General features: G+C 46.3%; 48 protein-coding genes (1 of these 48 running past the window's edge). 26 read left to right on the top strand and 22 right to left on the bottom strand.

What is annotated here, in order from left to right:
* The 3 genes from J9B83_RS10985 to J9B83_RS10975 form a co-directional block, all read left to right on the top strand.
* Positions 1 to 140, top strand: partial view of a DUF2927 domain-containing protein gene (locus J9B83_RS10985; protein ID WP_211536792.1) — the end only. Its footprint begins 640 nt before the window's first position; only the last 140 of its 780 coding nucleotides appear in the window; its start codon lies off the left edge, out of view; it ends in the stop codon at positions 138 to 140.
* A 153-nt stretch (positions 141 to 293) separates the two neighbouring features.
* Positions 294 to 1,394, top strand: coding sequence for a uroporphyrinogen decarboxylase (gene hemE, locus J9B83_RS10980; protein WP_211536791.1), 1,101 nt, complete (start codon positions 294 to 296; stop codon positions 1,392 to 1,394).
* Positions 1,395 to 1,457: 63 nt separating this feature from the next.
* A complete protein-coding gene (locus tag J9B83_RS10975; protein ID WP_211536790.1) occupies positions 1,458 to 1,796 on the top strand; it encodes a P-II family nitrogen regulator in 339 nt (112 codons plus the stop codon).
* Positions 1,797 to 1,889: 93 nt separating this feature from the next.
* On the opposite strand, the gene J9B83_RS10970 is transcribed toward J9B83_RS10975, so the two are convergent.
* From J9B83_RS10970 to J9B83_RS10950, 5 genes are all read right to left on the bottom strand, one after another.
* On the bottom strand, positions 1,890 to 2,600 hold the full coding sequence (locus tag J9B83_RS10970) for an ABC transporter permease (RefSeq protein WP_211536789.1): 711 nt from the start codon (positions 2,598 to 2,600) through the stop codon (positions 1,890 to 1,892).
* 3 nt (positions 2,601 to 2,603) lie between these two features.
* On the bottom strand, positions 2,604 to 3,293 hold the full coding sequence (locus tag J9B83_RS10965) for an ABC transporter permease (RefSeq protein ID WP_211536788.1): 690 nt from the start codon (positions 3,291 to 3,293) through the stop codon (positions 2,604 to 2,606).
* Between the two features lie 116 nt (positions 3,294 to 3,409).
* Positions 3,410 to 4,168, bottom strand: coding sequence for a transporter substrate-binding domain-containing protein (locus J9B83_RS10960; RefSeq protein WP_211536787.1), 759 nt, complete (start codon positions 4,166 to 4,168; stop codon positions 3,410 to 3,412).
* A 96-nt stretch (positions 4,169 to 4,264) separates the two neighbouring features.
* Positions 4,265 to 5,032: an ABC transporter ATP-binding protein gene (locus J9B83_RS10955; RefSeq protein ID WP_211536786.1), complete on the bottom strand. Its 768-nt coding sequence runs from the start codon at positions 5,030 to 5,032 to the stop codon at positions 4,265 to 4,267.
* Between the two features lie 108 nt (positions 5,033 to 5,140).
* Positions 5,141 to 6,160, bottom strand: coding sequence for a GlxA family transcriptional regulator (locus J9B83_RS10950; protein ID WP_211536785.1), 1,020 nt, complete (start codon positions 6,158 to 6,160; stop codon positions 5,141 to 5,143).
* Between the two features lie 295 nt (positions 6,161 to 6,455).
* Here J9B83_RS10950 and J9B83_RS10945 point away from each other — a divergent pair, with 295 nt between their 5' ends.
* The 3 genes from J9B83_RS10945 (at position 6,456) to sbmA (ending at position 14,005) form a co-directional block, all read left to right on the top strand.
* Positions 6,456 to 11,273 (top strand): NAD-glutamate dehydrogenase, encoded by a 4,818-nt coding sequence (locus J9B83_RS10945; protein ID WP_211536784.1) that lies wholly within the window; start codon positions 6,456 to 6,458, stop codon positions 11,271 to 11,273.
* Between the two features lie 53 nt (positions 11,274 to 11,326).
* A complete protein-coding gene (locus tag J9B83_RS10940) occupies positions 11,327 to 12,562 on the top strand; it encodes an aspartate aminotransferase family protein (RefSeq protein ID WP_211536783.1) in 1,236 nt (411 codons plus the stop codon).
* 174 nt (positions 12,563 to 12,736) lie between these two features.
* Positions 12,737 to 14,005: a peptide antibiotic transporter SbmA gene (gene sbmA / locus J9B83_RS10935; protein ID WP_211536782.1), complete on the top strand. Its 1,269-nt coding sequence runs from the start codon at positions 12,737 to 12,739 to the stop codon at positions 14,003 to 14,005.
* A gap of 91 nt (positions 14,006 to 14,096) precedes the next feature.
* Here sbmA and J9B83_RS10930 read toward each other — a convergent pair whose 3' ends face one another.
* The 6 genes from J9B83_RS10930 to J9B83_RS10905 form a co-directional block, all read right to left on the bottom strand.
* On the bottom strand, positions 14,097 to 14,900 hold the full coding sequence (locus J9B83_RS10930; RefSeq protein ID WP_211536781.1) for an ABC transporter ATP-binding protein: 804 nt from the start codon (positions 14,898 to 14,900) through the stop codon (positions 14,097 to 14,099).
* Positions 14,897 to 15,799, bottom strand: a complete 903-nt coding sequence (locus tag J9B83_RS10925; protein ID WP_211536780.1) for an ABC transporter permease — start codon at positions 15,797 to 15,799, stop codon at positions 14,897 to 14,899. Before J9B83_RS10925 ends, J9B83_RS10930 begins: the two co-directional genes overlap by 4 nt.
* A gap of 13 nt (positions 15,800 to 15,812) precedes the next feature.
* The gene (locus tag J9B83_RS10920; protein WP_211536779.1) at positions 15,813 to 16,772 is read right to left on the bottom strand and encodes an ABC transporter substrate-binding protein; all 960 of its coding nucleotides are present in this window, start codon (positions 16,770 to 16,772) and stop codon (positions 15,813 to 15,815) included.
* Between the two features lie 252 nt (positions 16,773 to 17,024).
* The gene (locus J9B83_RS10915) at positions 17,025 to 17,234 is read right to left on the bottom strand and encodes a hypothetical protein (RefSeq protein ID WP_211536778.1); all 210 of its coding nucleotides are present in this window, start codon (positions 17,232 to 17,234) and stop codon (positions 17,025 to 17,027) included.
* Between the two features lie 101 nt (positions 17,235 to 17,335).
* Positions 17,336 to 20,296 (bottom strand): bifunctional [glutamate--ammonia ligase]-adenylyl-L-tyrosine phosphorylase/[glutamate--ammonia-ligase] adenylyltransferase, encoded by a 2,961-nt coding sequence (gene glnE, locus J9B83_RS10910; protein ID WP_236037254.1) that lies wholly within the window; start codon positions 20,294 to 20,296, stop codon positions 17,336 to 17,338.
* Between the two features lie 11 nt (positions 20,297 to 20,307).
* A complete protein-coding gene (locus J9B83_RS10905; protein WP_211536777.1) occupies positions 20,308 to 21,255 on the bottom strand; it encodes a CYTH domain-containing protein in 948 nt (315 codons plus the stop codon).
* 146 nt (positions 21,256 to 21,401) lie between these two features.
* On the opposite strand from J9B83_RS10905, the gene argE reads away from it, so the two are divergent.
* Together argE and argA are read left to right on the top strand one after the other, a co-directional pair.
* Positions 21,402 to 22,571 carry an acetylornithine deacetylase gene (gene argE / locus J9B83_RS10900; protein WP_211536776.1) on the top strand — a complete coding sequence of 390 codons (1,170 nt, stop codon included), beginning with the start codon at positions 21,402 to 21,404 and terminating at the stop codon, positions 22,569 to 22,571.
* Positions 22,568 to 23,890: an amino-acid N-acetyltransferase gene (gene argA / locus J9B83_RS10895; RefSeq protein WP_211536775.1), complete on the top strand. Its 1,323-nt coding sequence runs from the start codon at positions 22,568 to 22,570 to the stop codon at positions 23,888 to 23,890. Before argE ends, argA begins: the two co-directional genes overlap by 4 nt.
* A gap of 115 nt (positions 23,891 to 24,005) precedes the next feature.
* On the opposite strand, the gene J9B83_RS10890 is transcribed toward argA, so the two are convergent.
* The 5 genes from J9B83_RS10890 to rpoE are packed head-to-tail and all read right to left on the bottom strand — an operon-like array spanning position 24,006 to position 28,178.
* Positions 24,006 to 25,412 carry a DegQ family serine endoprotease gene (locus tag J9B83_RS10890; protein ID WP_211536774.1) on the bottom strand — a complete coding sequence of 469 codons (1,407 nt, stop codon included), beginning with the start codon at positions 25,410 to 25,412 and terminating at the stop codon, positions 24,006 to 24,008.
* A 60-nt stretch (positions 25,413 to 25,472) separates the two neighbouring features.
* Entirely contained in the window at positions 25,473 to 25,937 is a 465-nt protein-coding gene (locus J9B83_RS10885; RefSeq protein WP_211536773.1) for a SoxR reducing system RseC family protein, read from the bottom strand.
* The gene (locus J9B83_RS10880) at positions 25,930 to 26,901 is read right to left on the bottom strand and encodes a MucB/RseB C-terminal domain-containing protein (protein ID WP_211536772.1); all 972 of its coding nucleotides are present in this window, start codon (positions 26,899 to 26,901) and stop codon (positions 25,930 to 25,932) included. The genes J9B83_RS10885 and J9B83_RS10880 overlap by 8 nt, the downstream gene beginning before the upstream one ends.
* Before the next feature lie 3 nt (positions 26,902 to 26,904).
* Complete coding sequence (locus tag J9B83_RS10875) at positions 26,905 to 27,588, bottom strand: sigma-E factor negative regulatory protein (protein WP_211536771.1); 684 nt, start codon at positions 27,586 to 27,588, stop codon at positions 26,905 to 26,907.
* Positions 27,589 to 27,590: 2 nt separating this feature from the next.
* On the bottom strand, positions 27,591 to 28,178 hold the full coding sequence (gene rpoE, locus J9B83_RS10870) for an RNA polymerase sigma factor RpoE (RefSeq protein WP_211536770.1): 588 nt from the start codon (positions 28,176 to 28,178) through the stop codon (positions 27,591 to 27,593).
* A 232-nt stretch (positions 28,179 to 28,410) separates the two neighbouring features.
* On the opposite strand from rpoE, the gene nadB reads away from it, so the two are divergent.
* Positions 28,411 to 30,006: an L-aspartate oxidase gene (gene nadB, locus J9B83_RS10865; protein ID WP_211536769.1), complete on the top strand. Its 1,596-nt coding sequence runs from the start codon at positions 28,411 to 28,413 to the stop codon at positions 30,004 to 30,006.
* A gap of 8 nt (positions 30,007 to 30,014) precedes the next feature.
* On the opposite strand, the gene J9B83_RS10860 is transcribed toward nadB, so the two are convergent.
* On the bottom strand, positions 30,015 to 30,455 hold the full coding sequence (locus J9B83_RS10860) for a hypothetical protein (RefSeq protein ID WP_211536768.1): 441 nt from the start codon (positions 30,453 to 30,455) through the stop codon (positions 30,015 to 30,017).
* On the bottom strand, positions 30,427 to 30,702 hold the full coding sequence (locus J9B83_RS10855) for an FAD assembly factor SdhE (RefSeq protein WP_211536767.1): 276 nt from the start codon (positions 30,700 to 30,702) through the stop codon (positions 30,427 to 30,429). The genes J9B83_RS10860 and J9B83_RS10855 overlap by 29 nt, the downstream gene beginning before the upstream one ends.
* 323 nt (positions 30,703 to 31,025) lie before the next feature.
* On the opposite strand from J9B83_RS10855, the gene J9B83_RS10850 reads away from it, so the two are divergent.
* From J9B83_RS10850 to J9B83_RS10825, 6 genes are all read left to right on the top strand, one after another.
* On the top strand, positions 31,026 to 32,345 hold the full coding sequence (locus J9B83_RS10850) for an ABC transporter substrate-binding protein (RefSeq protein ID WP_211536766.1): 1,320 nt from the start codon (positions 31,026 to 31,028) through the stop codon (positions 32,343 to 32,345).
* 135 nt (positions 32,346 to 32,480) lie between these two features.
* The gene (locus J9B83_RS10845; protein WP_211536765.1) at positions 32,481 to 33,341 is read left to right on the top strand and encodes a carbohydrate ABC transporter permease; all 861 of its coding nucleotides are present in this window, start codon (positions 32,481 to 32,483) and stop codon (positions 33,339 to 33,341) included.
* 10 nt (positions 33,342 to 33,351) lie between these two features.
* Positions 33,352 to 34,182 carry a carbohydrate ABC transporter permease gene (locus J9B83_RS10840; protein WP_211536764.1) on the top strand — a complete coding sequence of 277 codons (831 nt, stop codon included), beginning with the start codon at positions 33,352 to 33,354 and terminating at the stop codon, positions 34,180 to 34,182.
* A gap of 18 nt (positions 34,183 to 34,200) precedes the next feature.
* Entirely contained in the window at positions 34,201 to 35,295 is a 1,095-nt protein-coding gene (locus J9B83_RS10835) for an ABC transporter ATP-binding protein (RefSeq protein WP_211536763.1), read from the top strand.
* A 1-nt stretch (position 35,296) separates the two neighbouring features.
* The gene (locus J9B83_RS10830) at positions 35,297 to 36,727 is read left to right on the top strand and encodes a mannitol dehydrogenase family protein (RefSeq protein WP_211536762.1); all 1,431 of its coding nucleotides are present in this window, start codon (positions 35,297 to 35,299) and stop codon (positions 36,725 to 36,727) included.
* Between the two features lie 142 nt (positions 36,728 to 36,869).
* The gene (locus J9B83_RS10825; protein WP_211536761.1) at positions 36,870 to 37,766 is read left to right on the top strand and encodes an AraC family transcriptional regulator; all 897 of its coding nucleotides are present in this window, start codon (positions 36,870 to 36,872) and stop codon (positions 37,764 to 37,766) included.
* 12 nt (positions 37,767 to 37,778) lie between these two features.
* On the opposite strand, the gene xylB is transcribed toward J9B83_RS10825, so the two are convergent.
* Complete coding sequence (gene xylB / locus J9B83_RS10820; protein WP_211536760.1) at positions 37,779 to 39,269, bottom strand: xylulokinase; 1,491 nt, start codon at positions 39,267 to 39,269, stop codon at positions 37,779 to 37,781.
* Positions 39,270 to 39,541: 272 nt separating this feature from the next.
* Between xylB and J9B83_RS10815 the strand changes: the two genes are divergently transcribed.
* The 3 genes from J9B83_RS10815 (at position 39,542) to ygfZ (ending at position 44,946) form a co-directional block, all read left to right on the top strand.
* Positions 39,542 to 42,922, top strand: a complete 3,381-nt coding sequence (locus J9B83_RS10815; protein ID WP_211536759.1) for a PAS domain S-box protein — start codon at positions 39,542 to 39,544, stop codon at positions 42,920 to 42,922.
* Positions 42,919 to 43,926 (top strand): response regulator, encoded by a 1,008-nt coding sequence (locus tag J9B83_RS10810; RefSeq protein WP_211536758.1) that lies wholly within the window; start codon positions 42,919 to 42,921, stop codon positions 43,924 to 43,926. Before J9B83_RS10815 ends, J9B83_RS10810 begins: the two co-directional genes overlap by 4 nt.
* A gap of 96 nt (positions 43,927 to 44,022) precedes the next feature.
* Entirely contained in the window at positions 44,023 to 44,946 is a 924-nt protein-coding gene (gene ygfZ, locus J9B83_RS10805; RefSeq protein WP_211536757.1) for a CAF17-like 4Fe-4S cluster assembly/insertion protein YgfZ, read from the top strand.
* A gap of 19 nt (positions 44,947 to 44,965) precedes the next feature.
* Here ygfZ and ung read toward each other — a convergent pair whose 3' ends face one another.
* Positions 44,966 to 45,709, bottom strand: coding sequence for a uracil-DNA glycosylase (gene ung / locus J9B83_RS10800; protein WP_211536756.1), 744 nt, complete (start codon positions 45,707 to 45,709; stop codon positions 44,966 to 44,968).
* Positions 45,706 to 46,602, bottom strand: coding sequence for a phosphotransferase (locus tag J9B83_RS10795; RefSeq protein ID WP_211536755.1), 897 nt, complete (start codon positions 46,600 to 46,602; stop codon positions 45,706 to 45,708). The genes ung and J9B83_RS10795 overlap by 4 nt, the downstream gene beginning before the upstream one ends.
* An 89-nt stretch (positions 46,603 to 46,691) precedes the next feature.
* Here J9B83_RS10795 and hexR point away from each other — a divergent pair, with 89 nt between their 5' ends.
* On the top strand, positions 46,692 to 47,558 hold the full coding sequence (hexR, locus tag J9B83_RS10790) for a transcriptional regulator HexR (protein WP_211536754.1): 867 nt from the start codon (positions 46,692 to 46,694) through the stop codon (positions 47,556 to 47,558).
* Positions 47,559 to 48,035: 477 nt separating this feature from the next.
* On the top strand, positions 48,036 to 49,532 hold the full coding sequence (gene putP / locus J9B83_RS10785) for a sodium/proline symporter PutP (protein ID WP_211536753.1): 1,497 nt from the start codon (positions 48,036 to 48,038) through the stop codon (positions 49,530 to 49,532).
* A 164-nt stretch (positions 49,533 to 49,696) separates the two neighbouring features.
* Here the strand turns inward: putP and edd are convergent, their stop codons facing one another.
* A complete protein-coding gene (gene edd / locus J9B83_RS10780; RefSeq protein WP_211536752.1) occupies positions 49,697 to 51,511 on the bottom strand; it encodes a phosphogluconate dehydratase in 1,815 nt (604 codons plus the stop codon).
* 380 nt (positions 51,512 to 51,891) lie between these two features.
* On the opposite strand from edd, the gene gap reads away from it, so the two are divergent.
* The 6 genes from gap to J9B83_RS10750 all read left to right on the top strand — a co-directional run bounded on the left by gap (position 51,892) and on the right by J9B83_RS10750 (position 57,388).
* Positions 51,892 to 52,905: a type I glyceraldehyde-3-phosphate dehydrogenase gene (gap, locus tag J9B83_RS10775; RefSeq protein WP_211536751.1), complete on the top strand. Its 1,014-nt coding sequence runs from the start codon at positions 51,892 to 51,894 to the stop codon at positions 52,903 to 52,905.
* Between the two features lie 81 nt (positions 52,906 to 52,986).
* Positions 52,987 to 54,435, top strand: coding sequence for a pyruvate kinase (gene pyk, locus J9B83_RS10770; RefSeq protein WP_211536750.1), 1,449 nt, complete (start codon positions 52,987 to 52,989; stop codon positions 54,433 to 54,435).
* A 6-nt stretch (positions 54,436 to 54,441) separates the two neighbouring features.
* Entirely contained in the window at positions 54,442 to 54,912 is a 471-nt protein-coding gene (locus J9B83_RS10765) for a methylglyoxal synthase (protein WP_211536749.1), read from the top strand.
* A 209-nt stretch (positions 54,913 to 55,121) separates the two neighbouring features.
* The gene (gene purE, locus J9B83_RS10760; protein ID WP_211536748.1) at positions 55,122 to 55,613 is read left to right on the top strand and encodes a 5-(carboxyamino)imidazole ribonucleotide mutase; all 492 of its coding nucleotides are present in this window, start codon (positions 55,122 to 55,124) and stop codon (positions 55,611 to 55,613) included.
* 2 nt (positions 55,614 to 55,615) lie between these two features.
* Positions 55,616 to 56,680, top strand: coding sequence for a 5-(carboxyamino)imidazole ribonucleotide synthase (gene purK, locus J9B83_RS10755; RefSeq protein ID WP_211536747.1), 1,065 nt, complete (start codon positions 55,616 to 55,618; stop codon positions 56,678 to 56,680).
* Positions 56,681 to 56,914: 234 nt separating this feature from the next.
* Positions 56,915 to 57,388, top strand: coding sequence for an Lrp/AsnC family transcriptional regulator (locus tag J9B83_RS10750; protein WP_211536746.1), 474 nt, complete (start codon positions 56,915 to 56,917; stop codon positions 57,386 to 57,388).
* Positions 57,389 to 57,671: the final 283 nt, after the last annotated feature.

Genomic DNA, 57,671 nt, shown 5'->3' with positions numbered 1-57,671 from the left:
ATTTAACCCCCGGCATGAATGTCGAACAAACCAAAGCCGCCTTTCCAAACGTATTAAAACAATTGCACGCTAACAAAGACATCGAACAAGCAGCACAACGAGTGCAAAGATACAGTTTAAAAACCTACCTAGGTGATTGATCAAACCGCTACCAGTAGCGAAAAACAAAGGCTGCTATAGATCAATATTATTGGCCTTTTCAACCTTTCTACCATAAATTTTACTTATTCACTCTGCCTTTCTACAGCAAGTTAGGTAAAATGCGCCCACTGAAATTCACACCGGAGAGTCTAATGTTTCCTGAGCTAAAAAATGATCGCTTCTTGCGCGCATTACTCAAACAACCTGTTGATACCACACCAGTATGGATGATGAGACAAGCCGGACGCTATTTACCAGAATATCGCGCGAGCCGTGCCACCGCAGGAGACTTTTTAAGCCTTTGCAAAAACGACGCCTTTGCTTGTGAGGTGACGCTTCAACCGTTAAAGCGCTATGAGCTGGATGCGGCGATTTTGTTTTCCGATATATTAACCATTCCCGATGCTATGGGCTTGGGCTTGTATTTTGAAACCGGCGAAGGTCCAAAATTCAAACACACAGTGCGTAACCAAGCTGACGTAGACGCGATTCCTGTCACCAGTGCCAATGACCTAGATTATGTCATGAAAGCCGTCACCACGATTCGTCATGCTCTCAACGGCGATGTGCCATTGATTGGTTTTTCTGGTAGCCCATGGACATTGGCTACCTACATGGTTGAAGGCGGCTCCAGCAAAGATTTCCGTCATATCAAGGCCATGATGTATCAGTCCCCAGAAACCCTGCATGCCTTGCTTGATAAGCTCGCCCAGTCTGTTACCGCCTATCTAAACGGACAGATCCTGGCCGGCGCTCAAGCCTTACAGATTTTCGACACCTGGGGCGGCGTACTAAGCGGTCCTATGTATCAGCAGTTCTCTTTGATGTATATGAAACAGATCTTAGACGGTTTGATTCGTGAACATGAAGGTCGCAAAATCCCGGTCATCATGTTCACCAAGAATGGCGGACAATGGCTTGAAAATATGGCGGCCACCGGCGCCGACGCTCTGGGCCTTGATTGGACAACCGATATTGCCGAAGCTCGCGCTCGCGTAGGCGACAGCGTTGCTTTGCAAGGCAACATTGACCCTTGCGTGCTTTATGCGGGCAAAGACGTGATCGAGCGCGAAGTGGAGAACGTGTTGTCAGGCTTTGGTCATGGCACAGGCCATGTGTTCAACCTCGGTCACGGCATTCATCAATTCGTTAACCCAGATCACCCGAAATACTTGATCGACGCGGTTCATGAATTGGGGCAAAAATACCACGATACCCAATACGACGACCTAGATGAATTGAATGGCTTGTAGCCTCTTTGCCAATAGAGTGGTATTTTTACCTTAAATAACGCTTTCTATATATGGAGAAGAAACATGAAATTGATTACGGCCATTGTTAAGCCTTTTAAACTAGACGAAGTGCGTGAAGCGCTTTCTGAAATTGGCATTAGCGGTATCACTGTCACGGAAGTGAAAGGTTTTGGTCGCCAGCGAGGCCATACCGAACTTTACCGCGGTGCTGAGTACGTGGTGGATTTTTTGCCTAAAGTGAAGCTAGAGTTGGCCGTTGAGACCGATCAGGTAGAACGCGCCATCGAAGCCATTCAGAGTAGTGCTAATACTGGTAAAATTGGTGACGGTAAAATCTTTGTTACCGCACTTGAGCAAATCATCCGTATCCGTACAGGTGAAACCGGTGCTGAAGCCATTTAATTTCTTTTGTTTTGCGCTTTAAATTCGCTCCAATAAAAAGAGGCCATATTAGGCCTCTTTTTTTATGTGCTTTTTGTACTTCTCAGTAAGCAGTTAACCTTTATCTGGCACCTTGATCGATAACGTGCCCAAGTAACGATTTTGACGCAATTCAATTTGTCTGAATATCGCAATGATCACGATACTGATCACCAAGTAGATGCCACCAGCGGCGAGGAAAATTTCCATCGGCGTATAGGTTCTGGCAATGATGGTTCTCGACATGCCCGTTAAATCTAAAATCGTGATGGTACTCGCTAACGCACTGCCCTTGAGCATCAAAATGATCTCGTTACCGTATGCTGGTAGCACAATACCAAAAGCGCGCGGTAACAGAATACGACGATACATTTGAAATTTAGACATGCCCACCACTTTACAGGCTTCTACTTCGCCTTGCGGAATGGCTTGAATCGCACCACGAAAAATCTCTGCTGTGTATGCAGAGGTATTCAGCGTAAAGGCAATAATGGCACACCAAAAAGGCTCTTTTAATATTGGCCAGAAGACACTTTCACGTACCGCATCAAACTGAGACGCGCCGTAATACACCAAAAAGATCTGCACCAACAAAGGCGTGCCACGAAAGAAAAAGATGTAGGCAAAGGGAATCGCTCGAATCCAACCCACTGGCGAAATTCGCGCCAAGGCGATTGGCAGCGCAAACGCTCCACCCAATACAATCGAGATAGCAACAAGCTGCAAACTGACCCAAGCGCCCTGCAATAGGCGTGGAAAATATTCAATAACTACCGAAAAATCCATACATTATCCCCTAGTTAAGCCACGGCTAGCTCGTTTTTCCATGTAGGAAACGAACGCCATTGAGATAATGGTTAACGCCAAATACATAAACGCCGCTACTAAATAAAACAAAAACGCTTCTTTGGTACTGCTCACCGCAATATTGGCTTTGCGCATAATGTCATCCAAGCCCACCACAGAAACCAAAGCGGTGTCTTTTAACAACACCAAAAATAAATTCCCCAACCCAGGCAAAGCAATTCGCCATACCTGCGGTAAAATGATGCGATAAAACTTACGCACCGGCCCCATGCCTAATGCAATGGCCGCTTCATGCTGACCTTTTGGAATGGATTGCAAAGCACCACGAAACACTTCCGTTGCGTAAGCGCCGAATGTCAAACCCAATGCGGTCACGCCCGCGGCGAAAGCGCCAACCTCAATGTATTCTTCATAGCCAAACAAACCGGCTATCGACATCAATACGCTAGTAGCACCAAAATAAATAATAAGGACGGTTAACAATTCTGGGATACCACGAATAATCGTCGTATAACCATGGGCAATCCATCGAAAAACCTTAACGGAAGACAATTTAGCGGAGGCGCCCAAAAGCCCTAAAATCAAACCGACAAACAGTGACGACAGCGCTAGCTCTAAAGTGACAACCGCACCTTGTAGCAGCTGATCACCGAATCCATGAAGATCAATCATAGTGTTTTCTCAGAGTAAGCTTAAAGTCAGTTTCTCGATGCCATGGCACCGAGAAACTTATAGAAATATCTACCGATAAACCCTCGCAAAGCGTGAAGGCTTATCGCAAGGCTTGCTTAGTAGATAGAGAACGGGAAGTACTTAGCATTGATTTTTTGGTAAGTACCGTTGGCTAGAATTTCAGCCAATGCTTTGTTCAGTTTATCTTCTAGTTTCTTATCGCCTTTACGGATCGCAATGGCAATGTTGTCTGTTTTCATGAAGGCGTCGCCTTTGAATTCAAACTTAGAACCGTCTTCAGAGGTTTTCAACCAGTTGTACGTCGGCAATTCATCAGACAATACGATGTCTAAACGACCAGACACTAGATCAAGATACACATTGTCTTGGTTGTCGTAGAATTTAAGGTCTGCTTTGCCTTCAAAGTTATCTTCTAGGTATTGTGCACCCAAGGTCGCACGTTGCGCACCAATGGTTTTTCCTTCCAAATCCATCAGATTGAACTCTTCACCAGTACGACCCATGAAGCGTAAGCCACCAGAGTAGTATTTATTGGTGAAATCGACGACTTTAAGACGATCTTCAGTGATCGACATAGACGCGATAATAGCATCGAATTTACGCACTTTTAGACCTGGAATCAGCCCATCCCAGTCTTGTGTGACAATTTCACAATCCGCTTGCATTTTGGCACACAAAGCACGAGCAATATCCACATCAAAACCCTGTGGGTTACCAGCGGAATCGATAAAATTGAACGGAGCCCAAGCGCCCTCGGTAGCGAAACGCACCTTGTCAGCCGCCTGAACAGTCACTGATGACAATGCCGCTGTTAGCAACAAAGCAGACCCTAGAACGATTTTTTTAAATTTCATTATTATCCCCTTGGTATATTTGTTTATTTCATTATTTTTGCGGTTATGTAAACCTTTGCACAACCTTGTTCACTTATAAAACATAAGTGTCACATCCTAGAATACACTGGATATGAAGGCTTTACAGCGATCTGATTTTGGCGCACCAAACACTTGATCCGGTGTGCCTTTTTCTTCCACCACCCCTTGATGAAGAAACACCACTTCGCTGGACACTTCACGGGCGAAGTTCATTTCGTGAGTCACAATCAACATGGTACGACCTTCGTCGGCTAGATTACGCATCACCCCCAACACCTCGCCCACTAATTCTGGGTCCAGCGCGGAGGTCGGCTCATCAAACAAAATCACCTGAGGGTCCATCGCCAAGGTGCGTGCGATGGCGACACGCTGCTGCTGACCACCCGACAATTGATTCGGATACATGTCTTTTTTCTCGGCAATGCCGACCTTGCGCAACAAATGCTCGGCGTATTCTGCCACTTCGTGCTTTGGTCGTTTCAATACGTGCAGCGGCCCTTCCATCACATTCTGCAGTATGGTCATGTGCGGCCACAAATTAAAGCTTTGAAACACAAAACCAATCTGTTGGCGCATTTGTGTTAACTGTTTCATGTTGTTGGCAACCAGATCTGTTTCACCTTGAATCAGATCTAACTTGTTACCATTGAAAATAATGTCACCTCGCGTTGGGTTTTCAAGTAGATTCACACAACGCAAAAACGTGCTTTTACCCGAGCCACTGGAACCCAGAATGGAAATGACATCGCCATCGTATGCTTTTAGAGAGATGCCTTTTAACACCTCGATATCACCAAACGTTTTGTGAATATCAATGAGCTCTAACGCCGGGACTTTCGACATGTTTTCCACCTTATTAATTTGAACAACTTTTTATTTTCTATTGCCTTAACGTAACCATACTAGTAATACAAAAATCACGCCAACCGCTCTGCAGTGCTGTATTTTAAATTACTTTTTCCACAGTCGCCTCTTTTTCTTGTCCGTTTGGACAGTCGACACGTTTTTTGTATGAATTTTGGTACGTTCTTCTCGTGGAGTAATACCAAAAAAACCTTTGTACGTGGTACTAAAATGAGGCGCAGATCCAAAACCGCATAAGGCGCCTATGTCAGTAATGGCTTTATCGGTCTGAACAATCAGCTGTTTGGCATGTTGTAGCCGTAATTCCAGATAATAGCGAGAAGGCACTATGTCTAAATTGCTTTTAAATAACCGTTCCAAATGACGTCGTGACACCCCCACATGGAAGGCGATGTCGTCTGAAGAGAGAGGTTCTTGAATATTGGCTTCCATTAACTGAACGGCCTCCACGAGTTTGGGTTGGCCGGTTCCAATTCTCGCTTGCAATGGAATACGCTGAGGATCTTCGTGAGTACGGATACGCTCGCAAACAAATTGTTCGGAAATAGCGCTGGCGAGAGTCATTCCGTGCTGCTTGCCAATAAGAAACAGCATCATATCCATGGCCGCTGTGCCGCCGCTGCAGGTGTATCTGTCTCGGTCCACTTCAAATAAATGGGTAGACACTATCGTCTCTAAAAATTCATCCCGTAAATTCGCTAAGCTGCGCCAATGAATCGTCGCTCGATAGCCATCTAATAAGCCGGCTCTTGCCAGTAAATAGCTTCCGGTACAGATACCGCCTAAGCCTATACTCTTTTTTGACTGATTTTGAATCCAAATTTCTAAAGTCTGACTTTCGTTTTTTAGTACAGTCGAAGCACCACAAACAAAAATCGCATCTAAATCCGCAGGAACCTCCTGAGTAAGGTGGTCTGATACTGTCTTAACCCCTGTATTTGAAGGGATTTCCTTTTTTTCATGACCAATTGTACAGAAAGAATATAGCTCTTTTCCTGCCACCCAGTTCGCCATGTGCAAGGTTTCAATCGCCGATGAAAATCCCAACATAGAATAATGCGGCAGGAGCAAAAAACCGTATTTAAGGGGTTTCTTGCTCGCCTGCATGATTTCTCTTGATGCGAATTCAGTCTTGTACAAAATATTATCCTGTGAACTATAGGCAAAAAAGGGGTTTGTTTCGTTTAAAATGGATAACAAAGGTTTTTTCTTACTTGAGCAAGCCTTTTTTAGCTTACTGAACCAGACAACACAACAATATGTCGCTATTAGAAAAGTACATCTCTATTAAACAAGTCGGTTTTTTATAATAATCGTACTCATGGTCCGTAGCGAATTTTTTCTAAACATGACATTTACCAAAAGCTTTATGATGAACACCACTCATTAAGGATGAGTTCTAATGACTGATCACAAAAAAAACGAGTTAATCGAACGTGTCGCGGTAGAAATAAACGAAAATTTCAATGCGGACGAAGCAAGCAACATCATTCAATTGGCGCATCTCTACTTCCAAGATTCTTTAACGGAAGATTTAGTCAATGAGTCTATTGAAAACCTATATGGCACCATCATTTGCCTATGGGATTTCATTCAGCAGCGCCCAGCCAATCAAGCCAAAGTACGTGTTTACAACCCAAACTACGAAGAACACAGCTGGCAATCAACGCACACCGTCATTGAAATTCTTACCGATGACATGCCCTTTTTAGTGTCTTCCTTTAACATGGCATTGGTTCGTTTAGGTTACACCATTCACCTGACTTCCCACCCTGTTGTGCCCGTTGAGCGTAACAAAAAGGGCGAATTACAAGGCATTAACCCAGCCTCTAGCGCCCATGAAGCCATGATGCGCTTCGAAATCGATCGCTTGTCTGATATTAACTTACTAGAGCAGATCAAAGAAGAATTGCTTAACAGTCTAGTGGACATCAAAAAAACCGTCAGTGATTGGCCTGCGATGAAAACCAAGCTGGGCGATATTATCAATGAGTCGGAAAAACTGCCTCATTTGAAAGGCAACGAGCAACACCAAGAAACCCTCGACTTCTTACGCTGGGTTGCTAACGATCATTTCACCTTTATTGGTTTTCGCGCCTACGACCTAACGGTAGAAGGTACTGAAACTCACCTGAAATTGGTCGAAGGTTCTGGTCTGGGCACTTTCCGTGACCTGAACAACAAAAAAGTGAAGCGCGACATTGTCTTACAAGATAACTTGGCAAAACTGGCCATCGACAACAGCAATATTCTTGTTTTAACCAAGTCCACAGCCGTGTCAACCATTCATCGTCCTGTTCACCTAGACTATCTGGGCATTAAACGCTGCGACAAAAACGGCAAAGTCATTGGCGAATGGCGTTTCTTTGGTTTGTACTCTTCCACCGCTTACATCGCGCGCTTACAAGACATTCCTTTATTACGTAAAAAACTCGACCTTATTGTCGAAAAAGCCAATGTGGACCCGAACAGTCACAAAGGTAAAAACCTCAAACACATTTTGAACAACTACCCACGCGATGAAATGTTACAAGCGCCAACAGAAGAGTTGTTCAGTACTATAGAAAGCATTTTGGCCATTCAAGAGCGTCGCCAATTACGCGTGTTCTTGCGCAAAGACATCTACGGTCGCTTCTTAAATGCCTTGGTGTACGTTCCTCGCGATCGTTACAACACCGAATTGCGCATTAAGATGCAAGACATCTTGATGACTGCCTGCAACGGTACCAGCGCGGAATTCAACGTGCAGTTCTCGCAACTGGTGTTGGCGCGCGTCAATTTCACTATCCAAATTGCTGATCCTAAACAAAGCCCGACCATAGTAGCCGAGGACATTCAGCGCAAAATGCAAGACGCGATGAATTCTTGGGAAGACAAGCTGTTGAACGCACTGCATAAAAGCCATGGGGAAGAAAATGGCAACGCCTTGTACCAAGATTACGCTCCTTATTTGCCAGCGGCTTACCGCGAAGATTTCTCCGCCAATGCCGCTGTATTAGACATAGAGCGCTTGAGCTTGCTCGCCGGTGAAGGGGATATTTCTACTCATATTTATCGTCAAGTAGGACAAACCAAAAACAATTACTTCTTCAAAGTGTACGGCGCTGGCACCACGCTTATTTTGTCGGACGTGTTGCCTATTTTGGAATGCATGGGCTTACGTGTACTTGAAGCACGACCTTACGAACTAGACCAAAATGGCGATGGCACAGCGAACACCTGGGTGGTGGAATTTGCCATCAGTGTGGATGCCGACATTAATTTAGAGAAGAATTCTCAACGCGAAGCCTTCCAAGACGCGTTCAGCCAAGTCTTTAGTCGTCGCGTCGAAAACGATCGCTTTAATGCCTTGGTATTAAGTGCTTCATTGACTTGGCGTCAAGTCACCATGCTGCGCGCGTTAACCAAATACCTAATGCAGCTACAGGTGCCGTTCTCTTTACAATACATGCAACAAACTCTAGAGAAAAACGCCGGTATTGCACGCCTATTAGTGCAATTATTTGAACAACGTTTTGATCCTGCTCAAGAAACCAAGCGCGAAGAAAAAATACAGAAAATTCTAGAAAAAATCGACGCCGAGCTAGACCAAGTCGCGAATCTAGACGAAGACCGTATCCTGAAACACTACTTGTCAGTGATTCAAGCCATGTTGCGAACCAACTTTTATCAAGCCAACGCAGAAGGCGAAGAAAAAGACTACGTGTCTTTCAAGCTTGATCCGTCTTTGATTCCTGCTGTGCCACTGCCAAGACCAAAATTCGAGATTTTCGTCTACGCACCTTGGGTCGAAGGGATTCACATGCGCGGTGGTAAAGTCGCGCGTGGCGGTTTGCGCTGGTCTGATCGTATGGAAGATTTCCGAACTGAAGTCCTTGGCCTAGTCAAAGCTCAAATGGTGAAAAACGCCGTTATCGTTCCTTCTGGCGCGAAAGGCGGTTTTGTAGCGAAACAGCTGAAAAAGAACGCGTCTCGCGAAGAAGTGCAAGCCGAAGTTATCCATTGTTACACCACCTTTATCAGTGGTTTGCTCGACATTACCGACAACTTGGTGCAAAACGAAGTCGTACCGCCATTGTCTGTGTTGCGCTACGACGAAGACGACCCGTACCTAGTGGTCGCTGCCGATAAAGGCACCGCGACCTTCTCCGATTTGGCCAACAGCATTTCGGCAAAATACGGCTTCTGGCTAAATGACGCCTTCGCGTCAGGTGGCTCAAACGGTTACGACCATAAGAAAATGGGCATCACCGCGCGTGGTGCGTGGGAATCGGTTAAACGCCAATTCAAAGAAATTGGCATCGATTGCCAAACCAGCGACTTCACCACAGTAGGCGTTGGCGACATGGCCGGTGACGTATTCGGTAACGGCATGTTGTTATCAAAACACACCCGTTTAATCGCGGCGTTTAACCACATGCACATCTTTATCGACCCAACGCCAGACGCGGCCAGCTCGTTTGTGGAACGTGAGCGCATGTTCAAACTGCCTCGCTCTTCTTGGGAAGATTACAACAAAGAATTGATCTCAAAAGGCGGCGGTATCTTTAATCGCTCTGCCAAGTCGATTCCGATCAATGCCGACATTCGTAAGGCGCTGGGCATCGAAGGCAACACCAAATCCATGGCACCAACGGATTTGATCAACGCCATACTTAAAGCCCCAGTGGATTTATTGTGGAACGGCGGTATTGGCACCTACGTTAAATCCGAAAGCGAATCTCACGCCGACGTAGGCGACAGCGCCAACAACTCTTTGCGTGTGAATGGCAAAGAACTGCGCTGTAAAATCGTTGGTGAAGGCGGTAACCTTGGTTTAACACAATTGGGTCGAATTGAATTCGCTCAAAAAGGCGGATTGATCAGCACCGATGCCATCGATAACTCCGCGGGCGTAGACAGCTCTGACCACGAAGTTAACATTAAGATTTTGTTGAACCGTGTGGTCGAAAACGGCGACCTTACCGAGAAACAACGTAACAGCTTGTTAGCTGAAATGACCAACGAAGTCGGCAGCTTGGTGTTGCATCACAACCTAGGTCAAAGCCATGTGTTGTCATTGGAAAATGCCCAAGCACCACTGCGTTTAACCGATCATTGGCGCTTGCTGCAATCCTTGGTACGCGAAGGTCGTTTGAATCGTGAAATCGAATACTTGCCAAGCGATGCACAAATCAAAAAACGCCTAAACAAAGGCCAAGGCTTAACACGCCCTGAAATCTCTGTGTTGTTGGCGTATTCTAAAATCAAATTGTCTGAACAGCTGGTTGAAGATGGTATTGGCAACGATGTGGATCTCACCACGCAAATCAACGCCTACTTCCCAACCCAGTTGACCAAGCATTTTGGTGACCAGATGGCGTCTCACCCCTTGATCCAAGAAATTATTGCGGGGCACGTGACCAACAACCTTGGTAACCGCATGGGATCGACTTTCACGACCTATATGCAAGAAGAAACTGGCGCTTCAGCGTTAAACGTTGTGCGTGCTTACATGGCCGCGGAAGATATCTTTGGTATTCCGGCTCTTTGGGATGCGATCAATAATTTGGACTTTACTGCGTCCAACACGGTGTTAAATGGTTTATTAACTCGCATTCAAGGCTTGCTAGAACGCGCTACTTTATGGCTGCTGCGAAATACCCGCGACACCTTGTCGATTCAGCGCCTAAAAGACACCTACAAACCAGGCATTGAAGTCATTCGCGCCAATATGCAAGCGATCCTAACGGATTCTAGCCAAACGCATTTGGCTGACATTGCGGCAGAGCTTACTGAGCAAAACATTCCAGCGGATGTGGCCGACACCTTGTCGTCCTTGCATTACCTGTTCTACGGATTAGACATCATTCGTGTGGCAACCAACACAGACACAGAAGTTTTAGATGTAGCGCAAACTTACTTTGCCTTAGAAATGGACCTAGAACTGCATTGGTTACGCCATAAAGTCGGCAGTCTAACCGCTGACGATATGTGGCAGCGTCGAGCAAAAGCAGGGCTAGGAGACGAAATCGACAACAGTTTACGCACCCTCACCCAAGAGGTCATTCAAGCCAGTGCCGATATCAAGAAACTGGAACAACGTTTGGCTCATTGGCGCGAATCCAATAACGACAATATCAAGCATTATCGTGGGACATTTAAGGAAATTAAAACCGAAAGTGAGCTCACTCTTGCCATGGTAACTGTTGCTATTCGTGAGTTGAGAAATCTGATATAAACCACAAGGTGGTCGTGACAGCGGCCACCTAATTTAAGAGGCCTTTTTTCAAGATGGATAAAAAAGTGACAACACAAGTAACGAGAGCAACCTTCGATGAAGTCATGGTTCCTAACTACGCGCCTTCCGCCATTATTCCAGTGCGTGGCGAAGGCTCTCGCATATGGGACAAAGAGGGCAAAGAGTACGTCGATTTTGCTGGCGGCATCGCTGTCACAGCCTTGGGTCATTGTCACCCAACGCTGGTCAATGTAATGCGCGAACAAGCAGGTCAACTGTGGCATCTATCTAATGTGATGACCAATGAGCCTGCGCTGCGACTTGCGAAAAAATTGACGGAAAAAACCTTTGCTGATCGAGTCTTTTTTGCTAACAGTGGCGCCGAAGCCAACGAAGCGGCTTTTAAGCTTGCTCGCCGTTATGCGTTTGATCATTTTGGTCCTGAAAAACACGAAATCATTGCCTTTAACAAATCCTTCCACGGTCGTACTTTGTTTACTGTATCGGTAGGCGGACAAGCGAAATACAAGGAAGGCTTTGAGCCCACACCAGGCGGCATTAAACATTGTGATTACAACGACATTGAGCAGCTAAAAGCCATCATCAGTGACAAAACTTGTGCAGTGGTGATGGAGCCGATTCAAGGGGAAGGCGGTATCATTCCTGGCGATCTTGAGTTTGCCAAACAAGTGCGTGCCTTGTGTGATCAATACAATGCGCTCTTAGTATGCGACGAAGTCCAGTCTGGCGTAGGCCGTACTGGTACTTTATTTGCTCACGAACAGCTCTGTATCAAGCCGGATATACTGACTACCGCCAAAGCATTAGGTAATGGCTTCCCTGTTGGCGCCATGCTGGCAACGGAAGAAGCGGCAAAAAGCTTGGCGGTTGGCACACACGGTAGCACCTATGGTGGTAATCCGATGGCTTGCGCCATTGCCGAAGCGGTACTCGACATCGTCGACACACCGGAAGTATTGGGCGGCGTAAAACATCGCCATGACCTATTTGTTGCCGGTTTAACCGCCATTAATGACAAGTACCATGTGTTTAAAGAAATTCGTGGTATGGGTCTTCTTATGGGGGCTGAAGTGGTCGATCACCTTGCTGGCAAAGCAGGCGAGATTGTTAAAGCGGGTGCTGAAGAAGGCGTGTTTGCGTTGGTCGCAGGCCCTAACGTGTTGCGCTTGGCGCCGTCCTTGATCATTACTGATCAAGACATCGCGGATGGCTTGGCTCGTCTTGAAAAAGCCGTTGCCGCCGTGGTCGCGAACAACCCTGTCGCGTAAATCGACAAAAAGTGTTTATAAAATCGAGCCACGGCTCGATTTTTTTATGTCTTTTTTTCAGATTCCTTAAACGGGCATTGATTGTGATTATCAGGTGACTGGTTTAAGCTGCTGTATCGCATTATTTTACCGTTCATCGCCTCCTTTAACCCATCGATAAAGAGAAACGACACTGTGTTTCAATCTTTCTTCCCAAAACCCAAATTATTCTTTCTCAGTTTTGCCTTATGGGCCATCGCTTGTGTATTGAGCTGGTACTTTCTTGTTCAAGACTTGGGGGCGACGTTAAGCCTCGGTTCTTGGTTCGGTGTTACCTTTCCAGAAGCATTAACGGAAAGCGCCGACGCGGCAGCGCAGGCTGCATTTCAAAGCGCACAAAGCACAGCGTTAGACGTTTGGCTCTATCAATACATGGCCTTGTGTTACCTATTATTTGTTGGCAGCTGGATCGTCTATGGTGGTCAAAAATGGGCAAAGTGGTCGGTACTAGGCTCCGCTCTTATTGTTTTTATCACTTGGTTTCAAGTGCAAGTGAGTGTGATGCTTAATGAGTGGTATGGCACCTTTTACGATCTTATTCAAAAAGCTCTTGCCGAGCCTAACAGCATCCCGCTGGCGGATTACTACGCGCAATTGTCCACCGTGGCAGTGATCATCATGGTAGCGATCACCGTCTCTGTGCTCAGTAACTTTTTTATCAGTCACTATGTGTTCCGCTGGCGCACCGCCATGACCAGCTATTACACCTCAAAATGGGATCAAGTTCGTCACATCGAAGGGGCGTCTCAGCGTATTCAAGAAGACACCATGCGCTTTGCCTCAATTGTGGAAGGCCTAGGGGTGAGTTTCTTGCGTTCTATTATGACCCTAATCGCCTTCTTGCCTATTTTATGGGGCCTGTCCGGTTACGTTAAAGAGCTGCCCTTAATTGGTGAAGTCCCTCAAGCACTCGTTTTCACCGCTATCATGTGGTCTATTTTTGGTACCTTATTATTGGCATTGGCTGGCATTAAGTTGCCCGGGCTAGAATTCAAAAACCAGCGAGTGGAAGCGGCCTATCGTAAAGAACTGGTCTATGGTGAAGATCACGCCGACCGCGCTAGCCCCATGACGTTAGAAGAGTTATTCAGCAATGTTCGTAAAAATTACTTCCGTTTGTACGCCAATTATCTCTACTTCAATGTGGTGCGTTATGGCTATTTGAATGTCGGTCAGTTTGTGCCGTTAATTGTTTTAGCCCCTTCTATTATTGCTGGTGCTTTTACGTTAGGCGTCATGCAGCGAGTGATGAACGCATTTAATCAGGTGGAAAACTCTTTCCAATATTTGATTAACTCTTGGACTACCTTGGTCGAGCTGCTTTCCATTTATAAACGTTTGAAGGCGTTTGAATCGGTGATCGACAATCAGCCCTTACCAGAAGAAGATCAAGCTGCCGTATAGCACTTCCATAAAAAAGCCCCGCCACCATTTTAAATATCATGGTTTGCAGGGCTTTTATTTATCTATTTTCTAGCAAGGCTTAGCATAAGCCCTACTCTCCTAATAACAACTTATCGTCGTCTAGCTCTTCGCCATCGTTGCGAGCTTGAGCAAAGAGTTGCAGCAGGTCTTTCACTTCGTACCCAGCACGCTGATCGCCGGATAAATCAAAAATGATTTTCCCTTCGTGAAGCATGATGGTTCGAGAGCCATGATCAAGAGCTTGTCGCATAGAGTGCGTTACCATCATCACAGTAAGTTGCTTTTCTTCAATGATCTGCGATGAAATATCCATAATCAATGCCGCCGTTTTTGGGTCAAGCGCCGCGGTGTGCTCATCCAACAACAAAATGCTGCTCGGCTGTAACGCCGACATCAGCAAGCTGACAGATTGTCTTTGCCCACCCGATAACAAGCCCATTTCAGCACTAAGGCGATCTTCAAGACCCAAGTTAAGACGACTTAACTGCTCTTTGAAGATTTTTCGTAGAGTATCATTCAAAGCAAAAGAAAGGCTGCCTCTTTTGCCACGCCCATACGCGAGCGCCATGTTTTCTTCTACTGTGAGATTGCCACAAGTCCCTGCCAGCGGGTCTTGAAACACGCGAGCAATGTCTTTTGTGCGTGCTGTTGCAGGAAGATTGGTGACATCTCGATCAGCAAACCAAATCTTGCCACGCGTCGAGTCGATGTCACCGGCAATGGTATTGAGTAAAGTCGATTTACCCGCACCATTAGAGCCAATCACGGTGACAAACTCGCCACTTGGGATGGTTAAATCCACGCCACGCAAAGCGAGTTTTTCCGTCGGTAAACCGTGATTAAAGGTGACGTGTAGATTGTCGCAACGGATCATGCTCTTTCTCCCTTCGCTTTCTTGGCTTTCCATTCACGGCGTAACTTAGGGAATACCAACGCCAACGCCACAAGCACAGCCGTGAGCAAGTTAAGATCAGACGCTTGGAAACCTAAGAAATCAGCGTTTAACGCCATAGAAACCGCCACTCGATAAAGAATAGACCCTACGATACAACTCATCACAATGACAAGAATCGAACGGGTTGCGAACAAGGATTCTCCAATGATCACCGCAGCCAGACCAACGACAATCGTCCCTATGCCCATGGTGGAGTCGGCAAAACCGTTCGTCTGAGCAAACAAGGCGCCCCCCAAGCCAACCAAACCATTCGACAAGGCCAAACCAACATACACTTTCTGGTTCACCACAATGCCGTTCGCTTGTGCCATGCGCTTATTCGAGCCTACTGCGCGCATTGCAAGACCGTATTGTGTATTTAAGAACCAAGCCACCAGCAAGCCACCAATGACGGCACAAACAGCCACAAAGATCACCTTCATGTACATGGCCGGAATACCAAGCGCCTCAAAAGGCGTCAGCATGGTCGGTTCCATAATCAGAGCGATATTGGGTTTGCCCATCACCCGAAGGTTAATGGTGTAGAGTGCCGTCATGGTCAAAATACTGGCCAACAGATGCAAGATATTAAAGCGCAAATTCAGCCATGCAGTGACAATACCCGAGAAAGCTGCAGCGAATGTCCCTAGCAAGGTTGCTAGATACGGATTGTAACCAAACACAATCAAGGTCGCCGTCATTGCTGCGCCTAAAGTAAAGCTACCGTCTACGGTTAAATCAGGGAAATCTAGAATTCGGAAGGTAAGATAGACCCCCATGGCCACCAAGCCATAGATGAAGCCTATCTCTAATGTTCCTAAAAAAGCATAAAGTGACAAAGTAAGTACCCTATTATTCGATTATTTTAGTCGCTCGCGCGAGTACGGCATCAGGCACCTCGATACCCATGCGTTTGGCCATTTTAGGATTCACAAACAAGTTGGTTCCTTTGGCCATTTTCACCGCAATGTCACCGGCTTTTTCACCATTTAGAATACGCACAACGATCTCACCCGTTTGGCGTCCAAGATCAAAGTAATCGTAACCGATTGCAGCAACAGCACCACGGGCAACCGTGTCTGTATCACCCGCAAAAACAGGGATTTGTGCGTCGATACCAACTTTCACAACAGACTCTACCGCACTGATAATGGTGTTATCGATTGGCGTGTAAATCGCATCCACTTTACCGACCAATTGCTTAGCGGCAATCATCACATCGGAGGTTCTCGGTGCTGGGGACTCAATGATTTTAATGCCCATTTCAGCCGCTACTTTTTTCACCTGCGCTAGCATAGAAACAGAATTCGCCTCGGCAGGATTATAAGGGATACCCACGGTTTTTAAGTTCGGTATAAAGTCTTTAATCAGTGACAAATGCTCTTCGATGTTCGCCATGTCAGACAAACCCGTCACATTACCGCCTGGTTTTTCTAAATTAGTTATTAAGCGAGCCGCAAGCGGATCGGTCACGGCAGAAAAAACAACGGGAATTGAGTCGCTTGCCGTCACCGCCGCTTGGGCGGAAGGCGTGGCAATAGCCACAATAATGTCCGGCTGATCACCGACCATCTTGCGAGCGATTTGTGAGGCAATGTCTGGTTTTCCTTGGGCACTTTCGTAGGTAAATTTCAGCTTATCGCCCGTGTAACCGTTTTCATTTAAGGTCTCTTTGATGCCATCACGAACCGCATCCAACGCAGGGTGCTCAACGATCGCCGTCGTCGCCACGTAAACAGGGTCGGCTTGCGCCACGCCACTGAGTATTGCACTGGCCACAATCGCACTTTTAAAAATAGAATTGAATTTCATAGTAAATCCTTTGTCGTGAATACGCATCAGAATGATGCACTGAATAAATTATTGCCTCAAAATATCACAGCTTAGCGATCAAAAACTAGATGAATCATCCAAGCCCTGCGAGATCGAGCCCCAAATGCCAACTGTTAAGCAAAATAAAGAGTTATATAGATAAAAAAAGCCCCTATTTTTTCAAATAGAGGCTTTATTCGTATTTCGTTAGGCGCTTATCCACAAAAGGTCATAAGCGTATGTTACTAGCCATCACACGTTGATGTTGATATTCTGACCCAAGTTATCGGTCGTCGTATGCGAACCACTGCTCGCGGCAGGGGTGACGTTTTTAGCCGCTTCAGCGAGAAGTTCTAAATTTTGTCGACCGACTTGCTCTTGAGCGTTTTTCGCCAAACTTGCGCTGTATACTTCGCTCGCGAAGTCCATTGCAGAACTACCTGCTCCATTGATGCTCGGCATAATTTTCCTCCCATCCGTTTACTCATTCATTTAGCAAAGTATAGCGCGCCACTGGTCACTTTACGAACACCTTTTTGTAACCAATCTAGCGGCCAAATTCGTTAAATCGCCTCGTTACTGACGAAATGCTCCCAATACTGACTTACTAAAGTTTGATTATCGAGCAAGCTCTCCCCTTGAATCAGCCGTCCTTGTTGCTGCAAGCTCAATCGATGAACAAAAGAGCGATATAAGGTATAAGTATCGATCATTTTCTCTGCCTGTTCTGGGTTAAGTAAGCCCACAGACGCCGCCGCTTCTAGCTGTCGAACGTTGTCAGAAAAGCGCATCAGTTCTGGGTATGTGTGCGACCAGGCCAACACCAAATACTGCACCATAAACTCGATGTCGATGATGCCCCCCACGCCCTGCTTCAAATCGAAGCCTTTTTCTTTGCCACCGGTGTCCAAATGCGCACGCATTTTTTCTCGCATCTTGATCACATCGGTTTTTAATTGCTGACGATCGCGCACCGAAGCAATGATGTCTTTGCGACACGCTTCAAACCTTGCCAACAAAGGTACATCGCCGGCCAATCCACGGGAACGGGTTAACGCTTGATGCTCCCAGACCCAGGCTTCTTTTTGCTGGTATTCTTTGAAAGCGTCCAGGCTCGACACCAATAAGCCTGAATTGCCAGATGGTCGCAATCGCATGTCCACTTCGTACAAGCGTCCTGCGGCGGTAAAGCTGGTGATCATGTGAATCAATCGCTGACCTAAGCGCGTGTAAAAAGTCAGATTATCGATGCTGCGATTGCCATCTGTGTAGCCGTTTGCCTGAGCATCGTGGATAAACACCAGATCCAAATCGGAATCGTACCCCAGCTCCCAGCCGCCGGATTTGCCATAGCCGATAATCGCTAACTGAGGCGTCAACGCGGCCTCGCCATGGCTCACAGGAAAGCCGTGCTTCTTGGTCAAATAGAACCAAGATTGCTGCAAGACTTTTTCCAACAGCACCTCGGCCAGCCAAGTTAAGTGATCGCTCACTTTCATCACAGGAAGAATGCCAGTGATGTCACAGGCGGCAATTCGCAAAATGATCGAACGACGAAAGCGGCGCATGGCGTCCATGTGGGCTTCTTCGTCTTCTTCGGGCAGTCGCAATAAAATCTGCGCCAATTCGTCGGCCAACATGGTTTTGTCTGGTGGCAAAAACAGCGTGTGGGCGTCTAGCAATTCATCAAGCAACGCCGGCGTACTGGAAATGGCCTCAGTAAACCACATGCTTTCTCGGCATAGGCGAATCAAATGCGTTAACGCGGTCTGATTTTCACACAGTAAAACCAAATAAGCGGTACGGCGTAATACGGCTTCTAGAATGGGAAACACCCGTTCTAGCACCAAATCTGGCTTCGCCTCGTCGACCAATTCGGCCATCAAGGCGGCCAAAAATATCGCTAAGCGCTCGTGCCCTATGGGTTGCATAAACACCACGGTTCGAGAGCCGAGTAATTGAGAAATTCGCTCGATAATAGCGTCTTGGTCTTGCCAAGGAATGGCGTCTATCGCGTCTAAAATGGCGTCTTTGTCATCCGCATGTTTGATCAATAAACGCCACGTTTCTTGGTTTTTCACTTCTTCGCTGCTTTCCTTACCATCGTCGATTAAGGCAATAAAAGCGTTGTGCACACTGCTGCGCACTTCCCATAAGCGTTTGTCTAACGCTTCCCAAGAAGCAAAACCGACCATTAAAGCAATGCGAGTGCGTGCGGTGTTATCGTCTGGTAACAGCTGGGTTTGTTCGTCGTTTACCGCCTGCAGCGCATGTTCTGTGCGGCGCAGCAGCAGGTAGGCTTCTCGTAGCGTGTCTACTTCGTCGACGGATAGATAATCTTGCTGAGCAAGGTAAGGCAGGACTTTAAGCAGGGCTTGGTTTTGCAAACCTTGGTCTCGACCGCCGTGTAGAATTTGCAACGCTTGGACAATGAATTCGACTTCTCGTATGCCGCCCTCGCCCAGCTTGATGTTGTGCTCAATGCCTTTACGGCGCACTTCTTTGGCGATCATTTGCTTTAGATCTCGCAGCGCACCAATGGCGCCAAAGTCTAAATATTTGCGGTACACAAAGGGTTTGCGCAGGGCTTCAAATTCGCGGATATCCAAGGCGCTGCCCGCCATAACACGGGCCTTTATCATGGCGTAACGCTCCCAATCTCGCCCTTGATCTTGATAGTAGTTTTCCAGCGAATCCATGTTTAACACCAAGGCGCCAGACTGACCAAACGGCCGCAAACGCATGTCAACACGAAACGCAAAACCGTCGGCGGTGACTTGATCCAGATGTTGAATCAGCTTTTGGCCGAGCTTGGTGAAATATTCTTGGTGCGACAGGCTTTTTTTACCCCCTTGGGTATCGCCATGCTCGCGAAAGGCAAAAATCAAATCGATGTCGGACGATAGGTTTAATTCCTTGCCGCCGAGTTTCCCCATGCCAATAACGATTAAAGATTGTGGCTGCCCTTCGCTGTCAAACGCCTGACCATATAGATTGCGGTAGTGCTGCTCGCTCCATTGCACACTGGCATTGACGCAAGCATCAGCCAAGCCGCTCAATCTGTGTGTCAGCTCGGTTAAGGACAATCGTTGCTGAATATCCAAGGCAATTAGGCGCACCATCCACCACTGTCGATATAAGCGTATGCGCTTCAAAAACGCCGCTTCGTCTAGGCTATTGTGCGCTTCTGTGTGGCTATCTTCAGGGGTGTTTTTGCTAGTAAAAAAACGATCTTCGTGATGAAACGACTCTTCGCCAGCCAGCAAGGCGGCCTTGCAAGGTCGTTCCGGCAGTGACGTCAGCGTCAGTACCTGATCCAACCAGTGAGGATAACGGGTGAATTGTTGGTGTAAATAATCACTCAGTATCCACAAAGGTTCTAATTTGACGACTTGTTCAGCCTGCAATAACGCCAAGCCATGCCGTTGTCGAGCTTGCTGAATTTGCTCCAGTGACAAGGAGCGGCTGTCGGTGTGTTCACAAAATATCGCGTAATTAGGATTCAGTTCCGGAGGTGTCAACAAGGGTGTCTTCCTTACAAATTTTTATTATTCAACCACAAGCCTACAGCCAACATAACAATACCCACTTGCTTCATGCCGGCCAGCTGAGACAATACATCTTCGTTTTCAGACGCAACAACAAGAGCGACCTCATCGTCCAGTGTCGCAAGTTTTGAAGCAATTTCTTCAGGTAAATAGCCTTTTAGTTTGGCCATAGAATGTCGTAATGGCTGGCTCAATACATCGTCTTGCATAAAGTGCATGGCTTCCCAATACACCAACCAGACTTCGTACCAGTACGCCGCTAAGAGCAGCGCCTCAGCTGAGGACTCGGGCTTATCAGGGAAGTCGATGTGTCCGTATTTTAGCCGCACGCCTTTTTGCGCTTTGGACACCACACTCACTTGTACCGGCACACGCTCGGCCAACTGCATGGCGAACTGGTACAAGCCCATTTCGTCGCCGCTTTTCAGCTCCAATTCGACCTCACAAATGCGGTCTTCTCCATAAGGTGAGGTCACGAGTCCGTGATCGCAAACCACCTCCATTTTGGCGTTGGCCGCTGATATATTCCACACTTGTCGTTCGAAATCGGTTCGATACACTTCGATCAAGTTCGCTTGCCAAGCCTTGTCTTGCAGAGCCTCTGGCAAAGGAACCTCGTTTAACAAGGATAAATCCAACTGATCGCTGGGAACCAGCCATTCCCACTCCCCTCTGGCATGCATACCAATACGGCTGCTACCGCGGGTTTTTACCGTTTGAATAAACTTGCCATTGACGGCACGGATACGCATGGCCACGCCGCCGTGCATTAGGTTGGCGTCTTCAGTGTCAAAGTAGGCATTCATCAAGGATAACGTAGGCTGGCGAGCGTGGTCGTCGGCCGTTGATTGGCCACATATGTTATCGAGAAACGCACCGGCAGACGCCAGGTACTCGGGTTGAATCATTAATTTAAGCTCTAGCTCAATCGCCATATTGTACAAACCTCTACAGCCTTTGCGCTTCCGTCACGACTCAGAAAAATCGCTCGAACCACAAAGGAAAAATAATGTGCGCGCAAGTGTACCAGATGCCTCTCGTACAGTAGTAATATTAGACAACACTGCCACGGAGCTAATGTATGCCTGCACTTCCTTCTCTTATCAGTATGATGTCACAACTGATCGCCTCGCCTTCTATTAGTTGTAGTCAAGCCCATTGGGATCAGTCAAATAAAGGGGTAATTGAATTACTGGAAAACTGGCTTAGTACACTGGGATTTCGATGCGAGATCATGCCCTTGCCAGATCAGCCGAACAAGTTCAATCTGATCGCGACACTGGGTACTGGCGACGGTGGTTTAGTATTATCGGGGCACACAGACACCGTGCCTTACGATGAAGGCCGCTGGCAATCCGATCCATTTAAGCTAAACGAAAGAGACCAAAAATTGTACGGCTTAGGCAGCTGTGACATGAAGGGATTTTTCGCCATTGTGCTCGATACGGTTCAGCAGATGGCCTTGTCGAATGTGCAACAGCCGCTGATCATTCTCGCCACCGCCGACGAAGAAAGCTCCATGTCGGGCGCTCGGGCTTTGGTTGACGCGGGTAAGCTCAAAGCGCGCTACGCCTTGATTGGCGAACCCACCTCGCTCACGCCGATTCATGCGCACAAAGGCATCATGATGGAGCGCATTCAAGTCACGGGGCAATCTGGCCATTCGTCCAACCCGGATTTGGGTAACAATGCCCTAGACGCCATGCACGATGTGATGAGCGAACTCATGCTGTTTCGTCAGCAGCTCAAAACACAGTATCGAGACGCCAGCTTTGTCATAGACTACCCCACCATGAACTTTGGCTGTATTCATGGCGGTGATAATCCAAACCGAATCTGCGGACGTTGTGAAATCGAATTTGACCTAAGAGCCTTACCAGGCATGAGCAATAAAGCACTGATGGGTGAAATCGCCCAGCGTTTGCCGAGCATTGAGGCCAAAACCGGCACAAAAATTCAACTAAACAGCCTGTTTCCCGATGTGCCATCTTTTTATACCTCCGTCGAATCGGATATCATTAAAGCTTGCGAAACATTAACCCAACGCCAAGCCAGTACGGTGGCGTTTGCAACGGAAGGGTCTTTTCTCAATCAGATGGGAATGGAGACCTTGATTTTAGGGCCAGGATCGATCGATCAAGCCCACCAGCCCAATGAATTTATGGCGCTGGACCAAATTCAACCAATGCAAACCGTCATTCGCGGCCTAATCGAACGGTTTTGTTTGCCATTAAACGATGTGAAAAAATGAGGAATAGCGTGCCAGAAGAATTTAACCATGTGGATTGGTTCCGCCATTCTTCCCCCTATATTAATGCCCATAGGGGAAAAACCTTTGTTATCTTGATCCCAGGCGAAGCCGTCGAATCGGCGCATTTTTCCAGCATTATTCACGATCTTGCCTTGTTGGATTCATTAGGTATTCGCCTAGTGTTGGTGCAAGGTGCCCGCCCACAGATCCAACGAATGCTGGCGAATCGACACCTTGTAAGCCGAGTCGAAGACGATTATCGCGTCACCCCGCAAGACCAACTATTAGACGTGATCCAAGCCTCAGCGGCAGTGCGAGTTCAGCTCGAAGCGCGATTGTCTATGGGGTTGTCTAATACGCCTATGGATGGCGCTCGCCTCAAGGTGTGCAGCGGCAATTACGTTATCGCACGTCCGTTGGGAGTCGTCGATGGAATTGATTACGGTCACACCGGCGAAGTACGACGCATCGACACAGAGGCTATTTTTCGTTTGCTTGAAGACGACAACATGGTGCTCTTACCTCATTTGGGTTTTTCCCCTACTGGCGAAGTGTTCAACTTAAAAAGCGAAGACGTTGCAACTCAAGCGGCCATTCAACTCAAAGCCGATAAGTTGGTGATTTACGCCGAAGAAGAAGGGGTTTTTAATTCTCAAGGCGAGCTGTATTCGGAACTTCTTACTAAAGACGCCGAAGCGATTTTGAAAGAAAAGTCCTTGTCGACCATTACCCATGCGGCATTAGACGCCTGCGTGCAAGCGGTGCGTCGCGGTGTTCCTCGGGCACACTTGATTTCTTACAATGAAAACGGCGGCTTACTGCAAGAACTCTTCACCCGTGAAGGCTCTGGCACCATGATAGACGAAGACAGCTACGAGAAGCTGCGCCCTGCCAACATTGACGATGTGGGCGGCATGATGGCACTGTTGTCACCGCTGGAAGAGAAAGGCATCTTGGTCAGACGCTCTCGGGAACTGTTAGAAAACGAAATTGATCGTTTTATTGTGATTGAACGCGACGGTGCCATTGTCGCCTGTGCCGCTCTGTACCCTTTTGAACAAGAAAACTCTGGGGAACTCGCCTGTCTGGCCGTAGCACCAGATTATCGCGGCTCCAACCGAGGTGAACGCTTGCTAAAAGGCATAGAACAATCGGCCAAAACACAGCATCTTTCTACCTTGTTTTTGTTGACCACACGCACCGCCCATTGGTTTATCGAGCGCGGCTTTAGCGAAACCACGTTAGCCAGTTTGCCGACACAAAAACAAGCTTTGTACAATTATCAACGAAACTCGAAAATCTTCTCTAAAGCACTTTAATAGCTAAGAAAAGAATCGACTAAGTTATTTACTCAGCAAAGATAAGCATGAAAAAGGCGACCCTTGGGTCGCCTTTTCTTTTTTAACGAATCATCTGGTTCAATTTACCGCTGAGTTATTCCACTATTTTGAAGGGAATAAACATAGGGTAACCCTGACGAATCACACGCATTGGCACAGATCTATCGTTTGGAATGGCCTTAGCCGTCGCGGTAAAGTCGGCAACACTTTCGATACGTTTGCCATTTAGCATGGTAATCACATCACCTTGCTGTAAGCCATTACGTGCTGCTGTGCCACCCAATACCTGTTCGATCACTACGCCGTTATCGATGTCGAAGTTTTTCGCCATATCGGCAGGTAATTCACCCACAATCATGCCAAGGCGATTTTGATCTTGCTGCGTTTGCGCAAGGGTCTGAGTATCGTTTGGTCGGCCTTCTAACGTCACCGCGATGGTTTGTTCTCTGCCATCTCGATAAACCTTGGCATTCACCTTATCGCCGGCTTTCATTTGCCCAACAATGTAAGGCAATTCACCGGAATGCGCGATTAAATCACCATTAAAAGACAAGATAATGTCGCCGGATTTAAGCCCCGCTTTTTCAGCAGGCGAATCAGGCAATACACGGCTGATCAAGGCACCGTTTGAACGATCTAGACCGAAAGATTCAGCCAGTTCGTTGCTGACGTCTTGAATCAGTACGCCCAACCAAGCTCTAGACACCTTGCCATCACTCTTGAGTTGATCTACCACAGACATGGCAACTTCGGAGGGGATCGCAAAAGAGACGCCCATAAATCCACCTGAGCGAGTGTAGATTTGTGAGTTAATACCCACAACTTCACCGTCTAGGTTAAACAAGGGACCACCCGAGTTACCCGGATTAATAGCCACATCCGTTTGTATGAATGGCACGTAATTATCAGACGGTAAATTACGCCCGGTAGCACTGACAATACCCGCCGTCACCGTGTAATCAAAACCAAACGGTGAGCCGATCGCGAGCACCCACTGACCCGGTTTCAGTTTGTCGGAATCGCCCATTTTTACAATAGGAAGGTTATCCGCATCAATTTTCAGCAAAGCCAAATCGGTTCTGGCATCGGTGCCCACTAGTTCGGCTAAGTATTCGCGTCGGTCACTTAATCGCACATGAATGATATCTGCGCCGTCAATCACATGATTATTAGTCAGCACATAACCGTCTTTAGATACAATAAAACCCGAGCCGAGAGAGCTGCGTTGGTTTTGCTGTTGAGGCGCTTGTTTGCCAAAAGGCTCTTGTCCGAAAAAGTGCTTAAAGAATTCGTTTAGCTCTTCGCTGTTTGGCCCTAATTGCTGACCGCCTTTGGACGCTTTTGTGGCCACCGCTTGTTCGGTGCTGATGTTCACAACCGCTGGGGAAGCTTCTTCGACTAACTCGGTAAAGTCAGGTAAAGACGCCGCATGAGTTAGCATGGAAGTCATCATAAATGTACTAACAACCACGACGCTAACGTGTTTAAGCAATCTGTTCATTGATTGGTCTCCTTAAGACATATCAAACTCATTACAGTGCCAGGTGAAGACAGGTGAAACTTAAGGCGTCACCACTAAGGGTATACGATTCTCAAGCGATTCAATTCTTAAAATTTTAGGGTAATAATCCAAATTATTCATTTCATGCTGGGACTTTCGTTTTGCCAATAATAAGCCACCAGCAAAGCCCACGACCGAAAACAACACGGCTATTTCTGAGCCACCACTCCATAGTGAAGGGAAAACAGCGCCCAATACCAACCCAAGCAAGGGAATCATGTACATCCACACAGAGGCTTGCAACAAGGTATCTTCAGGAATACCCACCACTACCCTTTGGCCTACTTCCACTGCCAAAGGGTCAATGGCTTTCATGCGCATTCGATTGGCAGAAGACACTTGTGCGATAGCATGATGACCACAACCATGGCGAGCACGACACGCCGTGCAGCTGCTGGTACGTATGGTTTCTACATCGGCAAAGCCATCCTCAACAGACAACACTTGTCCCGTTTCTTCAATCATGATCAACCCTTGGCACAATCGCCATCATCAATCTTTCGATGGTAGGCTCTGGTACTTCGCCGACCATGGTCAATAAATACAAGTGTTCGTTCACATTTATACTGCGCTCGCCCGCAATGGTGGCCCCCATGTCTAGAATAGACAGCTTTTTCGCTTTCATGGTCGGTTCAACAAACACCGACACGCTTGTCATACCGTCAGATAAAAGTAACATGCTCGTACCCTCATCCAAGGAGCGTGCTTCGGGCCAAACCAATGCAAAACCGTCTGGCAACCAATCGAACTGCCATAGATTTTTGACTCTTCTTGGCTGAGCATCTAAGACAGGCTCAGAATAACTGTCTTTTTTGGGGACAAAGTCTTCTTGTTTCAAGTCTGGGTCGAAATTAACCGAAGTAAATTGTATGCGCTCTAGCAACTGGCCATCGGTTTTCATCATGTCGTGCTTGAGTAAAAAGTGATTGTCTTTATCGAGCCAAAACTGATGTCCGTATCGATAATTATCTCTTGGCACTAGCCTCACCGACACAGCGTCACGCCCCGCAATTCGGCTGGTTTTTGGCTCAACAATCATGTCATAGCCTTTTAGTAAACGTTCGCTCTCAACATTTTTAAAACGATTAAACATCGGCGGCAATGGGGTTCGACGGTTCGTCAACAATGCATTGGGATAGACAGAAATCACGTTATCCTGAATGCGTAGCACCTCGACCTTGTCACCGTCCAAATCTTCCAAGCTTTCGTATTCCACTCCCGCCATTAGGTCATGTCTAATACGCATACTGTTCATATTTAAGGCTTCAGAATGGACAAATACGCCATCGTAGCTCAATGTCGAAAAGGATTGCGTCATGTTTCTCAATAGGTTCAGCGCTTCTGCCTCACTGGTGTCGGCTTTTACGACGTTAGCGCCTATACAACATAACAACAGGCAAAAAATGCGCAGTGGCAAGTTTACTTTCATAGATTACTCTTTAATTGGGTAGCTAACGACTCTGGCCATGGGGATCATGCCTTGCCCGACTGTCATTGCTGCTTGTTCAGCGTGTTGTCGAAGGTAATGCTGCAATCGCACATCATCAATTTGCAAAACATCTCTATCCAATTTATCAAGTGGTGCTAATGCGTTCTGTTGAGCCGGCAAACGTACTTCTGCAAGTAAGTGTGCCGAAGAACTGTTTGGCGCTAACAGCTGATTACTTCCCACCATAATAACGAAGGTCACACTGGCGGCTACCGCCATACCTGACAGCATCATGCGCCAATCTGTTCGCTTGGCATGAGTCGCGTTTGTTTCGATGTCAAACGTACTGTCTACTTTGACGGGAGCGGTAAAGTTCAGCACCTTGCTATCCATGTTATTGACATTTAAATCAGCATCGTCTTCGGCGTCGATTCCGGCTCGAACTCGTTCCATAAAGTGACCCTCAAGACCGACGGACATATCCGCTTCCTTGTGCATCACTTGCTGAATCAAATGAAAACCCTCTGCCTGAGTCGCCAGCTCGGCACTGTCCATTTGCAATAGTTGCTCTATGTCTTGCTCTGTGGCTTCACCGTCTAACATAGCGGAGAAACTTAGCAGGGAATTGGGAGCGCGGCGTTTTTCATCGTCTTGTTGATCTGTAAAGCGATCGTTTAACTCTGCCATGGCTATTCTCCTCCGTCCATTAAAGGACGTATGTGTTTTTCTACCGCCTCACGGCCGCGAAAAATACGTGAACGAACCGTCCCGACAGGACAGTCCATGATCAACGCGATGTCTTCGTAGCTTAACCCGTCAAATTCACGAAGTGTCAGCGCACTGCGCAACTCTTCGGGCAAATTTTGAATGGCATAATGAATCGCTTTTTCAAGACGTTCGCTATTTAATTTGGCTTCCGGCGTATCTATGTTAGCTAAGGCTTCGTACACGCTAAACACTTCTTCATTGTCCAATTCAACATCAGATTCTGGAGGGCGACGAGAGCGACTTACTAGGTAATTTTTTGCTGTATTGACTGCGATGCGATACAACCAAGTATAAAAAGCACTGTCACCTCGAAAACTGCCTATCGCGCGATACGCTTTGATAAAACTGTCTTGTGCCACGTCCAGTACTTCGCTTCTATCTTGAATATAACGCCCGATTAAGCCAATGACCTTGTATTGGTATTTGATAACGAGCAAATCAAATGCTCGTTTATCGCCCTGCTGTACTTTTTCAACTAACGCCTGATCAGAAGACGTGTCGTGCTGCATAAGCACCTCATATAAAAACCATATTTGAATGCGCCTCTGCTGATTACAGGAGAAGACAGCATCCATCTCGACGAGTTCCCATTTTATGCCGACAATCCCTCTTTGTAGAAGCAAAGCCCAGCGTTAAAAATAGAAAGTATGATGAATTTTCAAAAGGCGACTTCAGAAAGTATTCACTATTTACTGATAACAATAGTACCATTATTTTTTTAGTCATAATTAGATCAATAATATGAGCCGACACTACAAACACGATATCGTTATTATTGGCGCAGGGGCCGCCGGCCTTACGCTGGCGTTGGAACTGGCTGATCAGCATCGCGTGGCGATTTTGACCAAGGCGGATATTCGAGAAGGGTCCACCCTGTATGCTCAAGGTGGTGTGGCTGCTGTTTTATCTGATACCGACACCATAGACTCTCACATTAATGACACCATAGACGCTGGCGTCGAATTGGGCGACCCTGAAGCGATTCGCTTTACTGTTGAGCATTCAAAAGAGAGTATCGATTGGCTTATCGATCAAGGGGTTCCCTTCACTCGCTACGGCGAAGACGATGCCTACCACTTAACAAAAGAAGGCGGCCATAGCCATAGACGCATTATTCACAGTGCAGATGCTACCGGCTTAGCCATTTCTAAAACATTGATCAAAAACGCCACTAATCACCCAAACATTGAATTCTTTCCTGATCGTGTGGCGATCGATGTGATTACCACCAGCAAGCTGGGCATAGAAGGACCTAGCCGAGCGGTCGGTGTATACGCGTTAAATTTGGACGACGATGTGATCGAAGTCTTCCATGGCCGATTTATTTCATTGGCTTGTGGCGGCAGCAGTAAGGTTTACCTTTATACCAGCAACCCAGATACGGCATCAGGTGACGGTATTGCCATGGCGTGGCGCGCAGGCTGTCGTGTGGCCAATATGGAATTCAATCAGTTCCATCCAACGTGTTTATACGACGCCAAAGCCAAGACCTTTTTGATTTCTGAGGCTGTGCGTGGTGAAGGCGGCAAACTGTTATTGCCTGACGGTACTCGTTTCATGTCTCAGTTTGATAAACGCAAAGAACTGGCACCGCGAGACATTGTCGCCCGCGCCATTGACCATGAAATGAAGCGTCTTGGTATTCATCATGTGTTGTTAGACATTTCACACAAAGACCCCGAATTTATCAAAGAGCACTTTCCCACTATTTATAAACGCTGCTTAGAATACGGCCACGATATGACCAAAGGCCCGATTCCTGTGGTTCCTGCTGCACACTATACCTGCGGCGGTGTGCTAGTGAACAAGCACAGTGTAACCGATGTGGATAACTTGTACGCCATTGGTGAAACCGCCTATACCGGCTTGCATGGCGCCAATCGCTTAGCCAGCAATTCCTTACTGGAGTGCATTGTATTCGCTCGCTCAGCGGCCCGTCATATCACGAGTCACACAACGCCCAATGACGATATACAGATTCCAGATTGGGATGAAAGTCAGGTTAAAGACTCTGACGAAGACGTGGTTATTACCCATAACTGGCAAGAGCTGCGCCGCTTTATGTGGGATTATGTGGGCATAGTAAGAACCGATAAACGCTTGCTTCGTGCCAAACATCGAGTCGACCTGTTACTTTCTGAGATCGAAGAGTTTTACGCTAACTACAAGGTATCGAACGACCTGCTGGAATTGCGTAATTTGGCCATGGTGGCCGATTTGATTATTCGTTCTGCCATGTCGCGTAAAGAAAGTCGTGGTTTGCATTTTACTTTGGACTACCCAGATAAGCTGACCAGCAGCGCACCGACTATATTGGCTCCGCCGCTGACCGATTAATCAAGGTGTTAACCTTTATTTTCTTCACTGCGGTGCAACAGAATTTGTTGCGCCGCAAAAGAGCGGACGATTTGATAGTCTTCTGGCGAAAGACTGTCTCGATAAATCACTTGGAATTTTGGCCAAAGAAGATCTTGCCACCGCGAACCTCGATTGATCTTGGCAATCAGTTGCAGAGCGTTGAATCGAACAAAAATCAATGACTGACACTGCGAACCGCGGCACAAGATGGCGTTATCTTCATGTAGACTCAAAGTAACAGCCGGTTGACGCCACCCAATCACTCCAACAGCCAACCACACTATTGCCACAGCCAATAAAAGCAATGCCCACCAAATGGTAGGCATCCAAAAGAGTTTCAGCAGGGCCAAATAGCACAGAGTGACCATCAGCCACACTGCGGTGCTGATCGTCGAGCGTTTAAGCTCCGTAGCTTTCAGGCTGAACACGGTTCACAATAATAGTTACGATTCGCGCAAGATCAGGGTTCTCCGGTATTTCTTTTTGCATAAACCAAGGGAACATTTCCTGATCTTCACATTTAATCAGCTCGTGAAAACGCGCTTTGTCTTCATCATCCAATGTTAAATAGATTTCGTCTAAAAACGGCTCTAATAAGACATCTAACTCTAACATTCCACGACGACATTGCCATTTGAGGCGCTTAAAGCTCAATGAATCCGATGTTTCGCTCATGATTTTATCCTTCTGATAGATTTTTGACATTATAGTCATTTTCTTAGGGAAAACGAGGACAGCCCCCAGTGATTCTGTGACATTTATCAAATAAACCCCTTATTTGACAAAGAGATACCGGCACATCATCACTTTAAACGGATATTATATTGACTGTTTTTGCAGCATTTTCCTGAAAACAAAACAAAATAGTACAAGTATCGGCTATTTATGTATTAACGTGTCAATTATGACATAGTCTATATTACTTAAGACTTGATACGAGACTATCAAGAGTTAGGTACCACTATAAAAACAAAGACACTCCAAAACGGGGAAAACCTATGAAACGCCTTACTAAGAACACTCTAGCCTGTGCAGTATCTGTTGCTGCATCAATGACGGCCTTCTCTGCCTTTGCGGCAACTGAAATCACAGTGGCAACCGTAAACAACGGTCACATGATTGAAATGCAAAAACTAACACCTGCCTTCGAAAAAGCCAATCCAGACATTAAAGTCAAATGGGTAACCTTAGAAGAAAGCGTATTGCGTCAAAACGTCACACAAGACATTGCTAACAAAAGTGGTCTGTACGATGTAATGACCATCGGTATGTACGAAGCACCTATCTGGGGTCAACGCGGTTGGTTACAAGCGGTTGATACTAGTGGTAACTACGACGCACAAGATATCCTACCTTCCATTCGCGATGGCCTATCCTATGACGGCACCATGTATGCAGCGCCTTTCTATGGCGAAAGCTCTATGGTGATGTACCGTAAAGATCTTGTGAAAGCAGCCGGTATGGAAGTAAACGACCGTGATAGTTGGGAACATATTCGCGATGTTGCTGCTGCCGTAAACGACCCGAGCAAAGGCATTTACGGCATTTGTTTGCGTGGTAAAGCTGGCTGGGGTGATAACATGGCGTTAATGACGACCATGGCAAACTCCTTTGGTGCACGCTGGTTTGATGAAAACTGGAAGCCTCAGCTAGAATCGGCTGAATGGAGCAATGCGGTTAACTTCTACGTTGATTTGCTTACTAAATATGGCCCTCCAGGCTCAAGCAGTAACAGCTTCAACGAAAGTCTAGCGTTGTTTAACGAAGGCAAATGTGGCATGTGGATTGATGCTACCATCGCAGCGTCTTTCGTAACCGACCCTAAACAAAGTAAAGTAGCCGATCAAGTTGGCTTCGCTCAGTCTCCTATTTCTGTCACAGAAAAAGGCGCAAACTGGCTATGGGCTTGGTCTCTAGGCATTCCAGCGGCCACTAAAAACGCCGAAGCGGCGCAGAAGTTTGTTCGTTGGGCAACATCAAAAGAATACATTCAGCTTGTGGGTAATACAAATGGCTGGGCAGCCGTACCAACAGGTACTCGTACAAGCACTTACGCTAACCCTAAATTCCAAGAAGCCGCTGTATTTGCTGATGCTGAGCTAAAAGCCATCAATTCTGCAAATCCAAACGACAGCACACTTAAACCATCCCCTTATGTTGGTGTTCAGTTTGCTGCTATCCCTGAGTTCCAAGCGATTGGTACCACAACAGGTCAAATGATTTCTGGTTCACTAGCCGGTTCCATGACCGTTGAGCAAGCATTGAAATCAGCGAACACGTCAGCTGATCGTCAAATGCGTCGTGCTGGATACTACTAGGCTACTGGTCAAGTATGATTAGTGGTTCGCCACTAACATCATGACTGAACTAAGGAATAGGGCCTAAGCCCTATTCCTATTCTCTTCACCCGCCTTCAGGGTGAACATTTCTGCTTATAATAAGAGACATACAACATGAAGCGTTCAATCACTCGCTTATTAATGGCGCCGTCTGTCATCCTGCTTTTAGCTTGGATGATCATTCCATTGTCCATGACCATCTACTTTTCTACGATCCAATTTAGTTCGTATAATCCTGATCAAAATGGCTTTGTAGGCTGGCAAAACTTTGAGTTCTTTATCACCGACCCTGCCTTTATTCCGGCCGTGTCTAATACCTTGATACTGCTACTCTCTGTATTGTTCATTACCGTGGTCTTTGGCGTCATGCTGTCTGCGCTGATTGATAAGCCATTTTTTGGTCAAGGCATTGTTCGTGTCTTACTGATTTCTCCTTTCTTCATCATGCCGACGGTCAATGCCTTGATCTGGAAAAACATGATGATGAACCCGGTATACGGCATTTTTGCTTGGATTTCCCAATCTCTTGGACTTGAACCGATTGATTGGCTGTCCAGTTACCCGCTCATGTCCATCATCATTATGGTGAGCTGGCAGTGGCTTCCCTTTGCAATCTTGGTATTTGTCACGGCATTACAGTCACAAGACACCGAGCAAAAAGAAGCAGCTCAAATGGATGGCGCCACAGGCTGGCACATTTTCCGCTACCTAACCATTCCACACCTAGCGCGCCCAATCGCGGTGGTTGTGATGATTGAAACCATTTTCTTATTGGCTGTGTTTGCCGAGATTCTTGTTTCTACCGGCGGTGGCCCAGGTTACGACAGTACTAACCTTACTTACTTGATTTACAACCAAGCTCTTCTGCAGTTTGATGTTGCAGCGGCTTCTGCTGGTGGTTTGCTTGCCGTGGTGCTGGCGAATATCGTCGCTTTCTTCTTAATTCGTGCCGTTGGCAAGAACCTAACGGTATAAGGTGTATACGATGACTCTTAATCAACAACGCAAACTCAAAACCTTCATAACAGGGTTGTTCGCATGGACAATCGCCTTGGTGCTATTTTTCCCTATCTTTTGGATGTTTGTTACTTCGTTCAAAACAGAGCTGCAGGCGATTTCTATACCGCCAACACTTATTTTTGAACCGACGCTAGACAACTATTCGGAAGTACAGGAACGCAGTGACTATATTCACCACGCGTTCAACTCCATCGTGACCGCCTTTGGTTCAACCATTTTGGCGCTGATCATTGCTGTACCAGCAGCGTTTTCCATGGCATTTGCGCCAGGCAAACGCACCAAAGATGTCTTGTTGTGGATGCTCTCAACTAAAATGTTGCCTGCGGTAGGTGTACTGGTTCCTATTTACATCCTTTGTCGCGACTACGGTTTGCTGGATTCCAAAACCGCTTTGGTGATTATTTTCACCTTGATGAACTTACCTATCGTGGTATGGATGCTGTTTTCTTACTTTAAAGATTTACCAAAAGAAATCTTAGAAGCGGCTCGTATGGATGGCGCAACGCCTTGGGACGAAGTAGTAAAAGTGGTACTGCCTTTGTCTATGGGCGCTATTTCATCAACGGCTCTTTTGTCTATCGTACTTTGCTGGAACGAGTCCTTTTGGTCTCTCACTCTAACCGCTTCTGATGCGGCGCCATTGACCGCGATGATTGCCTCTTACTCAAGCCCTGAAGGCTTGTTCTGGGCGAAGCTGTCTGCTGCCTCTACTCTGGCTTGTGCTCCTATCGTTGTATTCGGTTGGTTCTGCCAAAAACAATTAGTCCAAGGCCTTACATTCGGCGCCGTAAAATAATTATTAGGAAACTCTTTTATGTCTTACTTAGCGATTACTGATCTACAAAAACATTACGACAACTACCACGCTCTTCGCGGTATTAACCTATCCATCATCGAGGGTGAGTTTGTCGTCTTCGTTGGCCCATCTGGTTGTGGTAAATCCACCTTATTGCGTACCATTGCAGGTCTTGAATCCAGCACTGGCGGCAGTATCGAACTAGACGGCCGTGACATTACAGAACTGGCTTCTTCAAAGCGTGATTTGGCGATGGTGTTCCAATCTTACGCCTTGTATCCGCACATGACAGTAGCCGATAACTTATCGTTTGCGCTTCGCTTAGCGAAAGTGTCGGATGCGGAAATTCAAGAAAAAGTACGCTCTGTTTCTGCTTCTTTGCAACTAGACGCATTACTGGATCGTAAACCAAAAGAATTGTCCGGTGGTCAACGTCAACGTGTGGCTATTGGCCGTGCGATCGTTCGCCAGCCAAAAGTTTTCTTGTTCGATGAGCCTTTGTCTAACCTAGACGCCGCCTTGCGTGTGCAAATGCGTCTAGAACTTGCTCGTCTGCACAAAAAACTGGGCACTACCATGATCTACGTAACCCATGACCAAGTGGAAGCCATGACATTGGCCGATCGCGTAGTGATTCTTAATGCTGGTCAAATTGAGCAAGTCGGCACACCACTTGAGCTGTACCGCAAACCAAATAGCCGTTTTGTTGCTGAGTTTATCGGCACACCAAAAATGAACCTGATTCCAGCGGATAAGATCACTCACAAAGAAGACGAACTCGTGTTCGATATGTTTGGTCACACTATTCACTTCCCTGCGAAACGCATTAAGGGCACTCAGCCAGACTCTGTGATCGTCGGTATTCGTCCTGAGCATTTGACCTTGGTACCAGAAGGTGGGGACCTGACTGGTCGCATCGAATTGGTTGAGCATCTAGGTTCCGAAGCCTACGCACACATTCAGCTACAAAATGACCAAACTATCATTGTGAAAGCTGGCGCCCGTCTTGAATTAAAAGACGGCCAAGAAGTCCATATCCATGTCGACGTAAACGAAATTATTTTATTTAACGATAACGACCAAGTCGTTTCCGTTATTCCAGAGGAAGCATAAGATGGCCAATTTCCTTCAGGCTTCTTTAAACGCTGAACAATTGAATGTTCAAGACTATCAAAAAGAAGCAATCAAACCCGGCATTTTACATCTTGGTGTGGGCGCGTTTCATCGCGCGCACCAAGCGGTTTATATTGATCGCTTGCTTGCCCATGATGACCAACAACACTGGGGCATTATTGGCGTCAACATTCGCCCACAAGACAGCCAAGCGTTCGAACGCTTTGTTCATCAAGATGGCGAATACGTGTTGAAAACCATGGCCGCTGATGGCGTGACGCAATACGAGCACATTCGCTCGCTGATCAAGCAAATCGACGGCGCAAAAGCGCCGGCAGATGTAGACGCCGCATTGGCAGACGCCAGCATCCAGCTAGTCACCTCGACGGTCACAGAAAGCGGTTATTACCTTGATGAAAATCGCGTTCTTATGCTCGACAATCCCGCGATCAAAGCGGACGTAGCGGGTGAGCGCAACACACTTTATGCGTTCTTGTACGCGGGCCTAAAGCAGCGTAGTGAAACATCCAACGCCAAAATCACGTTATTGTGCTGCGATAATTTACGCCACAATGGCGAGCTATTAAAAGCAGGTCTAATGCAGTTTATTGCGGCAAAACAAGACTCCGCATTAGCTCAATGGGTGACTGACAATGCGTCTTTCCCCTGCTCTATGGTAGACCGTATTACGCCAAAACCAAGTCAGCAGCACGTAGACGATGTGCACTCGCGCTTTGGTATCGACGACGCTATGACAGTAATGGGCGAAGATTTCATCCAATGGGTAGTAGAAGACCATTTTGCTGGTGAGAAACCGCCATTGGATCGTGTTGGCGTGCAGTTTGTCGCCGATGTGGTACCTTTTGAAGAAGCGAAAATCCGTATTCTTAACGCGGGTCATACTTGTGTGACTTACCAAGCAGCATTAAAAGGCTTGACCTATTTCGACGAAGCCATGCGCGACAGTGAACTCAAGCAATACTTCACCGACTTCATCACGCAAGATTCCATTCCTGCTATTGGGGATTCTGTGGTGGATTTACCGGCGTATTTCCAAATCATCGCTCAACGTTTTAGCAATGCAAACATTGGCGATACCGTTGAGCGCATTTGCACCGATGGTTACTTTAAGTTCCCCATCTTTGTGTTTCCAACACTCGAAGGTGCTTACAAAAAAGGCCGCACCCCAAGCAAAACCATTCAAGGGATTGCCAGTTGGTTTGCCTTCATGCATTTGTCTAGTCAAGGTAAAGTGAGCACGCCATACCACGAGCCAAATCGTGCTGCGCTTGCCCCTTTTACTCATGACGAAAAGGGCATTCAAGCCTTTGCGACAGACAGCTTCTTATGGGGCACAGTACCAGTAGATTTCCCTGATTTTGTCACAGAGTTAACTCAGGCTATTCAGACAACCATGGCAAAATATGCTTAAATAATGCTCAACCAACCCGAAGGCGTTTACTCTTTGCTTAACCGCTTTTGTCTACGTCTTTGGGTCTGTTTTCATTAATAATAAAAAAAGTAAGCAAGGTAGCCGCGTCCACTCTCGGCGTATCCGCTTAAGCGAGAAGATTATGCCTAATACCGCTAAACGTATTACCCCCGAATACGAAATCGTTCAGGACAACGAAACCATCCGTTACCTTGAGCACGGTCATCCAAGCGATCTTATTCGTTGGCACGCCCATGAAGATTACGAACTGCACTTCATTGTTGAAACCTCAGGCAAGGTGTTTGTCGGCGATTACATCGGTAATTATTCCCCAGGTCAGCTTATTTTGACCGGCCCGAGATTGCCTCACAACTGGATCTGCCAAGACGATAAGCAAATTGTTCATGTACGCGATATGGTGATTCGTTTTGACCATGAAGCTTTCGCCAACGGCATGAAAATCATCCCCGAATTAGCTGAAATTCTTCCTATGCTGACCAGAGCAAAATCTGGCATTGAATTTTTTGGCCTCGACCACGCTTATCTCAAAGAAATGTTCCAAAAGGTACGAGATTCTAGTGGATTATCACGACTGCTTTTGTCGCTACCTTTATTGCAAAAACTGGCACAAAGTCGTGATTACCGTTTATTATCAACGGTTCAAATTGACCTTAAATCGAACGAAACCTTACAACGAAAAATCAACACCGTTGTGGATTATGTGTCACAAAACTACAACCAAGACATTACTTTATCGAGCGTCGCCGGCTTGATTGGTATGTCCGATAGCCATTTTTCGCGTTTTTTCAAAAAAGCCACCGGCAACCGTTTTATTGAGTTTGTGAATCGCGTACGCATCAGTCGTGCCTGCAGCTTGCTAACGGAAACCGATCAGCAAATAGCTACTATATGCTTTCAGGTGGGCTTTAATAACGTGGCAAACTTTAATCGTCGTTTTCACGAGCTTAAAGGCGTCACACCAAGAGACTTCCGTACGCAAAGTAACATCCGCATCGAAGGCATGACCGCCACGTCTTAAGAGTTTATATTGTTAAAGGGTTAACTGAGACAAACGAAGATTTAACCCTTTTGTCGCTTGGTAAAGGCTTTGATACAGCGCGTACTTTTCTTGGTAGTAGTCTTGCGTGCTTTCCTCTGGATGATGTTCTTCCAAGATTTCCGGCATGGTGCAATGCTGCGCAATTAAAGCCTCAAGATCTTGTCCTTGACTTTGTTGCTCGCCCAATAAAGCCAAACGTGCCGCCCCTAAACCTGGCCCGACATCTCCACCATCTCGGTAAACTAAGATCTTATTCAATACGTTCGCAATAATTTGACGCCACAAAGCGGAACGAGCTCCGCCTCCGATCAAAGACAATGCCTCTACTGAACTGCCCGCACTGTGCAACGCATTTTGGCAATCCAATAACGAAAACGCCACGCCTTCTAATACTGCCAACGTCATGGCTTCTGTTGTCGTGTTGTTGGTCAATCCGACAAACTGGCCATTGGCAAAGGGGTCGTTATGAGGCGTACGCTCACCGCTTATGTAGGGTAAAAACAACACATTCGTTCGCAGCATGTCGCTGTCTTCTAGAGCATCCAATAATTCCGGTACGCTTTTATCGAGTAATTTGGCCAGCCAAGCCAAAGAATTGGCCGCACTCAGTGTTACGCCCATTTGATGCCAACGATGAGGCAGAGCATGACAGAAAGCATGAACCGTATTTTGTGGATTAGCTTTGTGTGATTCGCTCACGCTGAAGTACACACCAGAAGTACCAAGGGAAATAAAGCCTTGGCCTGGCGAAGTGATGCCCATTCCAACTGCTCCTGCGGCGTTATCTCCACCGCCGGCTACGATTGGCAACAAGGGCAAACCTAGCTCTTCAGCAACACTTGGGGATAAATGTCCAATTAAGTCACTGCCTTCATGTACTGTCGGCATATTACTCTGAGTTAGGCCTGTGGCCGCCAATAGAATATCGTCCCATTGGCGCGTTTCTGGGTTTAACCACAAGGTTCCCGCCGCATCGGAGCAGTCGGTGGTCATCAAACCAGTCAGACGATACATCAGGTAATCTTTTGGCAGTAAAACATAGGCTAGCTGCGCAAAAATATCGGGCTCATTGTCTTGCACCCAACGTATTTTCGGGGCGGTAAATCCCGGCATGGCAAGATTTCCTGAGCGCGTCATCAATTCAGGACATTCAGCCATAAGCGCATCGCATTGTGCTTGGCTACGACCGTCGTTCCACAAGATACAAGGTCTGAGCACTTCGCCCTGCTTATTCAACAAGGTGGCGCCATGCATTTGCCCTGATAATCCCACGGCTTTAAGCTTTCCCAAATCCAAACGATCTTGCAGCTGAGCAATCACCTCAACGCACGCTTGCCACCACGACAAAGGGTCTTGTTCAGACCAAGTAGGTTGCGGTGAAGATACCGTTAACGACGCCGATTCTTGCGCTAAAACAGTGCCTTTGTCGTCAATAACGACGCCTTTTATACCAGAAGTGCCAAGATCAAGACCTAAATACATTTGATTACTCATTTGATCAGATAATAGTGGTTATTTTTCGTATTTTATGTGTCATGCTATTACAAAGATTAACATTGACTTACATCATCAAAACATAAGATTGCAGAGTCAATTTCAAAGAGAACAATTCTCTTTGTTTGTATTACTAAACGGATTAATACACACATTATTAAGCAGTAAAAAGTGTTTGCCTGCTTAATATTACTCTGCTTTATCCTTTCTTGATAAGGGTAAAGATGCCATTGCTTTTATACCAATAGAATATTGATGAGATGTCTTTTTTAAATAATTTTTTTATCACTCAAATAGATCAAAGTGAGCTAGCCATCGGTGAATACAATTACCTAATGGTGATATTGTCTATTCTTCTCGCCAGCGGCGCGTCGTTTTTTGCCTTGCATTTTACCTCCCTAGCGCATCACATCGTCATCAAAAAATACCGCAACATTGCTTTTATGGCTGGTTCTTTGGTTATGGCAGGTGGCATCTGGAGCATGCATTTTGTCGGTATGCTGGCCTTCGACATGGGCCACGGTATTCATTACGACCCTGTACTCACTACGGTGTCTTTGATTCCTAGTGTGCTGGCGTCTTACATCACGCTAAAAAGGTTGACCAAAATCAATCTGACTTTATGGCAGTTACTCGCTAACGGCGTCTTGGTAGGCGGCGGTATAGGCACCATGCACTATATTGGTATGGAAGCGATGGAAATGAGTGTCGAACTAAAATACGACCCATTTTGGTTTAGTGCATCTATTATTATTGCCGTATTGCTGGCCTTTATCGCCCTATCAACTCATTATCATATAAGACGACTATTTCCTAAACTAGGCGCAATTTCAGCCAATTGCATCAGCGCCTTGATTATGGGCGGTGCCATTGCTGGCATGCACTATGCCGGCATGGCAGGTGCTCGGTTTATCACCACTGGCACCTCAAATCTGCATCACATGCACACCATGGACGCCAACTCCGGCAGTTCAATTTCATTTATCGTGACCATTGTCACCATCATCATGTTATTGCTGTTTTTTTTAGCCCTAAACATAGTATCGCAGCTGCGCTATCGTCAGCTTTTACTAGAAAAAACCACCAGCGAAGTGCGCTTGAAAACGACATTAGATACGGCAGTCGATGGCGTGGTAACAATTGATAGCTATGGCATCATTAAAGAGTTCAATAAAGCCGCTACAACCATTTTTGGCTGGCACGAAGACGAGGTACTGGATCAATCTTTTGATATTTTGTTTACCCAGCACTACATCGATGAGTTCAAACTCCTACTAGGACGCTTTAACCAAACAGGCGAGTCCAGCATCGCTGGCACAGAACGAGAAATATGTGCCATTCGTAAAAATGGCGATGTGTTTCCTATTCGATTAGGCATTGGTCGAGTGGACATTCCCGGTGGCGATACCTTGTTTGTTGGTTTCATCACTGACATTTCCACAAGAAAAGCTCTAGAGGATGCCATCAAAAAAAGTGAGAAACAATACAGTTCTTTGATTAAAAACATTCCAGGGGCGTCTTTTCGTTGCTTAATCAATGACAAATGGACAACCAAGTTCGTCAGTGATGCCATTCAAGAAGTCGCTGGCTGGTGCACCGAGGAGTTTTATAACCACACAGTGTCCTTGGCCAGCTTGATTCACCCCGATGACGACAAAGAAATCACACACATCATCGACGATGCCATCACGGAGCATAAAAACTACGCCATAGAATATCGCTTGAAACATAAAAATGGGCACTATGTTTGGGTATTTGAGAACGGTTCGATCATATATGACGAAGACGGCCAACCAGAATGGATTGATGGCGTTATTCTGGATATTTCTGCACGGGTCGAAATGGAAGAAGAATTGCGCGATGCAAAAAATAAAGCCGAAGCGTCAGCCGAAAGCAAAGCGTCTTTTTTAGCCAATATGAGCCACGAAATCCGCACCCCTATGAACGCCATTATTGGCTTTTCAGATATTTTGTTGGACTCGGATGTTTCTAGTGACAACAAAAAACACTTGTCCACCATCAGCAAATCGGCACGCTCTTTGTTGCATTTGTTAAATGACATTCTTGACAGTGCCAAATTAGACAAAAACAAACTCGAGCTGGACCAGCGTCCTTTTGTTCTTGCCAGCTTAGTAGATAACGTCGTCTCTACTTTGTGGTTACAAGCCCGCAGTAAGGGCTTGGAACTGAGTTTTTGTATTGATCCCACTTTAGCCAGTGTGTATCTAGGTGCTGAAGACCGCATTCGTCAGGTATTGATGAATATTCTCGGTAACGCCATTAAGTTTACCAAAACAGGCCGAGTGTCCTTAACCCTATCCTCTGAACCCAACAACATGGTTCGTTTTGTTATAGAGGATTCAGGCATAGGTATCCCCAAAGAACGTGTCGACACTATCTTCGACCCTTTCACCCAAGCGGATGCCTCCATGAGTCGCCGCTTTGGCGGCACAGGCTTAGGCACAAGTATCTCAAAGCAACTGGTCAATCTAATGGGGGGCGATATCCGGGTAACCAGCGAAATAGGCGTCGGCAGTCGCTTTACCTTTGACTTACCCCTAGTAGAAACCGCCTTAACGCCAGATGAACAAATACCACAAGCTCTAACCATTACCCCTAAGCGCGTATTAATTGCTGATGACATTGAACAGAATCTTACTCTATTAACCTTATTGTTAGAAAAACATCAGCATGAAGTATTTTTGGCCAAAGACGGCCATGATGTTATCAAGCAGTTCAAAACCATCGAGCCAGACATTATCTTGATGGACATCCAAATGCCTAATATGGACGGCCTAACCGCGACTCAAATCATTCGTACTTATGAGAAAGAGAAACGCTTACCTCATACCCCTATTATTGCTCTCACCGCCAATGTACTACTAGAAGACAAGCTCGACGCCGAGCAAGCGGGCATGGATGGCTTTGCCAACAAGCCGATTGAAATGCCCGTTCTGATTGCTGAAATGGCGCGAGTGCTGAATGAAACACCAACCACACTAGAGCAAAAAGACACTTACAACCCGCACGGTCATGCCAAATATCAGCAAATTCATCTGCAAAAAGGACTGACTTTGTGGAAGGATATGCCGACGTATCTCACGGAATTAGAACGTTTCCAACAGGCTAACAACAAGCTAGTGGACACCTTAACGAACTTAGCGACTAGAAATGCCTTTGACGACTTACGTGCTTTAGCACATGCAGTGAAAGGCACCTCTGGCAACTTGGCTTTGCTTTCCATCGCCAATGGCATGATGCAGGTAGAGCAAGCGGCTTTAGGAGAAAATGCCGAACAATGCAAAGAGCTCATCGAGGATATCAGTGCATTATTGGCACAATTCTCACTAGAGCGACAGCACCTGTCTGCCAGTCACCTCACAGCACCACCTAAGCAAACTGACTTACAAACTCATCTATCGAGAGACGACTTACTTGCTTTGGTTGATTCTTTGATAACCTCGGTCAATTTTGGCGAGCTAGATGATGACAACATCGAATTACTCATCCAACAAGCTCCACTATTTATTAAGCCTCAGGTCATTGAGGCCAGTGAGGCCATCTCAGACTTCGATTTTAATCACGCCGTTGTGCTTCTAACGGACTTAAAAATATTACTTTCACAGGAGGACAACGCTTGAGAATCGGTAGCAAACCCGCACCTCGTATTCTTCTCGTGGACGATGAACCATCCAACTTACGAGTACTACGACAAGTATTACAGGCCGCTCGTTATCGCTTGTCGTTTGCTCGCTCAGGGCAAGACGCTTTAAATCTGGTCGAAAAAGAAACCGTCGACTTGATATTGCTCGACATCATGATGCCCGAAATGACGGGGTTAGAAGTGTGCGAGCGCTTGAAGAAAAATCCGAAGACCGCGCACATTCCGGTTATTTTCGTCACCGCCCTTAAAGACAGCGTAGATGAAGAAAAAGGTTTCGAAATCGGCGCGGTGGATTACATCGCCAAACCCATTGTCCCTGCTATTGTTTTGGCCCGGGTCAAAAATCACCTGTCTTTGATTCGTGCCGACGAACTGCTCAATACTCATATAGATCTCATCGACAGATTAGGTCGAGCGGCGGAATACAAAGACAACGAAACCGGCATGCATGTACAGCGCATGAGTCGCTTCGCACGAGTCATCGCATCGGCTTATGGGTTCTGTGACGAATCCGCCGACGACCTGATGATGGCCGCTCCCATGCACGACATTGGTAAAATTGGCATTCCTGACAGCATCTTGCTTAAACCAGGCAAACTCACGGCTGACGAATATGAGGTAATGAAAACCCACGCCCAAATTGGCGCGGAAATTTTATCGAACCCCAGCTCTTATTTGATTGAACTGGCTCATTCAGTCGCCATTTCACATCATGAGAAATGGGATGGCAGCGGCTACCCGAATGGTCTCGCCGGAGAAGATATTCCCATCGAAGGGCGAATCGTTGCTCTTGTGGATGTGTTTGATGCCTTGACCAGCGAGCGACCTTATAAACGCGCTTGGTCAACCGAAGAAGCTATCGCTTTTATCAAGGAGCAAAGCGGGAAACATTTTGATCCCTCGCTGATTCCTTTGTTAGAACAAGAGCTGCCAAAGATACTCGAGATTCAGGCCCAGTTTGCTGAAACAAAAACGGAATAGTTATCGCGCCTCACCATTGAAAAAGTAAAATCTGTCATTACTGATACGCTATTCAAACACCGCTATCCAAAGTAGAGTTATTTTATGGACGCCCCTATGAACACGCTTCAACATATCATCGACGCCATCGGCCAACACAAAGACGTGCTGGCAAAACATGTAGACCTTGGAGTGATAAAGATCACCGGTGCTGACACGAAGAAATTTTTACAAGGTCAGGTGACCTGCGACATGAACAAACTGTCTGATGACAATGGCTTATATGGCGCAGTTTGCAGTGTGAAAGGTCGAATCATCGCTAACTTTTTTGTACTACAAGGTGACGACAGCGTCTTTTTGTTGATGACCAAAGATTTGGTCGAGAAAACGCTCATTCATTTGAAAAAGTACGCCGTGTTTTTTAAAACCCAATTGAGCGATGCCAGCGAAGACTTTCATATCTATTCCTACTTAACGCCCCAAGCGCCCTTCGATTCGACATCGTACGCAGACAAGATATCCGAGCTGTTGCCCATGTCTCATCAAGAAGGCATGATAAATCTAACAGTATGCAATACACCCTTTAAGATGGAGTGGCGTCTGGTCGAAGCCGCATACCCCGCTTTAACTGAGCAAAATGCTGAATTAACCAGCCTATCGCTTTTAACCGCGCGCCCTTTGATCACACTAGAACAAAGCGAGACAATTTTGCCCCAATGGCTAAACATGCAAAGCACCGGCGGCATCAGCTTCACTAAAGGCTGTTACACAGGGCAAGAAATTGTTGCTCGTATGCAATACCGTGGCAAATCAAAAAAACAACTGGCGTTAATAACGTGGGAAGGCGAACTCGATGTCAGCAAAGACTTGGTGGATGAAGAAGGCAAAAGCCTAGGCCAGATTCTAGCTTGCGGTACCGTACAAGACACAAACATCGCTCAGGTCATTGTTAGCACGGACCCAAGCGAGATAATTCAACCAAGCTTGGACGGAAAAACCGTTTACTTTTTACCTTTGTCTTATCCGTTAGCCATAAAGTAACGACAAAAAACAATAAGGGTCAGAAAGGCAACCCTATCTGACCCATTTGAATGCCGTTACCGGAATCTGTTTTACCCTGTTCACCTAAAGAGTGAAGGCCCCAATCGATCGGCATTTTTTTATACGCTTGCAGGTAATCATTGGCTTTTGAGAAATGCCCACACCCAAAGAACCCTCGATACGCCGACAAAGGCGAAGGGTGCACACTTTCGACCACACAGTGTTTAGTCTTATCTATCTGGCGACCCTTTTTCTGCGCGTACGCTCCCCACAACATAAACACCACACCCTGATGCTCGCGATTAATGACCTCGATGATCTTATCGGTGAATATTTCCCAGCCTTTGTTTTGATGAGAACCCGCTTTATGGGCTTCCACGGTCAACACACTGTTCAGCAATAAAACGCCCTGCTCCGCCCAAGACTGTAAATAGCCATGCTTGGCTGGCTCTATTGCCAAGTCGGTTTGCAGTTCTTTGTAAATGTTTACCAAGGATGGTGGCACCTTTACCCCAGGCAAAACCGAAAAAGACAAGCCATGTGCTTGCCCTTCGCCATGGTAAGGGTCTTGCCCTAAAATCACGACTTTCACTTGATCAAAAGAAGTCGCTTTAAGGGCGTTAAAATAATCGGACTCCGCTGGAAATATGGTTTTTGTGCGTGTCTCTGTTTGCAGAAATTGCGCTAGTGCCTTCATGTAGTCTTGTTCAAACTCATCGGCTAAATAAGCTTGCCAGTCACTTGGTATGGCGTTGATTATCATGCGTTACCTTTATTCAGTAAAAACGGATTTAACGATGGCGAATCTTTAAACGCCAAATAAGAAGCGAATGCCTTATTGTCTTGTGGTGTGATGGCGCTTTTCAACAACATCCACGCCATTTCTCGCATGCCATAGGCGATTTTGTAATGATCAATCGCGGCCAACAAGCCACCAGAAGAGAAATCAACGCCATAAGACGACAACAACAAGCGAGTTTGGCGTGGGTCTAAATTATGAGACTGGGCCACAAGCGCCAAATCAAACAAAGGATCACCAAAACCGGCATACTCATAATCAATGAGCCATAAATGCTCATTGTCCATGAGGACATTTTTAGGGTTTACGTCATTATGGCAAAGTACAGATGGTAATAGACGCTCTGGAAGTGTCATTTGTTGAAACATTGATACGAGATAGTCATATTCTTTCTTGAGACTTTCATTTTCGACAATCCCTTCTTCAATGCGCTGCAGGTAACCCTTAATCACGTCAAACACTGAGTAACTGTGCTGCCCCGCGGGCAAGGCGTGGAATCGAACCAAAGCCTGAGCAAGACGAATAATATCGCTATCCCCATGGCACACCGACCAATCTAGACTGGGCTGCATGACAAATTGACTGACAACGCAGCCCGTTTCGCTTTCTTGCCAGACCACGACTGGCGCGATGCCTTGCTCGGCGGCACAGTTCAACACCCTAAGCTCTTCCGCTCGATGAATATGAAACAGCTCGCTTTTCTCATAAGGAATACGAAGAACCCATTGCGGTGCGCCATTCCAGCTAAGCAAATACACATTATTTAGAAAACCATCATCCAATAATGTAGTTTCTATCGTACATTCCAGTGGCAATATTGCCGACATCTTAGCCAAACACTCAGATAATGTTGTCATTTTTCATCATTTTATTGCCAGAATTGTAAGTCGCTGTCAGAATGGACAATCAAACAATCCGAGTCAATAGCCAACTTTGAAGCAGATACATGAATAAACACGAAGACATTATTCGTAAAATACAAGACCGTCTAAGCACGCTTAGCAAATCCGAACGAAAAGTCGCGGAAGCCATCCTTGCTGACCCAAAAACGACAATTCACTCGAGTATCGCAAAACTGGCGGCACGAGCCGAAGTCAGTGAGCCTACGGTGAACCGTTTTTGCCGCAGTTTAATCGGCAGTGGTTTTCCTGATTTTAAAGTTTCTCTTGCTCAAAGCCTTGCTACCGGCACGCCTTATGTCAATTTAAACGTCGAGCCAGACGATGGCCCAGGCGCCATTACGGCGAAGATATTTGAAGCAGCGAAAAACAACCTGACCCGAGCACAGGATATTTTGCCTGAGTCTTTGATCAGTCGAGCGGTCGATGTGCTAGCACAAGCAAGACGCATTGAATTTTATGGATTAGGGGCCTCTGGTCCTGTAGCAAAAGACGCTCACCATAAATTCTTTCGCCTTAATATGCCCGTCGTCGCTTATACCGACATTCTCGTGCAGCGTATGGCCGCAGCAGGCACTCACCCAGGTGACGCTGTGGTGATTATTTCCTATACAGGGCGCACTTTACCACTCATAGAAACCGCCCGTGTTGCTCGAGAAGCGGGAGCTACTGTCATTGGCATTACTAACCCAGAGTCGCCATTAACAGAGCACTGTTCTATCGTTTTGCCAATTGAAGAGACGGAAGACACAGATATCTATACGCCGATGAGCTCTCGTATCGTGTACTTAACCTTAATCGATGCCTTAGCAACCGGCGTATTGTTAAAGCGTGGCCCAGAGTTTAATGCTCACCTCAAAAAGCTAAAGCAAAGCGTTCGAGATACTCGCGTGCCGAAAGTCGATAAAAAATAGCGCCCGTTAAGCCTACACACTGACACTTAGCGAAAGTCAAAAATCAAAAATCAAAAGGCTCATTTGTTGTGTGCCTTTTGCTTTTATTACCGCTCCGACAACACCCTGTAAAGAAATGTTATTTCATCAAATGTCCTTTCAACCCGTCTAATCGGACTATCCTGTAACTTTGTCAGAGATTTTTGAAAGATTATCCCTCCTACGCCCCTTAGAATCGGCGCAGGTCTTGAAATATGTAAAAATGCGATTCATTCTCTTTACAGTTTGTCATGCTTTTTCACCATGAGTATCAACGACCGTCACAATAAAAACTGTCTTAAATGCGCTTTACGAATGTGGTATCACGATGCAGTGAGCATCTTTTATTCAATCGGTTACACCCCATTTTAGCCATACTTAAAAATGAGGTCACACTGATAAATGATCTTTTCAATAGGTTGTTTCATTCGCAACCACTCCAATTAGGGGACAATAATAATGATAGAAAATAGCTACGCGATCAGCTTTACATTCCTAGCCTACTTAGTGGTGATGCTAGGAATTGGGCTGTACGCTTACAAACGAACATCTAGCTCAGAAGACTACTTTCTTGGTGGCCGCTCTTTAGGCCCTTGGCCTACCGCATTGTCTGCCGGCGCGTCTGATATGAGTGGCTGGCTACTGCTTGGCTTACCAGGTTATGCTTTTGCAGCAGGTATGGAATCCATTTGGATCGCTGGTGGTTTGCTGGTCGGTACTTGGCTAAACTGGCTAATTTGTGCCAAACGCCTAAGAACCTATAGCATCAAGGCAAACAACGCCTTGACTCTACCAGACTTCCTCTCAACTCGCTTCAATGACAAATCTAAGATGATTCAAACCATTTCGGCGTTGTTCATCTTGTTATTTTTCTTGTTTTACACAAGTTCTGGCTTAGTGGCTGGCGGCAAGTTATTCGAAACCGTATTTGGTCTGGATTACACTTACGCTGTTGTTATCGGCACCGTGTGTGTTGTTTCTTACACCCTATTCGGTGGCTTTCTTGCCGTCGCTTGGACAGATTTAGTACAAGGTTTAATGATGAGCGCGGCGCTGGTTATCGTCCCGCTTATTGCGATCGAAGGCGGTTGGTCGGACCTTTCCAACAGCTTGATGGCTAAGAACCCTGAATTACTCAACATCTGGACCAGTGTCAGCGGCGAACCACTTAGCGCCATTGCCATCATTTCTCTTGTTGCATGGGGTTTGGGTTACTTCGGTCAACCTCACATCCTTGCGCGTTTTAAAGCCGCTCGCTCAAACAAAGACATTGGCACTGCACGTCGTATTGCCGTGGTCTGGACGATGATATCCATGGCAGGCGCTTTGTTGATTGGTTTGGTTGGCATCAATTTTGTCGATGCAAACTTGGCGGGTAACCTAGCTGACTCTGAAAAAATCTTCATGATTTTGGTTAATGCCGTGTTCCACCCTGTTGTTGCCGGCATTCTATTGGCCGCTATTTTGGCTGCCATCATGAGTACTGCGGATTCTCAGTTACTGGTTTCTTCTTCAGCGCTAGCGGAAGACTTTTATAAGCAATTGTTTAACAAAGAGGCGACGCAAAAGCAAATCGTTAACGTGGGTCGTTTTGCGGTTGTCGCCATCTCGCTGGTTGCCTTGGTACTGGCTCTAAACCCTGAAAGCTCCGTACTTGGCCTTGTATCTTATGCATGGGCAGGTTTTGGTGCGGCCTTTGGCCCAGCCATTCTGTTGAGCTTATTCTGGCGCAAAATGAACCGCAACGGCGCATTAGCCGGTATCATCGTCGGTGGTGTCACCGTTGTGGTGTGGAAGCAATTGTCTGGCGGACTTTTTGATATTTATGAAATTGTTCCAGGTTTCATTTTAGCGACTTTGACTATTTTCATTGTGAGCTTAGCGAGCGGTGAGCCAGAAGAAGATGTAACCCAGTCTTTTGACGAATATGAAAAAGCATTGGATACAATGGAGTAATACATTGAACACCTACGACTTACCCTAGGTGTGGGTGAGTCTATGGTTAGATATTAAAAAGCCCGAACTGCGAAGGTTCGGGCTTTTTTATGAATAAAAAAAGGGCTTAATAAAGCCCAAAAACACCATATACCAGCAAAAATGCCAGTAGTCAGAGGAACGTTTTAATCATTGAATAAGCTACAGGCGCCCTGCTCAGCACCACTTACTAGAATACGCTGAGCACTGAACAATTCTCGTCCCATACCCTGATGAGAAGCGGTTAAATCGTGCCGAGCCGCCGCGCGATTGTGTAATTCTTCGTCTGAGATCAGTACCGATAAGGTACCCGCAACGGCATCTAAACGAATCATGTCACCATTTTGAATTTTAGCGATCAAGCCCCCAGCTAAAGCCTCAGGTGTCAAATGAATAGCAGCAGGCACTTTACCAGAAGCACCCGACATACGGCCGTCGGTCACTAAAGCCACTTTGTAACCTTGATCTTGTAGATTAACCAAATAAGGAGTCAATTTATGCAACTCGGGCATACCTAACGCTTTTGGCCCTTGGAATCGAACCACAGCTACGCAATCACGTTTTAACTCACCACTGGCAATGGCCTCGGCTAAATCGTTTTGACTATGAAATACCGCCGCCGGCGCTTCGATAATGCGGTTTTCTTCTTTTACCGCGGATACCTTAATGACAGAACGCCCTAGGTTACCGGTTAATAACGTCAAGCCGCCTTCTTTGCTAAATGGGTTTTCTATTGGCCTCACCACGTCTTCATCAAGGCTATTCGCTGGCCCATCTCGCCACACCAGTTGGTCGCCTTCTAAGAAAGGCTCTTTTGTATAATGGCTTAAGCCCTTACCGACGATGGTGTTCACCTCTTCGTGTAACAAGCCACCTTTAAGCAACTGCTTCACTAAAAAAGCCATGCCGCCTGCAGCATGAAAATGGTTAATATCAGCTTGGCCATTCGGATAAATGCGTGTCATCAAGGGCACGACTTTGGACAAGGCAGCAAAGTCGTCCCAAGTCACCACAATACCGGCTGCACGCGCATACGCCACAATGTGCATAGTATGGTTAGTCGAGCCACCGGTTGCCAACAAACCAACAATGGAGTTCACTATGCTGCGCTCATCAATCACCTCACAAAGAGGACGATAATCTCGTCCTAACGCCGTAATTTTAGTGGACAGCTGAGCCGCGTATTTGGTTAGCGCACCACGCAATGGATCATCGGGGTTCACAAAAGACGAGCCAGGTAATTGCAACCCCATCATTTCAACCAACAGCTGATTAGAGTTCGCTGTGCCATAAAACGTACAGGTCCCCGCACTGTGGTAAGACGCTGATTCAGCTTCTAATAATTCGTCTCGTGTTGCTTGCCCTTGAGCAAAACGCTGACGAACGGCTGATTTAGCTGTATTTGTAATACCTGAACGCATAGGGCCTGCAGGAATAAACAAAGCGGGTAGATGACCAAAGCGTAGCGCAGCAATTAACAAACCGGGAACGATTTTGTCACAAATGCCCAAGTAAATGGCAGCATCGAACATATTGTGAGACAAAGCGATCGCCGCACCTTGTGCAATGTTATCGCGACTGAATAAACTCAACTCCATACCATCTTGGCCTTGAGTCACCCCATCGCACATGGCAGGCACACCGCCGGCAAACTGGGTAACAGAACCCATTTCTTTCACCGCGGCACGAATTTGGTCAGGGTACTGTTCATAAGGCTGATGAGCCGACAACATGTCATTATAAGAAGAGACAATACCGATATTAGCCTCTTCCATTAAGGTGAGCTTTTGTTTTTCTTGTGGTTGGCATGCAGCAAAACCGTGCGCTAAATTGCCACACGATAACTTTCCACGATGCGGTCCTTGCTCTTGTGCTTTCTTCATGTCCTGTAAATATTGAGTACGCAATATTTTGCTTCGCTCAATAATGTCGTTCGTTACTTTAGCAACAATCGGGTTCATGCTTCACTCCATTATTCGTTCAATTATCTCAATGCCAACCTGAGATCTATATTTTATGTAATATTACTACATTTAAAGTTTATTTCATCTGTTAAACGTCACAAATTTCGAAAATAAATTAATTTTATGTAATAAATTTACGAAAAAGTTCATGAAATCCCTCTTTTCTCAGCCCAATGCTCTAACGTTTGTCATATATCTCTGTATAATATCTTCATAAGATCACAAGCTGATCAATATTTATTCAAATGCTAAGGAATTTATCACTAGTCCTTGCTTAAAAAATTACTTATGTAGTATTTTTACTTCAAAGAGCAACATTCAAATGCGGGGTTTTTCATTTAAGTACTCCGCTACTATCACACTATTTAGAGGTGAGTATGACGATTAAAGTAGCTATCAACGGTTATGGACGCATTGGACGTAACACATTAAGAGCGCTGTACGAATCAGGTAAGCGTGATCAAATCCAAATTGTTGCTATTAATGATCTTGGCAACTCTAAAACCAACGCGCATTTAACCAAATACGACACCGTTCACGGTCGCTTCAGCGAAGACGTGACGTTCGATGATGAAGCTTTGTACATCAATCAAGATAAAATTCGCACCTTTTCAGAGCGCAATCCTGCAGATCTTCCGTGGGCTGAGCTAAATGTGGATGTAGTATACGAATGCACAGGTTTCTTCACTACCAAAGAAAAAGCCAGCGCCCACATCACAGCCGGTGCCAAAAAAGTCATCATTTCAGCACCTGGTAAAGAAGTCGATGCCACTGTGGTTTATGGCGTTAACCAAGACATCTTAACCTCTGAAATGACAGTGATTTCTAACGCATCTTGCACAACCAACTGCCTCGCTCCATTTGCGAAGCCACTTAACGAAAAACTAGGCATTGAAAGCGGTTTGATGACAACCATTCACGCTTACACCAACGATCAACGCCTTTCAGACGTATACCATGAAGATCTATATCGCGCTCGTGCCGCCGCTATGAACATGATTCCAAGCAAAACGGGTGCCGCTGCCGCTGTTGGTTTGGTTATTCCTGAACTGTTAGGCAAATTTGATGGCCTATCTGTTCGCGTACCGACGATCAACGTTTCTCTAGTGGATCTGACTTTCCTAGCGCCACGAGAAACTACAGTAGACGAAATCAACAGCATTATCGAGGAGGCAATTAAAGCTGATCCGATCCTTGCGCAAGTATTACACGTCAACCATGAGCCTTTGGTTTCCACTGACTTTAACCATAACGCCTACACCTCTAACTTTGATGCGACGCAAACCCGCGTTCAGGGGAAATTGGTTAAGGTAATGGCTTGGTATGATAATGAATGGGGCTTCTCTAACCGAATGCTCGACAATACCATTGCATTAATGGCTGCTAAATAATCTAAATACACGAAGGCTGCAGACGCAGCCTTCGTCGTTTCTTATACTCTACTTCACGCTTTCTAATCTTTGGTAAATAACATGACTCGTAGAACTAAAATTGTTGCCACATTAGGCCCTGCTTCCAGCTCTCCAGAAATGATTGAAAAACTCATCCTAGCTGGAGCAAACGTCTTTCGACTGAATTTCTCTCATGGTCAACCTGAAGACCACATTGACCGAGCAAATGTTGTTCGCGAGATGGCGAAAAAGAACAATCGCCATGTGGCTATTTTAGGCGATTTGCAAGGGCCCAAAATACGCATCGCACGTTTCAAAAACACCAAAGTAGAACTAAAAGACGGCGCGACTTTTATCCTTGACGTGGGCTTCGATAAAAACAACGGTGACGAAGAACGCGTGGGGATCGACTACCCACAGCTAGCAAAGGACTCTGAACCTGGCAACATCTTATTGCTCGATGATGGTCGTGTTGTGCTAGAAGTATTAGAAGTAAAAGGTCAAGAAGTTATCACCAAGGTTATCGTCGGTGGTGCTTTGTCTAACAACAAAGGCATCAACCGCCAAGGGGGTGGATTGTCTGCAGCTGCATTGACAGATAAAGACCGAGAAGATATCAAAACGGCTGCTGCATTAAAAGCTGACTACCTAGCTGTCTCTTTCCCACGCAGCGCAGAAGACCTTCACGAAGCACGAGCACTGGCTGAAGCTGCCGGTCTTAAAGCAGGCATTGTTTCCAAAGTAGAACGTGCCGAAGCGGTTGCTGACAACGAAACATTAGATGCCATCATTCTAGCCTCCGATGCCGTTATGGTCGCCCGTGGGGACCTTGGTGTAGAAATTGGCGACGCCGAATTGATTGGCGTTCAAAAGCACATGATCAAACGCTGTCGTCAATTGAATCGCCCTGTGATCACAGCAACACAAATGATGGAAACCATGATCACCAGCGCCATGCCTACCCGTGCTGAAGTGTTCGACGTAGCCAATGCTGTGTTGGATGGTACCGATGCCGTGATGCTATCGGCAGAAACCGCCGCTGGCGCCTATCCTGAAGAAGTGATTAAAACCATGAATCGGGTGTGTTTGGGCGCTGAAAAGCAGCCAGCGATTAATCGCTCCAAGCATCGTATCGATGTAAAATTCACCAGCATCGACGAAACCATTGCCATGTCTACCATGTATGCGGCCAACCATCTTGAAGGCGTCAAAGCCATCATTAGCTTGACCGAATCGGGCACCACGCCATTATTAATGTCACGCATCAGTTCAGGTTTGCCTATTTATGCTTTATCGCCCAATCAAGCTACCTTAAACAAGGTAAATCTGTATCGCGGTGTCACTCCAGTCGCCTTCTCGTCGCAAGAATTCAATGTTGAGACCATCGTGACCGGCCTAATTGATCACGTTAAATCACTGGGTTTGATCAAAGACGGTGACATTGTCATTGTGACCAAAGGCGACCACCTTGTCAGTTTCGGCACAACTAACATGATGAAAGTAGTACAAGTTGGCGCTGTAAAGGAATAATCATCGGTGAAGAGCAAGACCTTGCAACAAAAAACCATTGTCACACCAGAGCGTAAAAACGTCGCTCTGGTGGCCCATGACAACATGAAGCCAGCATTGATTGAATGGGCTGAAGAACACAAAGCCAAGCTCATCAAACACAACCTAATGGCAACTGGCACAACCGGCAACCTGATGCAAAAGCAATTAAAGGTGCCTGTGCATTCTTTAATAAGTGGCCCACTGGGCGGTGATCAGCAGCTGGGTGGCTTGATCGCAGAAGGCAAAATCGATGTGTTGATTTTCTTCTGGGATCCCTTTGAACCCATGCCTCACGACCCAGACATAAAAGCCTTATTACGAGTAGCAGCGGTATGGAATATCCCTATTGCCTGCAGTGTTGCCTCGGCAAACTTTTTGGTGTCATCGCCTTTATTTGAAAGTGAATTCGAGCGACAAATACCGGATTACGACAAATACCTTCAAGAGCGACTTTAGTCGCTCTTTTCTTTTCTGCTTGATTTGCTTCCCAAGTGCCATCAAAGCACCACAACACTCGCTGTTTTTATCAAAATCGGCTATATTAGCCGCCAATTCTTATCACGTGTAGACGCCCAAGACCGGCGTTACATTGAACCAATGACCGATTTTATTCAGCGCTTAATGCCCCTCAGCACCACGTTGAATACCACAATAGGAGAGATATTTTGCAAGCAGAAGTTGCCCTAATAATGGGTTCCAAAAGTGATTGGGCTACGATGGAAGGCGCCGCAGAGATCATGGATACCCTTGGCGTTGCGTATCATGTTGAAGTAGTTTCCGCTCACCGCACTCCCGCAAAACTTGCAGAATTTGCTGAAAGCGCTGTCGATAGAGGCTTCAAAGTCATTATAGGTGGCGCCGGCGGCGCGGCACATTTACCGGGCATGGTAGCGGCTCATACCCGTTTACCCGTGCTAGGAGTACCAGTACAAAGCAAAGCACTGAATGGAATGGATAGCCTTTTGTCTATCGCTCAAATGCCAAAAGGCGTGGCTGTTGGAACATTAGCCATCGGCAGTGCTGGCGCATTCAATGCGGGTTTATTGGCTTGTCAGATTCTTGCTGTTACCAACCCAGAGCTTGCAGAAAAAATCGAAGCATTTCGCACGAATCAAACGGAAACGGTTCTCGCCAACCCAGACCCTAGAGAGGCTTAATCATGTCAGTTTTATGGGTATTAGGCGCGGGACAATTGGGCGCCATGCTAAAACAAGCAGCCACACCACTTGGCCTAGACGTACGCCCTGTCGACATTGAGTCCACAGAGACCTTAGCGCTTTCGCCTGACGATATCGTCACCGCCGAACGAGAAGAGTGGCCTGAAACAGTAGCAACCAAACAACTTGCTACGCACAGCAACTTCGTCAACCTCGCTACATTTCCACAACTTGCCGATCGCCTCACACAAAAACAGTGGCTGGATCGTCTTGAATTGGCAACCGCACCTTGGTTTCCAGTCGAAGCAAACTCAACAGCCGACCTTGCCTATGAAACCCTAGGCGACCGCGTACTAATGAAGCGTCGTCGTGGCGGCTACGATGGCAAAGGGCAATACTGGCTAAAACACGCTGAAGGTACAGACATACCCGAAGACTGGAAAGGCCTTGCAATCGCTGAACAGGCCATCAATTTTGATGAGGAAGTGTCACTGGTTGGCGTTCGTGGCAAAGATGGGCAAACACACTTTTACCCATTAACGCTGAACCTGCACATCAACGGCATTTTGTATGCTTCTATCTCGCCACTAGAGCGCCTGAAACCACTACAAAACAAAGCAGAATCCATGCTGACCAAGCTCATGGACGCTTTGGATTATGTGGGCGTCATGGCGATGGAATGCTTCCGAGTCGGTGACCACCTATTGATCAACGAGCTTGCACCACGCGTACATAACAGTGGACATTGGACACAAGCCGGCGCAAGTGTATGTCAATTTGAAAACCACGTCAGAGCCGTTACAGGGCTGCCACTTGTACCTGCGAATGTCAAAAATCAAAGCATGATGGTCAACTTAATCGGTGTCGACGTCGATTATCAGTGGTTAAACATCAAAGGCTTAGAACTTTACTGGTACAAAAAAGACGTTCGCCCTGGGCGAAAAGTAGGACACCTGAACTTCTGCTCCGGTGATCTATCCGTACTGCAAACCGCTCTCTCGACACTCGACTTACCAGAACCTTACCCAGAAGCATTAACTTGGCTAGCAAAAAACTTACCTAATTAATAATCTGTCATTGGTATATCACTAAACATCACGTTTACTGCGTGGTGTTTTTTTTCGTGTATCAAAAGGTGAGAATCAGAATCGTGCAACAAAACACGAAAAAGCATCAAAATAAACAGATCTACCGCTTGTTTCCTTCTAAAAACTCCTTATTCTAATTGGTCTGATCAAAACCAGTATTATTAAAATAACAATAACAGCTTCTCATGCGTAGACGCTGGTAAGGAATCTTAAATGAACCAAATTGAACTCGACAGTTTCGACTGGCGCCTACTTAAAGCGCTTCAAACCAATGCACGCCTTAGCAACGTCGCCTTATCAGAACAAGTGAACCTATCACCCTCTCAATGCTCAAGACGCCTGCAACGGCTAGAACAACACAACTTGATCGAAGCATATTTTACTCAACTCAATGCCAGTGAACTTGGCTACCAAGTAACCGCTTTCGTCAACATTGCCCTTGATAAAAGACAGCAAAACTCCGACAAAGACTTCAAACAAACGATAGAAGCCATTCCAGAAATACTTGAATGTTACTCTATTAGCGGCGAAGCTAACTACTGGCTCAAAGTCATCAGCTCCGACTTACCTTCACTTTCAATATTTTTAAATGAGTCTCTCGGTAACCTCCCTTACATACAAGACCTAACATCAACCATCGTCTTAAACCGAGTCAAATACTCTCCATATATCCCGTTACCTAACTGACGCATAAAGACATTCACTATCTCTATTAAAACCCTTAGCTACATGGATGTATTATGAGAAAACGCAGTCCAATGCACGCTTTTATCTGACATTTATTCGTGCCTGCCTCATTCCTCAAGGTCTTCACTGCCGAGCTTCTTGTAATGTCATTTACTTGCGCCTGTCTCGTCCCTCGACGCGTCAGCCTAAATGACAAACAAGAAGCGCTTTGTTACTCAGGCGGTAACGTCGACCTGTCAAAACAAACCAGATCAATTCGTCTCTTGTCTGTCAGTGACGTCGA

Origin of the sequence: Marinomonas vulgaris (assembly GCF_018145875.1) — a bacterium.
GTDB classification, from domain to species: domain Bacteria; phylum Pseudomonadota; class Gammaproteobacteria; order Pseudomonadales; family Marinomonadaceae; genus Marinomonas; species Marinomonas vulgaris.
This window is presented reverse-complemented; position numbering and strand designations above follow the sequence as displayed.

What these genes read in the sequence shown, in the direction of transcription:
- hemE (WP_211536791.1), top strand. Translation starts at nt 294, where the DNA reads ATGTTTCCTGAGCTAAAAAATGATCGCTTCTTGCGCGCATTACTCAAA.
- J9B83_RS10975 (WP_211536790.1), top strand. Translation starts at nt 1,458, where the DNA reads ATGAAATTGATTACGGCCATTGTTAAGCCTTTTAAACTAGACGAAGTG.
- J9B83_RS10970 (WP_211536789.1), bottom strand. Translation starts at nt 2,600, where the DNA reads ATGGATTTTTCGGTAGTTATTGAATATTTTCCACGCCTATTGCAGGGC.
- J9B83_RS10965 (WP_211536788.1), bottom strand. Translation starts at nt 3,293, where the DNA reads ATGATTGATCTTCATGGATTCGGTGATCAGCTGCTACAAGGTGCGGTT.
- J9B83_RS10960 (WP_211536787.1), bottom strand. Translation starts at nt 4,168, where the DNA reads ATGAAATTTAAAAAAATCGTTCTAGGGTCTGCTTTGTTGCTAACAGCG.
- J9B83_RS10955 (WP_211536786.1), bottom strand. Translation starts at nt 5,032, where the DNA reads ATGTCGAAAGTCCCGGCGTTAGAGCTCATTGATATTCACAAAACGTTT.
- J9B83_RS10950 (WP_211536785.1), bottom strand. Translation starts at nt 6,160, where the DNA reads ATGCAGGCGAGCAAGAAACCCCTTAAATACGGTTTTTTGCTCCTGCCG.
- J9B83_RS10945 (WP_211536784.1), top strand. Translation starts at nt 6,456, where the DNA reads ATGACTGATCACAAAAAAAACGAGTTAATCGAACGTGTCGCGGTAGAA.
- J9B83_RS10940 (WP_211536783.1), top strand. Translation starts at nt 11,327, where the DNA reads ATGGATAAAAAAGTGACAACACAAGTAACGAGAGCAACCTTCGATGAA.
- J9B83_RS10930 (WP_211536781.1), bottom strand. Translation starts at nt 14,900, where the DNA reads ATGATCCGTTGCGACAATCTACACGTCACCTTTAATCACGGTTTACCG.
- J9B83_RS10920 (WP_211536779.1), bottom strand. Translation starts at nt 16,772, where the DNA reads ATGAAATTCAATTCTATTTTTAAAAGTGCGATTGTGGCCAGTGCAATA.
- J9B83_RS10915 (WP_211536778.1), bottom strand. Translation starts at nt 17,234, where the DNA reads ATGCCGAGCATCAATGGAGCAGGTAGTTCTGCAATGGACTTCGCGAGC.
- J9B83_RS10905 (WP_211536777.1), bottom strand. Translation starts at nt 21,255, where the DNA reads ATGGCGATTGAGCTAGAGCTTAAATTAATGATTCAACCCGAGTACCTG.
- argE (WP_211536776.1), top strand. Translation starts at nt 21,402, where the DNA reads ATGCCTGCACTTCCTTCTCTTATCAGTATGATGTCACAACTGATCGCC.
- argA (WP_211536775.1), top strand. Translation starts at nt 22,568, where the DNA reads ATGAGGAATAGCGTGCCAGAAGAATTTAACCATGTGGATTGGTTCCGC.
- J9B83_RS10890 (WP_211536774.1), bottom strand. Translation starts at nt 25,412, where the DNA reads ATGAACAGATTGCTTAAACACGTTAGCGTCGTGGTTGTTAGTACATTT.
- J9B83_RS10885 (WP_211536773.1), bottom strand. Translation starts at nt 25,937, where the DNA reads ATGATTGAAGAAACGGGACAAGTGTTGTCTGTTGAGGATGGCTTTGCC.
- J9B83_RS10880 (WP_211536772.1), bottom strand. Translation starts at nt 26,901, where the DNA reads ATGAAAGTAAACTTGCCACTGCGCATTTTTTGCCTGTTGTTATGTTGT.
- J9B83_RS10875 (WP_211536771.1), bottom strand. Translation starts at nt 27,588, where the DNA reads ATGGCAGAGTTAAACGATCGCTTTACAGATCAACAAGACGATGAAAAA.
- rpoE (WP_211536770.1), bottom strand. Translation starts at nt 28,178, where the DNA reads ATGCAGCACGACACGTCTTCTGATCAGGCGTTAGTTGAAAAAGTACAG.
- nadB (WP_211536769.1), top strand. Translation starts at nt 28,411, where the DNA reads ATGAGCCGACACTACAAACACGATATCGTTATTATTGGCGCAGGGGCC.
- J9B83_RS10855 (WP_211536767.1), bottom strand. Translation starts at nt 30,702, where the DNA reads ATGAGCGAAACATCGGATTCATTGAGCTTTAAGCGCCTCAAATGGCAA.
- J9B83_RS10850 (WP_211536766.1), top strand. Translation starts at nt 31,026, where the DNA reads ATGAAACGCCTTACTAAGAACACTCTAGCCTGTGCAGTATCTGTTGCT.
- J9B83_RS10845 (WP_211536765.1), top strand. Translation starts at nt 32,481, where the DNA reads ATGAAGCGTTCAATCACTCGCTTATTAATGGCGCCGTCTGTCATCCTG.
- J9B83_RS10840 (WP_211536764.1), top strand. Translation starts at nt 33,352, where the DNA reads ATGACTCTTAATCAACAACGCAAACTCAAAACCTTCATAACAGGGTTG.
- J9B83_RS10835 (WP_211536763.1), top strand. Translation starts at nt 34,201, where the DNA reads ATGTCTTACTTAGCGATTACTGATCTACAAAAACATTACGACAACTAC.
- J9B83_RS10830 (WP_211536762.1), top strand. Translation starts at nt 35,297, where the DNA reads ATGGCCAATTTCCTTCAGGCTTCTTTAAACGCTGAACAATTGAATGTT.
- J9B83_RS10825 (WP_211536761.1), top strand. Translation starts at nt 36,870, where the DNA reads ATGCCTAATACCGCTAAACGTATTACCCCCGAATACGAAATCGTTCAG.
- xylB (WP_211536760.1), bottom strand. Translation starts at nt 39,269, where the DNA reads ATGTATTTAGGTCTTGATCTTGGCACTTCTGGTATAAAAGGCGTCGTT.
- J9B83_RS10815 (WP_211536759.1), top strand. Translation starts at nt 39,542, where the DNA reads ATGTCTTTTTTAAATAATTTTTTTATCACTCAAATAGATCAAAGTGAG.
- ygfZ (WP_211536757.1), top strand. Translation starts at nt 44,023, where the DNA reads ATGAACACGCTTCAACATATCATCGACGCCATCGGCCAACACAAAGAC.
- ung (WP_211536756.1), bottom strand. Translation starts at nt 45,709, where the DNA reads ATGATAATCAACGCCATACCAAGTGACTGGCAAGCTTATTTAGCCGAT.
- J9B83_RS10795 (WP_211536755.1), bottom strand. Translation starts at nt 46,602, where the DNA reads ATGACAACATTATCTGAGTGTTTGGCTAAGATGTCGGCAATATTGCCA.
- hexR (WP_211536754.1), top strand. Translation starts at nt 46,692, where the DNA reads ATGAATAAACACGAAGACATTATTCGTAAAATACAAGACCGTCTAAGC.
- putP (WP_211536753.1), top strand. Translation starts at nt 48,036, where the DNA reads ATGATAGAAAATAGCTACGCGATCAGCTTTACATTCCTAGCCTACTTA.
- edd (WP_211536752.1), bottom strand. Translation starts at nt 51,511, where the DNA reads ATGAACCCGATTGTTGCTAAAGTAACGAACGACATTATTGAGCGAAGC.
- gap (WP_211536751.1), top strand. Translation starts at nt 51,892, where the DNA reads ATGACGATTAAAGTAGCTATCAACGGTTATGGACGCATTGGACGTAAC.
- pyk (WP_211536750.1), top strand. Translation starts at nt 52,987, where the DNA reads ATGACTCGTAGAACTAAAATTGTTGCCACATTAGGCCCTGCTTCCAGC.
- purK (WP_211536747.1), top strand. Translation starts at nt 55,616, where the DNA reads ATGTCAGTTTTATGGGTATTAGGCGCGGGACAATTGGGCGCCATGCTA.
- J9B83_RS10750 (WP_211536746.1), top strand. Translation starts at nt 56,915, where the DNA reads ATGAACCAAATTGAACTCGACAGTTTCGACTGGCGCCTACTTAAAGCG.